The sequence below is a fragment of the Pseudomonas sp. zfem003 genome (assembly GCF_032621675.1).
In the GTDB taxonomy this organism is placed as follows: Bacteria; Pseudomonadota; Gammaproteobacteria; order Pseudomonadales; family Pseudomonadaceae; genus Metapseudomonas; species Metapseudomonas otitidis.
The window spans coordinates 1-56,259 of record NZ_JAVYJG010000012.1; the positions used below are offsets into that span (position 1 = coordinate 1).

The following is a 56,259-nucleotide window of genomic DNA, read 5'->3' on the forward strand; positions in this document are numbered from 1 at the left end:
GCCCATCTTCTGTTCCGGGGCAACCAGATCCTTGATCAACTCCCAGCCCGCATCTGGGAGTTCGTAGCGCCTTGCCATGTGAGCCTCCAGCCAATCATGGTGGCGATTCTACCTGCACCGACTTTTCGTACAGAACCTAGGTCTGGTCTGCAAGCAACCAGGCTCGCACGCTTACAAGCAGGCTACAGTTGAGCGACCAGATATCCCGAACCGGCTGAACCGCGAGTTCACTACCGAACGACCTAACCAGGTCTGGTGCGGCGACATCACCTACATCTGGGCGCAAGGTCGCTGGCATTACCTGGCGGCGGTGCTGGATCTGCATACAAGGCGAGTGATCGGCTGGGCACTTTCCGTCAAGCCGGATGCTGAGCTGGTCATCAAGGCGCTGGACATGGCCTACGAGCAACGAGGCAAACCGCAGCAGGTGCTGTTTCACTCCGATCAGGGTAGTCAGTACGCCAGCCGCCTGTTTCGGCAGCGGCTGTGGCGATATCGGATGGAGCAGAGTATGAGCCGTCGAGGTAACTGCTGGGACAACTCACCAATGGAGCGGTTGTTCCGCAGTTTGAAGTCGGAGTGGATTCCACCGACCGGTTACCTGACAGCTCAGGAGGCTCAGCGGGACATCAGTCATTACCTGATGCACCGCTACAACTGGATCAGGCCACACCAGTTCAACGATGGGCTACCGCCTGCGGTGGCCGAAGAAAAACTTAACCCACTGTCCGGGATGGGTTGACCACTACACCCCATCCCTTGCACTCAAGTAGGCGAGTCGCCACCTAGTCCAACTCGCGCGCAATTGACAATGCGATGCCATTTTCAGGGCATACAGCAAAAGAGCCGAAACGGAGCGGACTATGCTTTACCGGCCGGCTCGCCCGCAGTCCTCGCTCGGAGACCCTCCCCCATGCGTCGCCCCCACAGCCTGCGTAGCCGCATCGCCCTGTCCGTCGCCCTGCTGGTGTGTGCCCTGAGCTGGCTGCTCGGCACGCTGATCGGCCAGCGCTCGGGCGAGCGCATGGGCGAGGAATTCGGCCAGGGACTGGCAGAGCTGTCGTTCCAGATGGTCGACCGGCTGGACCGCGACATGGACAACCGCGCCCGCCTGCTGCAGGTCATCAGCGAGCTGAAGGCCCTGCGCCAGCCGGACGACATCCGCCAGGTCCGCGCCCTGCTGGACAGCCTGCAGCACGAGCTGCCGGACATCGCCTGGATCGGCTTCACCGACCCCGATGGCCTGGTCCTGGCCTCCAGCAACGGCGTGCTGGAAGGGGTGAACATCGCCCAGCGGCCGGTCTACCAGCGAGGCATCCAGGGCCGCTTCATCGGTGACGTGCACGAGGCCGTGCTGCTGGCCAGGCTGCTGCCCAACCCCACCGGGGAGGCGATGAAGTTCGTCGACATCGCCCTGCCGGTGAAGGGGCCGGACGGACGCACCGTTGGCGTGCTCGCCTCGCACCTGTCCTGGTCCTGGGCCGACGAGGTGCGCCGCGCGCTGATCGAGCCCATGCAGACGCACCGCCGGGTGGAGTTCTTCATCCTCAGCAGCGACAGCAGCGTGCTGCTGGGCCCGGCGAGCAGCATCGGCCAGAAGCTGGAGCTGCCGGCCCTGGCCAGCATCGACGCGCGCAAGAGCTTCTGGAGCGTGCAGCGCTGGCCGGACGGCCGCCGCTACCTCACCGGCTTCGCCCCCAGCCACGGCTACCGCGACTACCCCGGCCTCGGCTGGATCGTGGTCACCCGCCAGGCGGAAGAAGAAGCCTTCGCCCCCGCCCATGCCCTGCAGCGGGAGATCTACCTCTGGGGCGGCGCGCTGGCGATCTTCTTCGCCGTCCTCGGCTGGGCGCTGGCGGCCCGGGTGACGCGCCCGCTGCAGCACATCGCCGACGCAGCGGACCGCCTCAGCGCCGGTGAGATCGCCGTCATCCCCTCCGGCACCGGCACCCGGGAAATCCGCACGCTGAGCAAATCCATCGCCCACCTGGTGGAAAGCCTCACCCAGCAGCAGCTCACCCTCGGCCTGCTGGAGAACAAGGCCCATCACGACCCGCTTACCGGCCTGCCGAACCGCGCCGCGCTGGAGAAGCACCTGCCCCGGCTGCAGCAACGCTGCCACGTGGCCGGCGGCGCACTGGGGCTGCTCTACCTGGACCTGGATGGGTTCAAACCGATCAACGACACCCACGGCCACGCCGTCGGCGACCTGGTGCTGCGCGAGGCTGCCCAGCGGATGCGCGGCTGCCTGAGGGACGGGGACCTGGTGGCGCGCCTGGGCGGGGATGAGTTCCTGATGGTGCTGCAGCTGCAGCAGGACGACGGCCTGAGCCACATCAGCCGGGTCGCCCAGCGGGCGCTGCAGGTGCTGGGTGAGCCGATGCTACTGGAGGGACGCACCCTGGGCATCGGCTGCAGCATCGGCGGTGCCCTGTGGCCCCGGGACGGGGAAAGCCTGGAAGAGGTGATGGAACGCGCCGACCAGGCGCTCTACCGGGCCAAGCGGGAAGGCCGCAACCGGGCCTTCCTGCATGACGAAGACGAGGCGGTGCACATCGCCGCAGGCCCCGCCGTCAACTGACCTGGGCGTCCCGCACCTGGGCTTCCAGCTCCGCCTTGAGCCCCGGCTCCAGGCGCATCTGCCGCGCCAGCTCGTCCAGGTAGGCGCGCTCCATGAAGTGCTCCTCGTCCACCATCAGCACGCTGGCCAGGTACATCTCGGCCGCCATCTCCGGGGTGGTGGCCGCGCGGGCCACTTCGGACGGGTCCAGCGGCTTGTTCAGCTCCGTTTCCAGCCAGCCACGCAGGCTGGGGTCGTCGGTCAGGCGGGCCAGTTCGCTCTCGATCAGTTGGCGCTCGCGGGCATCCACATGGCCATCGGCCTTGGCCGCCGCCACCAGGGCCTTGAGGATGGCCTGGCTGTGCTGCTCGGCCTGGGGCGCCGGCAGGCGGTCGAGGGTGCGGGGCTCGCCCTGGGGCGCGGTGGGCTGGTTGGCCTGCCAGTTGCTATAGGCCTTGTAGGCCAGCACGCCAAGAGCGGCGAGCCCGCCGTAGGTCAGCGCCTTGCCACCGAGCTTGCGCGCGCTCTTGTTGCCCAGCAGCAGGCCCAGCGCGCCGGCAGCCAGGGCACCACCGCCCGCGCCACCGAGCAGGCTGCCGAGCTGGCCGCCGCCGATGCCGGACGGTTTGCCGCCGGCCTTCTTCTGCAGCAGGTCCTGGCCGGACTTGAGCAATTGATCGAGCAATCCACGGGTGTTCATGGGAGGCCTCCAAGGTCGCAATGGACGATGGGGCGCACTCTACCGCCAGTTCTCCGCGTGCCGCGCAGGCGGAGTGCTTCGAGATATTGCGTCCCGAAACCGCTATCACCGGTCCCGTGCCGCGTAGCCCTGCCGACGCCTACCGGCTAGGCTGTAGGCCGTTTCGTCAGGAGGCCGTCATGGAAGGGTTGTCGCTGGGCGGGTGGGGATGGGTGCTGCTGGCCGTGGGCCTGCACCTGGGTGTGCGGCTGTACATTCGCTACGGCCTGAAGGAAGACCGTAGCGAAGAGGACTGGCGCGCCTGAATCAGTTGGGCGAGGCGACCATCTGCTGGCGACGGGCCGCGTCCTTCTGCTGGCGATAGGCCTTGGCCGCCTCGGGGATCGGGCCGCCCTTGCCGGTCTCGACCCAGCGGCGCATGCGCGTGGCATCGGCGAAGTGGGTGTACTTGCCGAAGGCGTCCAGCAGCACCATGGCGACCCGCTGGTTGCCCATGCGGGTGCGCATCACCAGGCAGTGGCCGGCCTCGTCGGTGAAGCCGGTCTTGGTCAGCTCGATGTCCCAGTCGCTCTTGCGGGTCAGGTGGTTGGTATTGCTGAAGCCCAGGCTGTAGCGCGGCTTGACGAAGGTGATGGTCTTTTCCTTGGTGGTGCTCATCTGGCTCAGCAGCGGGTACTTGCGGCTTTCCAGCAGCAGCTGGACCAGGTCGCGGGCGGTGGAGACGTTGTTCAGCGACAGGCCGGTGGGCTCCACATAACGGGTGTGCTTCATGCCCAGGGCGCGGGCCTTGGCGTTCATCGCCGCGATGAAGGCGCCGTAGCCGCCCGGGTAGTGGTGGGCGAGGCTCGCCGCCGCGCGGTTCTCGGAAGACATCAGCGCCATCAGCAGCACGTCACGACGGCTCACCAGGCTGCCCACGCGCACCCGCGAGTAGACGCCCTTCATTTCCTTGGTCTGGCTGATGTCGACGCTGATGATCTCGTCCAGCGGCTGCTTGGCTTCGAGCACCACCAGGGCGGTCATCAGCTTGGTCACCGAGGCGATGGGCACCACCAGGTCGGGGTTGTTGGCGTAGATCAGCTTGCCGGTGGCGAGGTCCACCAGCATGGCGCTGCCGGAGGCGAGCTGCAGCTGGGCGGGGTCACGGACCGGGGTGGCCGCCTGGGCTTCGAGGGGGGCGGCGACGGCCAGGCTGGTGCAGAAGAACAGGGCCTTGAGCAGAGAGGTTCGGATTTTCACGGGAGGCTACCGGATGAAGAGTGGAATGAAGATCGCCTGTGCGAACTGGCGCACATTATAGATCCCCGAAGGCCAATTCCTTCAGTCACTTTCATCGCTTTCTGCAAGAAAACTCTCAGCTCGCAAACGCCCCCGTCAGCGCTGCTGGTACTGGTAACTCCCCTGCCCCGGCGTCCGCTCGATGATGACCCCGTTGGGGTACTCCGTGCTCTGGCGAATCCCGCCCTGCTGCTGGATCACCTGGCTGCCGCTCCCGGTGCTGTAGCGCGTGGTGCCCTGGGGCACGGGCTGCCCGCCGTAGACGTTGTAGCGCTCGCTGCGCTCGTAGGTGTCCACGCTGCCGCTGGCGCCGGGGCTGACGTAGGTCTTGGGGATGACGCGGATGGTCTGATGCCCGCTCGGCTCGGCGGCCAGCGCGGGAATCGCACCGCTCGCCACCAGGGCCAGCAGCGCACAACGGAAGAGCTTCATGGCCGTACCTCGCTTAGGAATGGCTGCCGATGATACGTCCGTTGGGCAACCGCTCCAGGGCTTGGGTTCGGAGCTGGGATGGGTTTCGGATCAGTGGTGGGGAATCGGGGGGTGGCTGGGGCGCTGTTGCTCATTAACGCGCTAGCCATGGCATCCGCCACAGCCGCCTACGAAGTCGCTGGACGATATTGGCAATGATCCTTGGTGCTGGCTCAGATAAAAACGAACAGCGTGGTTGTTGGGGACTGAACAGAGAGAACGACCTAAACGCCCTTGAGGCCCCCTCGCTTACGCGATGACATTGGTTCGTCTGCTCAGTTACTTTTTGCAGCCTCGGTTCTAGAACCTATCAAGGGGAAGAACTCAGAAATGCAGTCTGCAATCCTTGCAACACAGCTCTGATCACGCCCTTTAACGTCAATCCCAGGCAGCCAAGATGATCACTCGTATTCCCGCCCTTGAATTCATGCAGCGCTTGGTGGGGGCATACCAATCGCACGACGGTAAAGCATCACTGCAGGTTAGGCGCTTGGGTCATGGGCAAGTTATTGAGTTGCACATCGGAGACAAGCTGCAGCTTTCAGGGGTTGTAGGGGCTTCGGGCGAATCTGTTGAGCTGTATGCCCTATTGGGTCTTCCCAACGTAATACGTCTAGGCGGGCGCCTTCAGACTCCTACGGATATCTCATTCGAGGATCCGGAACTGCAATTAGGCCTGCAGCTTTCTCTATCTGGAGACACGCTCACACTGACGACCGCAAATGGAGGCTCAAAGAGCAGCAAGCATGTGCTTCAGCGCATTTAGGGGATGAAGGCTTACGGCTCGATTCAAACAGTCATCGGATGGGCCAAATGCATACACATTTTTCGCTTCACTCGATCCCCCTGGTTGCACTCATCCCCGGGGCTTGGGTTCGGATCAGTGGCAGTGAACGGCGAGTGGGCCGGAGCGCTACCACGTCGGTCAGTGCTTCAACTCCGGTCGCCGGTAGGCCATGCCCACCGAACGCGGCGCGGTCTGCACGAAGCCGAACTGCGCGTAGAGGTCCTGCGCCTGGCCATCGGCGATGAGGCTGACGTAGCCGCTCTCCGGCACATGGGTTTCGATGTACTTCAGGATCTCGCCCATGATGCGTTTGCCCAGCCCCTTGCCCTGGTGCGCCTTGAGCACGGCAATGTCGACGACCTGGAAAAAGCACCCGCCATCACCGATCACCCGCCCCATTCCCACGGGTTGCGACTGATAAAGAATCTGCACCGCGAAGAGCGTATTGGGCAGCCCGCGCACCGCTGCTTCATCGGTCTTGCCGCTGAGGCCGGAGCCCGTGCGCAGCGCCTGGTAGACCGGGACGGAAGGGGTTTCGAGCAGGCAGGAATAGTCAGTCAATGGAGTCACCGTGGTTGGGTGGGAAGGGGCAGAGGCGTGGGCTAGTAAGCCAGATATCCGCTGGGTATGGACAAAAGGGGCTTGTCGATGGGGAGGCAGTCCTTCTACTCAAGCAGGATCGCCAGTTCAACGAAACTCAGCCCTAACCTGCTGGACTGCTTGGGGGATGTGAATGGCAGGTCACCGCGTTTCCATGCAGAAACGCTGCCACAGCTCGGGTCGCATCCCCGCTGGGACCATCATCCAGCTAACACTTCCTGCGTGAACACTGCGCTTCGCGGCAAGATACCGCTCGCCACGACGTTCTCCAGGGTAGTCGCCGGATCGGCAACAAAAAACGTTAGTACCAGCCCCCGTTGAGCGCGAGTGCAGCAGACGTAAAGCAGTCGCAGCGTTCGGCTCCAAGTGTTTTCATCACCATCCACTGCTCGCGCACGATCTGCAGCACGGGCCTCAGCACTCGCGAAGACACGCTCGTAGTTGTACGTTCGGTAGTCGCTTTCTTCTTCGTCCATCACCACTATGACGCGTTCGAACTGCGCTCCCTTCACGCCGTGCTGCGTGGCATAGGGAGAGCCTTCTGATACATAGCGTTCATAGGGCAAAAGCTCTTGCGCAGAGCAGTTGAGGAACTTGGCCATTGCCGCGTCCGAGGATAATCCTTCAGCCGGAACTGCATCAGCAGCCTCGGACTCCTGAACGGCGTCAGCAACATCTCTGAAAAACCCAAGAACACGCGCATAGCGCTCATCGAATTCGAAAAGACCCGTGTCACAGAGATGGAGAGCTATGTCACCAATGGTGGTCCCTGCCTCATCCAGCATGGCCACAAGTCTCGATACAGCAGCATGCAGCTCTCGCAATACATCCACGGCACGTTGACCGGTCAGAGCCGCAGGCGCCAGGCGCGGGCTGAACTCCCGGAGCAGGTTCATCGCCGCGAACTCATTGCAGGCCTTCACAGCTGCAATGATCGGTAGCGCAAAACTTAGGAAGGGTCGAACGGGCCAGCCAGTGCCGTCCTGCATCCCCTGCTTCATGGCATCCGACGTCTTGTCGTTCAGCGCCGAGTAGATGCCGCCAAAGCCGAGCCGGTTTGCGGCCATTCGGTGCACGATGACAAGAATCTTGACTGCGATGTCTGGGGTTATCCAACCCTCGTCGTTGTTCATCGTCGAGCTCCACGCCCGGACTCTTGCCAAGGCCTCGGTTCGGTTCAGCGTGTTCGGCAAGACGAACATACGGGCCGACCCCTCCACAGGCTTGAGGTCCCCATCGACCCTCTCGTGTAGCCCGCGGACTTGCTCCATGCCGTCACCCTGTGCGCGCACGGCATTGGCGACGTCAAGGATTTGCTTGGCGCAGCGAAAGTTCTCCGGCTTCGTGATGGCCCGCCAATGCTCCTCAAGCTGGATCTCCCCTACGCCTCTCATAAAGATCGACTGCATCGGGTCGCCGAAAAAACCAAGGCAGAACTTGCCCCGCATCTGGGCTTCCACTTCCTTGAAAGACTTCACCACGCCCGGGAACGTGTCCTGACTCTCGTCGATAAACACGAACGGATAGCTCAGCGCCACGACCCTTCGAAACAACGGGCGGTTTTGTAGCAGGAAGTCGGCGAGCTGAAGGATGTCCTCGTGACCGAGTATGCCCTTGGCGTAGTCACTGCCGACGCCATAGTTGAAAGTCTTGACGCCGGCCACAGCCTCCAGGCTTCGGGCATAACGCTCTTGGTCGGCCTTGTTCCTGTCGCGCGTGGTCTGCCGGACACGCGAACTGTAATTCTTGAACTCTTCTTCAAGCTCGGAGATCCGCCTGCGGATGTCGTTCTGCAGCCAAATCTTGATGTCGACCTGAAACGTCTTGGCAATAGACCAGTAGAAGCTGTGGATGGTCGAGACATAAACCAGCGGGTCATCGTTGACGTCCGCCAGGATTTCATTGGCGGCAAGGTCGGTATACGTGATGCACGCGACCTTCTGCTTCCTCGCCCGCATGCTGGGGCCGTGCTCCGACATCACCCAGTCCAGCGCTTTGATGAGGGAGGTGGTCTTGCCGGAACCTGCACCAGCACGAACCACGAAGGGTTGCGGAGGCGTCGCGGCAATGCATGCGTGGATCTCGCGATCGGCGTCGGTATCTGGGCTATCAATTCGTCTGCTCATGCCGTCTGCCCCGGGGCAATGACAGCGACAACATCGGCTGCAGATGGCTCAATAGTCGCGACCTCGGTGGCGATGGCGTCGTCCGCCTCAAGCTCATGTGCCACTTTAGCTTCGAGCCAGGCCAAGCCCTCGGCGATGTACGCAGGAACCCTCCAGCTATTGAGCGGCCCGCTTGCGAGGACCTCCAGCGCAAAGCGAGTCTTGTCGAAGTTCTTGCCGATCACCCTCTCGTGCAACTTCTTAGCGAGTTCTTCAGGGCTGCTCGGTACGTGCTTGAGCTTGAGGCCGACCGCACGGTTAGCCTCAGCCTGGCACCAGTCCGCGTTCTCAAGACCAAAGGCCTCCTCAAGTGTGCGGCCGCAGAGCTGCGATGTCTTCGCACCCACCGTCACCGAAACCTTGGTCTGATAGGCCACCCGAACCTCAGCGTTTGAATCCTCAGCCAGCGACAGCGTCTTTTGCTCCGCCGTGACTTCCCAGAGCTCTTTAATCGACCGCTTCTTCGGGATCCAGCTGATGAGGGTTTGGTTGGACGTGACGGCACCTTCCACGTGTGCATGGCAGGTGCTGCCACGCTTCTTGGACTTTTTCTTGCCACCCGGTTCTGCCTCGTCGTCGTCCTCAAGCTCAAAGGGCTTCAGGTCGTCGTCCTCGTCATCTCCGTCAACGGCTCCCTCAGCGCCTGTGTCTTGTGCGGCGGCCTTCTCGGCGTCCGTCTTGACCTCCACGCTGTCCAAATCCGTGATGACCAGTGTTGTGAGCCCTATGAAGGCGATCAGCTCCTGAAACCGATGTGCGAACGCGCCACCGACTTCAAGGATGGTTAGGGCGGAAGAACGCAGACGCTTGGCCGCCAACTCGATCATTGCAGGAAGGAGCAGACGCTCGACGTTGCCTTCCACCAGTATCACCGCATCGGAAAAAAAGAGATCGCAGTGCGTCAGCTTCAAATACCGCTGCAGGAATTCGCGCGCTGGAGCGTCTGACGCGCCCGTTTTGAATAGCGACAGATTGCGCACGTCCGTGTGATGGCCCAACTGGTCGCTGACGCGGCGGAAGTACCGAATAGGCGAGAATCCGCGTTCATAGAGGATGTGCGGGGAATGCGTGGTGATGACGAGCTGCGTGTGGAAAAAAGTCGTGTGATCGTTAGCGTCCTCAAGGAGGCGCAAAACGTTCCTGATGAAGACCTGCTGAATCTGCGCGTGCAGGTGCGCCTCAGGCTCCTCAATGAAGACCAAATGAAGCGGAGCTCGCCTGTCCTCCTCGGCTTTCCACTGCTCGTGCAGGTCGAGTAGCTCAACCACCATGTAGACCAGGTTCTTGAAACCCAGGCCGTTGTAGCTGTCTGGCAGTTGGGCGGAAGCCACGCCCGGGATCACGTAGTGAACCTTGGCGTCTTGCCCCAGGACAGTGGTCGGATCCAAGGCCGCCCGAATCACAATCTCGGGATTGTTGACGCCCGGATAGCCAAGTTTGGCCAGGCGTTTGAGGGTGTCACTGAAGACTTCCTTCAGATGGAAGTTCAGCTCATTCTCCGAGGTATCGAGCGCCTTGAGAGCCGCATGGTCGTCGCCACGCTTCTCTAGGTTGCGGTGATAGAACCTGCTCAGGCGCCGAGACAAGCTCTCGGCACGATCAGAGCTGCCTGCATCCGGGTCATCGAGGTGCCGCTGCGCGCGCAGGAAATCGACCCTCACCAGCGACTTGAGAATGGCCGCACCGCCCGGCTCTTTGCCTAGGGGTAGCGGCTCGTAGCCAGTCTCCTTTGCCTGATAGCCGACAAAAGCCCGCTCATCGAGCACGTAGTAGCGGAAGGTGTATTCCTTGCTGAGCTCCTTAGCGAGGTACTTCGTCAGGCTTTCCGGCCAAGGCTTGTACTCGCCGGAATCGGCCACGACCGCAGCCGCGTCTTCCGCGCCCGCCTCCACGGCTTGCTCCGAGGCGGCCTTGCGCTTGGCCGCAAGCGCAACAGCTGCGTTGTTGGCCTTCTCATGTAGTTCACGGAACTTCCAGACGAGCTCGTGGGCATCCCGAGGCTCGAACGCCACCCGGATCCCGACGCACTTGCCGTCCCACTCAGTGCTCGGCAGCAGCGACATCGCAGTGGCAAGGTCGTCTTCACCGACGCGGAACCAGAGATCCAAGAGGATGGACGGTAACCTTTTGGGCGCATCCTCATCGCCAGGAGGAGTTTTGCCGACCGCGTCGATCTCAGCCCACAGCGCCGCACTGAAGTCAAAGAGCTCGAACTTCTTCACTTCGCCGCGGAGCATTGAGTACAGGCCTTGGACAGCGGACGTCTTCCCGCTGTTGTTGGCGCCGACAAAGATAGAAATTTCTTCATCGAGCTCGATGACAACATCGCGCAGCCGGCGGTAGTTCTGCAGCCGATATGCCTGTAACTTCATGAGCACCTCTTCCTAAGTGTTGCCGGGGCAGTTTGGTACTGAGCACGCCGGCCAGCAGCTTTCCTTTTAGCGCTCGCGCTTTTTCCCACTTGCTGAATCTAACAGCCCCAATGTGCGGATGCCGAGATGAGACTTATATAGCGCACGCCATACTGACTCACCACGCTAAACATCCAGGCAGCACATCAACGCAAAAATACGACGAACCTACCTATACATGCATCAGAGGGCTGGGTAATTGGAGCACCAAGCGGTGCGTACTGAAAGAGCCTGAAGAGTCGTCAATGGCGTCAACGATTGGGCCGTGGAAGCCATATGTGATCTGCGTCGATATGCGTGCAACCATCAGTTTGAGGCAATTTCTCCGCACCGCGCCTCAGCCAACTCCTCCGCGATATAAGCAACGTATGTAGAGGAACACCCCCGGAATTGTCCCCACTTTCGTAAGTGCTTTTGGCCGTTTCCTGCCAGTCACAAGCAGCAGACTCATTAGTTAGCGCTAATTGCCCGCCCGCCTCACGATTCCTCAGGCAAACCACTGCCACACCCTTGCCCTCAAAGTCCCTCCTCCCTATCCTCCCCGAGCCGCGGTAAATCCCGTGGCCGGGTTTGACAGCCCGATGACAAGGCGCGGTGCGCCACACGGTGCATGCGAAAAACGGCGAATGTTTTTTGCAGGCACGAGCACGCATGCAGTTTTCAACTGCACAGCTTCATGGCGGATCGCGCGGGGAGACCCTCGTGGTCTGCCGGTCTCTTGTCCCGGTCTGTCAACCCCGCGCGATTCGCCACCCTTCGAATGACAGCGAGGGATGGCGAAGTGGTCCATCGACAAGGAACCCATGCCATGAACAAGGCTTTCACCCCCTTCGTTTTCTATCACCACCACCAACGCCTGCGCACGGTGATGGTCGACAACCAGCCCTGGTTCGTCGCCCATGATTTCGCGCAGTTGATCGGCCTGGCCGATGCCGTGCCCCTGCTCCCAGCCCTGGAGCCTCATGAGCAGCAAACGCTCTGCCTGGGTTACAGCGATGACTTCCACGAAGAAGTGGTAGTGATCAGCGATATAGGCGCCTACCGGGCGCTGTTCCAGTTCGGCCAGCCGAAGCACGGCGAGGTGGGCCGCTGGCTGAACGAGGTACTGGTGCCGACGCTGCATGACCATCACCGCGCGCCGGATGCGGCGCCCTGCCGTGAGGTGTTGAACTACGGCGGGCGTCGGCTGGGGGTGGTGCGCTGGCAAGGGGAGCTGTGGGTGGCCTGGCGGGATTTGCCGTCCTTCATGGCTGGCGAGCCGGAGGTGACGGCGTGACCGGTACTCCGGCTGCCGGTCGCTGACCTGGGCTTGGCCCCTTTCGGTGTCGGGAGGGGCCTTTTTTGGGGCAACGGGGTTGCCCTTGGGCGATTGAAATCGCCCCTACAGGTGTATGCCGGGTGGGGCGTGCGGGGGGCTTTCGCGAATGAATTCGTTCCCACGGGGTGCTAGCGGTCAGGCGTAGGGGGGATGGCGCTCTTTCCATCCACCAATGGCGTTTGCCGTGGCCCCGCACCTACGCCCCTCTCGGTGTCAGGAAGGGCCTTTGGGGCAACTGCGTTGCCCTTGGGCGATTGAAATCGCCCCTACAGGTGTATGCCGGGTGGGGTGTGCGAGGGGGCTTTCGCGAGTGAATTCGCGCCCACGGGGTGCCTGCGGTGGAGCGTCTGTGTGTGAGGCGCGCCGTCTGATCATCTGCACTGCGACCTATTGCCGCGATCCCGACAGGGCCTTCGCTCGCGCGGCCAGGAACCACGGGTTTCAAGGGTCAGGGGATGCTGCGGGGTCATCTGATATGGTTTTTGCCTGATTACCTGAATCTGTTTCCGGTATCAGCGTCTCCCTATAGTCCGCCTCGCCGTCATAGCCCAAAAGGCCTGAATCATGAGCGAGACCATCCCCGTCCGGCAGGTAGAGGTCGACCCAACGAGTCGCCCCGCTGCCACGTCCCTGTATGCCTCCAGTGCACCGATCCACACCCGCAGCTTCACCGGGCGCTTCCGCAACCTGCGCCGGTTGGGCGCGGGGCTGTTGTGCCTGTTGTTCTTCGGCACCCTCTGGCTCGACTGGGACGGCCGCCAGGCCGTGCTCTGGAGTCTGGAGGACAGCAAGTTCTACATCTTCGGTGCGACCTTCTGGCCGCAGGACTTCATCCTGCTGTCGGGGTTGCTGATCATCTGTGCCTTCGGGCTGTTCTTCATCACGGTGTTCGCCGGCCGGGTGTGGTGCGGCTACACCTGTCCGCAGAGCGTCTGGACCTGGATGTTCATGTGGGTGGAGCAGCGCACCCAGGGTGACCGCAACCAGCGCATCAAGCTGGCCGCCGCGCCCTGGGGTGCGGAGAAGGTGGCACGCAACGTGGCCAAGCACGGTCTGTGGCTGGCCATCAGCCTGGCCACGGCGGTGACCTTCGTCGGCTACTTCACGCCGGTGCGCGAGCTGGCGATGAACCTGCTGACGCTGGAAGCCGGCGGGGTGGCGCTGTTCTGGGTGGTGTTCTTCACTGCGGCCACCTACATCAATGCCGGCTGGATGCGTGAGCAGGTGTGCATCCACATGTGCCCGTATTCGCGCTTCCAGAGCGTGATGTTCGACAAGGACACCCTGGTGATCTCCTACGACACAGCCCGGGGCGAGTCGCGCGGGGCGCGCAAGAAGGGGGTGGACCCGAAGAGCCAGGGCCTGGGCGATTGCATCGATTGCACGGTGTGCGTGCAGGTGTGCCCGACCGGCATCGACATCCGCGATGGCCTGCAGATCGCCTGCATTGGCTGTGCGGCCTGCGTGGACGCCTGCGATTCGGTGATGGAGAAGATGGGCTACGCCAAGGGCCTGGTGCGCTACAGCTCGGAACGCGAGCTGGAAGGCGGTACCACGCACCTGCTGCGTCCGCGCCTGGTGGGTTACGCCGCTGCGCTGGTGATCATGATCGGGGCCTTCGCCTGGTTGCTGGCGACGCGCTCGGAGGTGTCGCTGGATGTGATCAAGGACCGGGGCATGTTCCGCGAGAACGCCGCTGGGCAGATCGAGAACATCTACAACCTGAAGCTGATCAACAAGACCCAGCAGGACCTGCGCTACCGCCTGGAGCTGGCCGAGGGCGATGGCCTGGAGCTGGAGGCGCCGGCGCTGATCAAGGTGGAAGCCGGGGAGATTCTCGACCTGCCGGTGTCGGTGGCCCTGGTGGACGACGATGGCCGCAGCGGCCCCCGCGAACTGGTGTTCCGCATCCGCGCGGTGGAGGGCGATGCCCAGGCCAGCGCCAGCAGCACCTTCGTCAGCCCGAGGCGCTGAGCCATGGAGCACGGCCGTGGCGGTAGCCGCACGCAGCGCTTAGAGTGGGCCTCCCCGGCCCACCTTCCCCAGGACAAGATGAAGCGCTACGAGAAATTCGCGGACGAGATCGCCGAACTGATCCGCACCGGCGTCCTGGCGCCGGGCCAGAAGGTGCCCTCGGTGCGGCATGCCAGCCGCACCTACGGGGTCAGTGCCTCCACGGTGTTCCAGGCGTACTACCTGCTGGAGAGCCGCGGGCTGATCATGGCCCGCGCGCGCTCCGGCTACTTCGTCTGCCAGCACGTCAAGCGTCCGCTGCAGGAGCCCCAGGTGAGCAGCCGCGAGGCGGCCACCACCGAGGTGGACGTGAGCGAGCTGGTGTTCTCGGTGCTCAGTTCGATCCGTGATCCGGATACGGTGCCCTTCGGCTCGGCCTTCCCCAGCCCGGACCTGTTCCCCCTGCAACGCCTGGCGCGCTCCATGGCCCATGCGGTACGCGACATGGACCCGCGCTCCACCGTGGCCGACATGACGCCGGGCAACCACGGCCTGCGCCGGCAGATCGCCCTGCGCTACATGGTCGGCGGGCTGCCGCTGCCCATCGAGGAGCTGGTGATCACCAACGGCGCGCTGGAGGCGCTGAACCTCTGCCTGCAGGTGGTGACCCGGCCGGGCGACCTGGTGGCCATCGAGTCGCCGGCGTTCTACGCGAGCCTGCAGGTGCTGGAGCGGCTCAAGCTGAAGGCGGTGGAAATCCCCGTGCACCCGCGCGAGGGCATCGACCTGGAGGTGCTGGAGCGCAGCCTGGCGAGCCTGCCGATCAAGGCCTGCTGGTTCATGAGCAATTTCCACAACCCGCTCGGGGCGAGCCTGACCGAGGAACGCAAGAAGCACCTGGCGGGGCTGCTGGCCCGCTACCAGGTGCCGATGATCGAGGACGACGTGTACGCCGAGCTGTACTTCGGCCAGCACGCGCCCAAGCCGGTGAAGGCTTTCGACAGCGAAGGCCTGGTGATGCACTGCAGTTCGTTCTCCAAGAGCCTGGCGCCGGGCTACCGGGTCGGCTGGGTGGCGGGTGGGCGCTATGCCGGGGAGATCGAGCGGCTGAAGCTGATGACCAGTATCTCCGCCTCGGTGCCGGCCCAGGCGGCCATTGCCGACTACCTGCAGCACGGTGGCTACGACCGCCATCTGCGGCGCCTGCGCTATGCGCTGGAGAGCCAGCAGAACGCGATGCTGGCGGCGGTGGCCCGGCACCTGCCGGAGCAGACCGGGGTCAGCCGGCCCGACGGCGGCTACTTTCTCTGGCTGGAATTCCCCCGCCAGGTGGACGCGCTGCGGCTGTTCCAGCTGGCCCTGGCCCAGGGCATCAGCATCGCGCCGGGACCGATCTTCTCCGCGACCCGCAGCTACGGGCATTGCGCCCGCCTCAACTACGGCCACCCCTGGACGCCCCGCAGCGAGCAGGCGGTGGAGACCCTCGGGCGCATCATCAAGTCCCTCTGAGCGCCCTTCCCCACACCAATGGCCGGCTCGTTCATTGACCTGAACTTTGCCGGCTTTTGTGTGTTCTATGCTTCAGGTTCGATACACAGTCGCTACGAAGTTGCCATGGCAGCGAAGTACGGCGGTGTTTGAATCACGCGGGCGGCCCCATGTTCCGCCTGTGACGGTGTATGAACTTTTCACGCGAGCCTAGAGCTGGCGACAAGTTTGCCTATATACTTCGCCCACCTCCCGATACGCATTGCGACCTCGCTGTAACACAGGCGCCATGCGGCCTGGGCGGATCACGAAGACAACCTCGAGGTTGCACCAGGATTGTGCAAGGCACGCACACTCCTCTTCCGGCGAAAGTTGCAAAGGGCATTCGACCCTTCATCACCGGAACTTGGATCAAGACCATTTCAACAGCACACAAGCGGATCATTACGTGACGAAAGACGAACTGCGCGCCGAACTCGAGCGCCAGGAGAAACGTTACAAGGATGTATATGGCGGGGAAGTTACCACCTACGCCGCCCAGCCGGACCCCGAACGCAAGCCCTGGCGCAAACGCCCCAACTATCTGGACCAGGCTTTCGAGCGCGAGCTCCAGAAGATGGAAAAAGAGCTCAAGCAATCGGACTGAAACGATTTTTAAACAAAGCCTGCGCAGCCCTCGCCTCTAGGGCTGCGCTGCCATGACGCACGGAACGATACGACCAATCGGCGGTCCGGAGCTGGGCGGGAAGCGGTTTTCTGGCATAATCCGCGCCCCCTAACCAGCCGTCATACAACCTTCATGTTCGATCTCTTCAGCGGGCTTGATGCCTGGCTGGTGCTGAGCCTGGTGCTCGCCCTGGCATTCGTCCTGACCTTCGAGTTCATCAACGGTTTCCATGACACCGCCAACGCGGTCGCCACGGTCATCTACACCAAGGCCATGTCGCCCTACCGGGCGGTGGTGCTCTCCGGCATCTTCAACTTCCTCGGCGTGCTGCTGGGTGGAGTCGGCGTGGCCTATGCCATCGTCCACCTGCTGCCGGTGGAGCTGCTCATCAACGTCAACACCGGCCACGGGCTGGCAATGGTGTTCTCGCTGCTGGCGGCGGCCATCACCTGGAACCTGGGCACCTGGTACTTCGGTATCCCGGCCTCCAGCTCCCACACCCTGATCGGTTCGATCCTCGGCGTCGGCCTGGCCAACGCGCTGATCTCCGATCTGCCCCTGGGCGAAGGCGTGAACTGGGGCAAGGCCATCGACATCGGCCTGTCGCTGATCTTCTCCCCGGCGGCCGGCTTCATGGTCGCAGCCCTGGTGCTGCTGAGCCTGAAGTGGCTGTATCCGCTGTCGAAGATGCACAAGACGCCGGAAACCCGTAAGGAACTGGACGACAAGAAACACCCGCCGTTCTGGAACCGCCTGGTGCTGGTGCTCTCGGCCATGGCCGTGAGCTTCGTGCACGGCTCCAACGACGGCCAGAAGGGCATCGGCCTGATCATGCTGGTACTGATCGGCATCGTTCCGGCCAAGTTCGTGCTGGACCTGAACAGCACCACCTACCAGATCGAGCGCACCCGCGACGCCGCCACTCACCTGAGCCAGTTCTACCAGCGCCACACCGACACCCTCGGTGAGATGCTGGCCCTCGGCAAAGCCAACGTGAGCGAGATGCCGCAGGCGTTCCGCTGCGAGCCGAAGCAGACCGAGGCGACCATCGCCGGCCTGCTGGGCAACCTGCAGGGCGTGCAGAGCTACGCCGACATGAGCGAGGAGAAGCGCGTCGAGACCCGCCGCTACCTGCTCTGCCTGGACGACACGGCGAAGAAGGTGGGCAAGCTGTCCGACCTGCCGGCCCGTGAAAAGGCCGACCTGGAGAAGCTGCGCAAGGACCTGACCGCCACCACCGAGTACGCCCCCTTCTGGGTGATCATCGCGGTGGCCCTGGCCCTGGGCATCGGCACCATGGTCGGCTGGAAGCGCGTGGTGCTCACCGTCGGCGAGAAGATCGGCAAGCAGGGCATGAGCTACGCCCAGGGCATGAGCGCGCAGATCACCGCCGCCATCGCCATCGGCATGGCCAACATCTACAGCCTGCCGGTCTCCACCACCCACGTGCTCTCCTCCGGCGTGGCCGGCACCATGGTCGCCAACAAGAGCGGCCTGCAGGGCGGCACCGTGCGCAACATCCTGATGGCCTGGGTGCTGACCCTGCCCACCTCGATGGCGCTCTCCGCTGGCCTGTTCTGGCTGGCGACCACGCTGTTCGTCTGAGTCATCGGCTTCATCGAGAAAGGCGCCTGCAGGCGCCTTTTTCATGCCTGCTCGCCGGCCGGGGCGTCGCTGAATACCTGTGGAAAGTTCCGACATACAGGCATTTCGCCAGCCTCAAGCTTTAATGGGTAATGACCGACACAGTGGGGGACGCGACCACCAGAAGCCGCGCACTTGCCGCACTCGGCACCCCGCCCCAACCGGACGCACGAAGCCATGACCAAGAATATGAAGTTCAGCCACAAGATCCTGCTCGCCGCCTCGCTGGTGGTGATCGCGGCCTTCTCGCTGTTCACCCTGTACAACGACTACCTGCAACGGAATGCGATCCGGGAAGACCTGGAGAGTTACCTGAAGGAAATGGGTAACGTCACCGCCGGCAACATCCAGAACTGGCTCTCCGGCCGGATCCTGATGGTGGAGAACCTGGCCCAGAACATTGCCCAGCACCCCGAGCCGGATGCAGTGGCCAAGCTGCTGGAGCAGAAGGCGCTGACCTCCACCTTCGCCTTCACCTACCTGGGCACCCAGGACGGCGCCTTCACCATGCGCCCGGACGAGGCGATGCCGGCCGGCTACGACCCCCGTCAGCGCCCCTGGTACAAGGACGCCATCGCCGCCGGTTCGACCACCCTGACCGAGCCCTACATCGATGCGGCGACCAAGGTGCTGATCATGACCATCGCCACGCCGGCGCCCGGCCAGGGCGTGGTGGGCGGCGACCTGAGCCTGGAAACCATGCAGCAGATCGTCAACTCGCTGGACTTCCAGGGCATGGGCTACGCCTTCCTGGTGAGCGAGGACGGCACCATCCTGGTCCACCCCAACAAGGACCTGGTGATGAAGAAGCTGGCGGAGGTCTACCCGACCAACACCCCGCGCATCAGCACCGACTTCACCGAGACGGAGCTGGACGGCAAGCCCAGCATCCTCACCTTCGCGCCCATCAAGGGGCTGCCGACGGTGAAGTGGTACATCGGCCTGTCCATCGACAAGGCCCAGGCCTTCTCGATGCTCAATGAGTTCCGCACCTCGGCCATCATCGTCATGGTGATCTCGGTGGTGATCATCATCCTGCTGCTGGGCATGCTGATCCGCTTCCTGATGCAGCCGCTGCTGCTGATGGGCCGCGCCATGAGCGACATCGCCCAGGGCGAAGGCGACCTGACCCGTCGGCTGGAGGTGCATTCCCAGGATGAGTTCGGCGAGCTGGCCCAGGCCTTCAACCGTTTCGTCGAGCGGATCCACGCCTCCATCCGCGAGGTTTCGGCCACCACGCGCCAGGTGAACGAGGTCGCCCAGCTGGTGCTGAATGCCTCGAACTCCTCCATGAGCAACTCCGACGAGCAGGCGCAGCGCACCAACAGCGTGGCGGCGGCGATCAACGAGCTGGGCGCGGCCGCCCAGGAGATCGCCCGCAACGCGGCGGATGCTTCCCACCAGGCCTCCGATGCCAAGGACCAGTCGGAAGACGGCCGCCAGGTGGTGGAGCAGACCATCAAGGCCATGAGCGACCTGTCGGCGAAGATCAGCACCTCCTGCGCCAACATCGAGGCCCTCAACGCCAAGACGGTGAACATCGGGCAGATCCTGGAGGTGATCAAGGGCATCTCCGAGCAGACCAACCTGCTGGCGCTGAACGCAGCCATCGAGGCCGCCCGCGCGGGCGAAGCCGGGCGCGGCTTCGCGGTGGTGGCGGACGAAGTGCGCAACCTGGCCCACCGTACCCAGGAGTCGGCGCAGGAGATCCAGAAGATGATCGAGGAGCTGCAGGTGGGCGCTCGCGAGGCGGTCAACACCATGACCGAGAGCCAGCGCTACAGCGAGGAGAGCGTGACCATCGCCAACCAGGCCGGCGAGCGCCTCTCCAGCGTGACCCTGCGCATCGGCGAGATCGACGGCATGAACCAGTCGGTGGCGACCGCGACGGAAGAGCAGACCTCGGTGGTGGAGTCCCTCAACGTGGACATCAACGAGATCAACATGCTCAACCAGGAAGGCGTGGAGAACCTGCAGGCGACCCTGCGCGCCTGCGCGGACCTGGAGCAGCAGGCCGCCCGCCTGAAGCACCTGGTGGACAGCTTCCGCATCTGAACCGTCCGGGCATGAAAAAGGCGCCTCAAGGCGCCTTTTTCGTGTCTTCCGCTTCGTCCTGGATCTGCTTCCAGAGGGCTTCGGCATCCGGGAAGTCGGTGCCGTCCTCCTCGTCCAGCGCCTCGGGGTCATAGCGCCGCACGCAGCCCTCGCCAAGGGTGGGCGGGGCTTTCGAGGTAGCTCGATCGAGCGGATCGGACATGGGCAGTCCCCTAGGCCAGGCGGCTGGCGTCGTGCTGGGCGAAGGCCTTGATCGCCCGCAGGGCATCACGGCGGCTGAGTACGCCCACCAGCACGCCCCGCTCCACCACCGGCAAGGCCTCACGCTGCTCACGCAGCAGGCGCTGGCAGACGTCGACCACGTCCTCGTCGGGGGAAACACTGTCCAGCTGCGCCTGCATGCACGCGCCCACCACACCGCCTACAGCATCGTAGTAGGCACCGGAGAGAATGCCGCGCAGGCAATCGGATTCGGACAGCATGCCCAGCAGGTGGCCCTGGGCGTCCACCACCGGGGCACCGCTCAGGCGGTGCTCCAGCAGGCGCTCGATGGCCAGGAACAGGTCGGTCTCCGGCCGGAAGGTCACCTGGTGGTGGGTCATGTAGTCACGAACCTGGACGGACTTGAGCATGGGATCGTTCCTTGTTCCGGCAGTGTGCGATCAGTCGAAGACGACGGTCTTGTTGTCGTGCACCAGCACGCGGTCTTCCAGGTGGTAGCGCAGGCCACGGGCCAGCACCAGCTTCTCCACGTCCTTGCCGAGGCGGACCAGGTCTTCGATGTCGTCGCGGTGGCTGATGCGCACCACGTCCTGTTCGATGATCGGGCCGGCGTCCAGCTCCTCGGTGACGTAGTGGCAGGTGGCGCCGATCAATTTCACGCCACGCAGCGAGGCCTGGTGGTAAGGCTTGGCACCCACGAAGGAGGGCAGGAAGCTGTGGTGGATGTTGATCACCTGGTGGGCGTAGCGCTGGCACAGATCCGGCGGGAGGATCTGCATGTAGCGCGCCAGGACCACGGTGTCGGCATTGTGTGCGTCGACCAGGCGGGACACCTCGGCGAAGGCCGGGGCCTTGTCCTTCGGATCCACCGGTACGTGGAAGTAGGGGATGCCGTGCCATTCGACCATGCTGCGCAGGTCGTCATGGTTGGCGATGACGCAGGGAATCTCGCAATCCAGCTCGCCGCTGTGCCAGCGGTGCAGCAGGTCGGCCAGGCAGTGGGACTCACGGCTGGCCATCAGCACCACGCGCTTCTTCACCGCCGAATCGGTGATGCGCCAGGACATGGAGAACTCCCGGGCAATCGGCGCGAAGGCCTGGCGGAAACCGTCCAGGTCGAACGGCAGCGAGTCGGCGCGGATTTCATGCCGCATGAAGAACCAACCGCTCTGGTTGTCGGAGTGATGGCTTGCCTCGGTAATCCAACCGTTATAGGTGGCCAGGAAATTACTCACCTTGGCGACAATGCCGACGCCGTCCGGGCAGGCAATCACCAGACGAAATGTGCGCATGGGAAACTCCAGATACTTCGCAAAGGCGGCCATTCTAGCGGCACGCGGTGAAAACTTCAGCAGGCCCGAACACTTCATCCGACGTCCCGCGTGCCCCTGCCAGGGGCATGGGTATTAGCACGCGGGTCTTCAATTGGCGGGGAGTTGTTCATGCCAGTTACGTGCGAACAACTAACAGGCCCGCCTGCATTCATTGGTAAAAAATATTCGATTGATACTTTCCTGACATGTTTACTTGGTTTAGTGTCCTGACTATTATCCCTCCACATCATTCACCCCTAATTCACCAAGGGACGCCGACATGTCGCTGATCAATGAATACCGCGCTACAGAAGAAGCCATCAAGGAACTCCAGGAGCGCCTGAAGAACCTGTCCCAAGACGACAAGCTGCAGAAAGAACTGGAATTCGAAGGCAAACTCCGCACCCTGATGGGCGAATACCAGAAGTCCCTGCGCGATATCATTGCCCTGCTCGACCCCGAGGCCAAAGCCGCCAAGCAACCGCGCGCTGCCAAGCCGGCCACCGGCACCAAGCGTGCCCGCAAGGTCAAGCAGTACAAGAACCCGAATACCGGCGAAGTCATCGAAACCAAAGGTGGCAACCACAAGACCCTGAAAGAGTGGAAAGCCAAGTGGGGCGCCGAAACCGTTGAAAGCTGGGCCACCCTGCTGGGCTGATTCAGTAGGCTTCAACAAAAACGCCAGCGGATGCTGGCGTTTTTTATTGCCTGTTCGAACAGGACTACAGCGAATAACGCTGACGCATTACTTCGGCATGGGCTTGCCAGGCATCAAGAATCGCCAACTGATCGGTTGACGCAGTTGCACGCAACTCCAGCAGCGCTTCGGTGAATGCCGCCAGGGTATTGGGGGCTCCGTAATTGGGATGCATAAGCCGATTCCGACAGAACTCCTGCCAGCGCGACTGCTCCTCCGCACTCAAAGTTTCCGGGAAGTTTCGCGCCCGGTAACGGAACAGCAACTCCGGCAAGCGCGAATCATCGAATGGCCATACTTCCCGTGCCAGTCGCTGCGGATCGGCATTGCGCACCTGCTCGCACAGTCGACGATCACGATCCCCGAGGAAGCCGTCATAAAGTTGCTGCTCGGGATCTTCGCTGCCGGCAAAGGACTCTTCGGCATAAACCATTGCCAACTTGTCCTGCCAGTTCGCCTGTTGCCGTGCCAGTTCATCCGCCTTGGCCTGACAGGCGGCCAGATCGACGCCAATCCGCTCCCGATCCGCCGGCCTTAGTACGGAAAGCGGTGCCACCACAGGGCACTTGTTGATGTGCAGCAGTTTCAGCGGGACCGGCAGCTCGCCTTCGGCCAGGGCATCCCGCCGGGTATAGAGGCGCGCGCGCAAGGTCTCGGCGTCCAGGTCCAGCAAAGGCGAAACCTCCACCTGCAGATCACAGACGATCAGGGCGTTGCGGTTGCGCGGGTGCCAGGCCAGCGGCAGCACCACGGCGAGGAAATGCCGCTCCGCAGAATAGCGGCCCGATACGTGGACCAGCGGCTGCATCAGGCGGATCTGCTCCATCACCTTGTGCTTGCTGCGCAACTGGAACAGGTAGTCGTACAGCTTGGGCTGTGCTTCGCGCACCCGGCGGGCCATGCCGATGGTGGCGCGCACGTCGGACAGCGCGTCGTGGGCCTGACCATGGTCGATGCCGTTGGCAGCGGTCAGCCGCTCCAGGCGCAGGGTCACCCGCCCCTCCTCGGTGGGCCACTGCAGGCCTTCCGGTCGCAGGGCATAGGCCGTGCGCAGGGTATCGATCAGGTCCCAGCGGCTGTTACCGCCCTGCCATTCCCGGGCGTAGGGGTCGATGAAGTTGCGGTAGAAGCTGTAGCGGGTCACCTCGTCATCGAAGCGCAGGGTGTTGTAGCCCGCGCCGCAGGTGCCCGGGCGCGACAGCTCGGCATGCACCCGGTGGATGAAGGCCGCCTCGTCCAGCCCCTTGCCTTGCAGGGTCGACGGCAGGATGCCGGTCACCAGGCAGGCCGCCGGGTGGGGCAGGATGTCGTCGCTGACGCGGCAATACAGGTTCACCGGCTCGCCGACTTCGTTCAGTGCCTCGTCGGTGCGGATGCCGGCCACCTGGATGGCCCGGTCGCTACGCGGGTTGATGCCGGTGGTCTCGTAGTCGTACCAGAAGATGCTGGGGGTCACGCCGCCTCCTTGAATCCGGGCGCAGGGTCGCAGTGGGCCGGAAGTCTAACAGCCCCCTCCCAAGGCAAATCGCCAAATCGTGATGCAGCCGATTGCAATTGCCCGGACAACTCCAGAAACTCGCCCACCATTCATATCCAGGCCCAAGGCACAGGGAAGCGTCATGAGCGAACTCCAGCAGAACCCCTACTCCGCACCGCGCAGCGAGCTGATAGAACGTCCGCCGGCCGACAATGTGCCCAGCATCGAAGACGCACTCGCCCGCGGCTATGACTTCCGCATCGGCGAACTCATCAGCGAAAGCTGGCAACGCATCCAGGGCCTGAAGGGCATGATGATCGGCGGCCTGCTGGTCTACTCGGTGGTCAGCCAGTTCGTCAGTTTCATCCTCGGCCTGGTGCTGGGGCTGTTCGTCGGCAGCGAGGGCATGCTGCTGGTGATCGGCCAGATGATCATCGGCATCATCGCCGGTGCCTGCGCCGCGCCGGTGATGGCCGGCCTGTACATGCTGGCCATGCGTCACGTGACCGGCCAGCCGCTGAACTTCAACGAAGTCTTCGCCCACACCGGTAAGTTCGTCCCCCTGGCCATCCTCAGCCTGCTGATCCCGCTGATGGTCTATGCCGGCTTCCTGCTGCTGGTCATTCCCGGCATCTACCTTGGCATCGCCTATGCCCTGGCCATGCCGCTGGTGGTGGAGCGCGGCCTCTCGCCCTGGCAGGCGATGGAAGCCTCGCGGCGCGCCATCAGCCAGCGCTGGTTCAAGTGCTTCGGCCTGTTCACCCTGCTCGGCCTGATCGTCATGCTCAGCGCCCTGCCGCTGTTCATCGGCCTGGTCTGGACCCTGCCCATGTGCTTCGTGGTGGTGGCCCTGCTGTACCAGCGCATCTTCGGCATCCAGCAATTCCCCCAGTAATTCGCGGAGCCCGGACCGGTCCGCCGGCGCGGATCGGTTGCCTCGCCACCCCGTTGCTCGCTAGCATCGGCCACCCCCTCCACGCAGTCGGACCATGTCTTCTACGACCGGCAACAACAGCCCATACGGAAATGAGCAGGGTCTGACCGCTCCGCTGGACACCCGCTACCGCGTCGAGACGCCCGAAGGCATCGACCTGCTGCTGCGCCCCGCCAGCCTCCTGCCACGCGCCCTGGCGTTCTTCATCGACCTGCTGATCCGTGGCGGCATCCTCCTGGTGATGTTCGTGGTCCTCGCCCTGCTCGGCCAGTTCGGTATCGGCCTGGGGATGATCCTGCTGTTCCTGGTCAACTGGTGGTACATGGTGCTGTTCGAGGTGCTCAACCAGGGCCGTTCCCCCGGCAAGCAGGTCATGGGCCTGCGCGTGGTGCATGACGACGGCACCCCGGTGGGCTGGGCCTCCTCCCTGGTGCGCAACCTGCTGCGCTTCATCGACCTGCTGCCCTTCGGCTATACCCTCGGGCTGATCAGCAGCCTGCTCAACCCTGCGTTCAAGCGCCTGGGCGACATCGCCGCCGGGACCCTGGTGGTCTACCGCGAAGAGAAGGCCAGCCGCCCGAACCTGCCCGAGGCCCCCCCCCTGCGCTCGCCGGTGCCTCTGAGCCTGGAAGAGCAGCGCGCCATCCTCGGCTTCGCCGAGCGCCAGGCCGGCCTCTCCAGCGGCCGCCGTGCCGAGCTGGCCGGCATCCTCGCCGCGCCCCTGGAAACACCGCCCGAACAGGCCGAAGCCACGCTCAACGGCATTGCCCGCGGCCTACTGGGAAGCCCATGAAACAGAGCCTCTTCGAACACCGCCACCAGGCCAGCTGGAACCGCTTCGCCGCCCAGCTCGACGCCCTGGAACGCGGCAAGGCCGACCCCGCCAGCTGCGAGACCTTCGCCGCGGAGTATCGCCACCTCTGCCAGCAGCTCTCCCTCGCCCAGGAGCGCGGCTACAGCAGCCACCTGATCGACCAGCTGCAGCACCTGGCCATGCGCGGCCACCAGCAGTTCTACCGCCACCGCAGCCATCTGGGTGCGCAGATCCTCGGCTTCATCCTCGGCGGCTTCCCGCGCCTGGTGCGCGAACAGTGGCGCAGCATCGCCGTGTCCAGCCTGCTGTTCTACGGCACCCTCATCCTCATGGGCGTGCTGGTGTATTGCTTCCCCGATCTGGTCTACAGCGTCGTCTCGCCGGAACAGGTCAGCGAGATGGATTCGATGTACGAGCCGGACGCCCACCGCATCGGCGCCAGCAAGCGCGACGCCAGCGACGACTGGATGATGTTCGGCCACTACATCATGAACAACATCGGCATCGGCTTTCAGACCTACGCCGGCGGCCTGCTGTTCGGGGTCGGCAGCCTGTTCTTCATCCTCTTCAACGGCCTGATGATCGGCGCCATCGCCGGCCACCTGACCCAGGCCGGCTACGGCGAGACCTTCTGGTCCTTCGTCATCGGCCACGGCGCCTTCGAACTCACCGCCATCACCTTCGCCGGCGCCGCCGGGCTGCAGCTCGGCTGGGCCTTGCTGGCGCCCGGTCGCTACACCCGTGCCGAATCTTTGCGCCTGGCCGGTGCACGCAGCGTGCGCCTGGTGGCCGGGGTGATCCTGATGCTGCTGATCGCCGCCTTCATCGAGGCCTACTGGTCCTCCATGACCTTCGCCACGCCCCTGGTGAAGTACGTGGTCGGCAGCGGCCTGTGGATGCTGGTGGGCAGCTATTTCACCTTTGCCGGACGGGGTGGCCATGCGCCTGACTGACGCCTCCGTCGCCATCCGCCCACGCAGCGCCTGGGAGGCCATGGACCTGGGCGTCCTGCTGGCCCGCCGCCACGCCGGCCTGCTGATGGCCAGCTGGGCGCTGACCACCCTGCCAGTGTTCATCGTCATCAGCCTGCTACTGTGGAAGTACTCCACCTGGGCCTTCATCGCCTTCTGGTGGCTCAAGCCGCTGTTCGAACGCCTGCCGCTGTACATCCTCTCCCGCGCCCTGTTCGGCGACACTCCGACCCTGCGCGAAGCGCTCAAGGCGTGGCCGACCCTAGCCAGGCGACAGATCATCTCCAGCCTGACCTGGCGCCGCTTCAGCCCCACCCGCAGTTTCGACATGCCGGTCATGCAGCTCGAAGGCCTGTCCGGCATCCCGCGCAGCCAGCGCCTGGCCGTGCTGGGCCAGCGCGACGCCGGCGGGGCCACCTGGCTGACCATCATCGGCATGCACCTGGAGTGGGCGCTGTTCACCGGTTTCATCACCCTCCTCTACCTGATGCTGCCCCAGCAGCTGATCATCGACATGGACTGGCAGAAGCTGCTGCAAGCCCAGGAAGGTGAGTGGGTCTGGATCGAGCACCTGTCCAACCTGTTCTACGCCTTCGTGCTGATCATCTGGGAGCCGGTCTACGTCGCCTGCGGCTTCACCCTCTACCTGAACCGCCGCACCCAGCTGGAAGCCTGGGACATCGAGCTGGTGTTCCGCCGCCTACGCCAGCGCCTCACCGGTGTCGCCTACGCCCTGCTGCTGGGCCTGAGCGTCGGCCTGGCCTTCACCCTGCCTTCCGCCCCCGCCGTCGCAGAGGAGGCCACGGCTGAGTCGGTGCCCGACACGGCCACTGCCGGCGACAAGGCCGCCGCCAATCCGGAAGAGAAGGTCGACCCGATGGGCCCCGATGCCGACCGCCTGCTCAACCAGCCCCTCACCAGCACCGCCTCCCGGGACAACATCAAGGCCATTCTCGACGCCCCGCCCTTCACCAACCGCGAGACGGTGACCCGCTGGCGCCTGCACGAGGACGAGAAGCCGGAGAAGAAGAAGGAAGAGCTGAGCCAGGACGACAAGGACGCCTTCGAACGCTTCATCCGTGGCCTCATGGCCCTGGGGGACTTCTGGAAATCCCTCGGTTTCCTCGCCAAGGTCATCGAGGTCCTGCTCTGGACCCTGGTCATCAGCCTGGTGTTGCTGCTGGTCTGGCGCTACCGCGAATGGCTCTCCACCTTCGTCGACCGGATCGGCCTGCCCGCCCGCATCCGCCGCGACACCCCCACCCAGCTGTTCGGCCTGGAAGTGGCGCCCGAAAGCCTGCCCGACGATGTCGCCGCCGAAGCCGAACGCCTCTGGAGCGACCACCCCCGCGAAGCCCTCGGCCTGCTCTACCGCGCCCTGCTCAGCCGGCTTTTGCACGACTTCCGCCTGCCCCTCAAGGGCTCCCACACCGAAGGCGAAGTACTGCAGCTGGTCCAGGCCCTGGAACGTGACGACCTCGGGCGCTTCGCTCAGGTGCTGACCCGCCACTGGCAGAACCTCGCCTACGGCCACCAGATGCCGCCGGAAACCCTCAAGCGCGGCCTCTGTGAAGGCTGGCGCCGACTGTTCGCCCAGGGGGCCAGCGCATGAGCCGTCGCGGCCAGTTCATCCTTGGCGCCCTTGCGTTCCTGATCATCGGGCTCATCGCCATCTACCTGCTCGGCCGCCTGGAGCCCTACGAGGAAACCCTCGAACTGGGCGCAGCCCCCGAGGCCCGCCAGGACGACTACCTGGCCGCCCGGTACTACCTCAAGCGCCAGGGCATCGAGGTCAGCCGGGCCGACAACCTCAGCGTGCTAGACACCCTGCCCGCTCCCGGCAACACCCTGCTGCTGATCGCCAGCCGCGAGAACATGACGCCTTCCCAGGCCGACCGCGTACTGGAATGGGCCAGCAAGGGCGGCCACCTGCTGTTCGTGGCCGAAGCCCTCTACGACGAGGAAACCGGCACCAGCGACGACTTGCTGCTCAACCGCCTCGGCATCCAGCAGTTCGACGCCGAGGAACTCGACGACGTCGACGAGGATGCGCCCGAGAGTGCAGCGGACGAGGAGCAGGCAACGGACAGCGAAGACGCTGACAGCGAGGCCGACAGCCGCGACGACGCCGACACCGATGAAGCGACTCAGCAGGCCGAAGCCCCTGCCGACGAGCAGGACGCGGACGAGCAGCCGGAAGCAGATGGCGAAGATGACGGGGAGCCCTACCCCGAGCTGACCAAGCTCTACCTCGAGAACGAGGACGCGCCGGCCTACATCGACTTCGACACCCGCTTCCACCTGTACGACAGCGAGGACCGCGCCCACGCCTGGGCCAACAGCGACAAGGCCACCCACATGCTGCAGATGAACTACGGCAACGGCCTGGTCACCGTGCTCACCGACAGCTGGATCTGGCAGAACGACAACATCGCCAGCCACGACAACGCCTGGCTGCTCTGGTACCTGACCCAGGACACCCACGCCACGCTGCTCTACAACGCCGACCGCGACGACCTGGCCAGCCTGCTCGGCCGCCACTTCCCCGAAGCCCTGGCCGCCCTCGCCCTGCTGGTGCTGCTCGGCCTGTGGCACGTCGGCCTGCGCCAGGGCCCGCAGATCGCCCCGACGAACCGCGCACGCCGGCAACTGGAAGAGCACCTGCGCGCCAGCGCCGACTTCCTCCTGCGCCGCAGCGGCAACCAGGTGCTGCTGCGCCACCTGCAGGGCGACATCCTGCGCCGCGCCCGTCGTCGTCACCCCGGTTTCGAACGCCTCGGCGTGGCCGAGCAGTGGCAGGTGCTCAGCCGCCTCAGCCGCCTGCCCCCCAGCGCCATCAGCCAGGCCATGCGGCCGCTGCCCAAGCAGCGCCTCAGCGCCTCCGAATTCACCCGCCAGGTCGCCCACCTGCAAAGCCTCAGGAATGCCCTATGAGCGAACAGAAGCCCGATCAGCCGATCACCGACGAAGCCGAAGGCCTCAACCTGGACCTCGCCGACGTGACCTCGGATGCCACCGCCACGCCCCAGCCTGCCCAACCGGCACCGGCTGCTGCCGCACCGGCGCCGACACCGGCCCCGCAGCCGGCGCCCGCACACGCCACTGCCGCCAGCTCCCAGCGCCAGCGCGCCAGCCAACTGGCCCAGGCCCTGCGCCAGGAGCTGCAGAAGGCCGTGGTCGGCCAGCTGCAGGTCATCGACGACGTGCTCACCGCCCTGCTGGCCGGCGGCCACGTGCTGGTGGAAGGCGTGCCCGGCCTCGGCAAGACCCTCCTGGTGCGTGCCCTGGCGCGCTGCTTCGGCGGTGAATTCTCGCGCATCCAGTTCACCCCCGACCTGATGCCCAGCGACGTCACCGGCCACGCCGTCTACGACATGCAGAGCGAGCAGTTCAAGCTGCGCAAGGGCCCGGTGTTCACCAACCTGCTGCTGGCGGACGAGATCAACCGCGCCCCTGCCAAGACCCAGGCCGCCCTGCTGGAAGTGATGCAGGAACGCCAGGTCACCCTGGAGGGCCGCGCCCTGGCCGTGCCCCAGCCATTCCTGGTGATGGCCACCCAGAACCCCATCGAGCAGGAAGGCACCTACCCCCTGCCCGAGGCCGAGCTGGACCGCTTCATGCTCAAGCTGCGCATGGACTACCCCGAGGCCGGCGAAGAGCTTGCCCTGGTGCGCCAGGTCACCCGCTCCGCCCGTGCCGACATGCTGGAGGTGGCGCCCCTGCGCACCCTGCTGCAGGCCAAGGACGTCCAGGCCCTGCAACGCATCGCCAGCGAACTGCCGATCGACGACCAGGTGCTCGACTACGCCGTGCGCCTGGCCCGCGCCACCCGCAGCTGGCCGGGCCTGGCCATGGGGGCCGGCCCGCGCGCCTCCATCGCCCTGGTGCGTGGCGGCCGTGCCCGCGCCCTGCTGCGCGGCGGCGACTTCGTGCTCCCCGACGACATCAAGGCCTGCGCCCTGGCCGTGCTGCGCCACCGCGTGCGCCTGTCGCCCGAGCTGGACATCGAAGGCCGCTCCGTCGACGACGTCCTCCAGCAACTGCTCGACCAGGTGCCGGCACCCCGCCTATGAAGCCATCGCGCCTCCTGCTGGCCCTGCTGGGCGTCCTGCTGGCGCTCGGCATCGTGCTCGGCACCCTGGATGCCCTCAAGGTCGGTGCGCCGGCGCAGCTCCACCTCATCTGGTGGGGCCTGCTCGGCGCCCTTGGCTTCATCGCCGCGCTCGATGCCACCTGGCTCCGGCAACTGCCCTCGCCACGCCTGGAACGCCAGCTGCACGGCAACCTGTCCCTCGGCCGCTGGGGCGAAGTGCGCATGACCGTGCACCACCCCTACCCCCGCGAGCTGGCACTGAAGGTGTTCGACCACGTGCCCGAAGGCATGGAGTTCGAGCACCTGCCCCAGGTGGTCGGCCTGCAGCCCGGCAACACCACCGAATTCGGCTACCGCGTCCGTCCGCTGGCCCGCGGCCGCTTCGTCTTCCCCCGCTGCGAGGTGGAGCTGCCCAGCCCGCTGGGGCTCTGGGGCCATCGCCGGCGCCTGGAGATGAGCGACGAAACCCGCGTCTACCCCGATTTCGCCCGCCTCTACGGCGCCCAGCTGATGGCGGTGGACGACTGGATCAGCCAGCTCGGCGTGCGCCAGCGCCCACGCCGTGGCCTGGGGCTGGAGTTCCACCAGCTGCGGGAATTCCGCGACGGCGACACCCTGCGGCAGATCGACTGGAAGGCCACCGCCCGCAAGCGCACGCCAATCGCCCGTGAATACCAGGACGAGCGCGACCAGCAGATCGTCTTCATGCTCGACTGTGGCCGCCGCATGCGCAGCCAGGACGGCGACCTCTCGCACTTCGACCACGCCCTCAACGCCAGCCTGCTGCTCAGCTACGTGGCCCTGCGCCAGGGCGACGCGGTGGGGCTGTCGACCTTCGCCGGCACCAACGCGGATCGCTACCTGGCACCGGTCAAGGGGCAGGCACAGCTCTCGGTGCTGCTCAACGCGGTGTACGACCTGGAAAGCAGCCAGCGCCCCGCCGACTTCGCCACCGCCATCGACGCGCTGCTGGCCAAGCAACGCCGCCGCGCCCTGGTGGTGCTGGTGACCAACCTGCGTGACGAGGACGACGAGGAACTGCTGACGGCGGTGAAGCGCCTGGGCCGGCAACACCGTGTGCTGGTGGCCAGCCTGCGCGAGGAAGTGCTCGATACCCTGCGTCACACGCCTGTGCAGCGCTACGAGGAAGCCCTCGGCTACTGCGGCACGGTGAGCTACCTCAATGCCCGCAACGGCCTGCACGAGCGGCTGGCCGCCCACGGTGTCCCGGTTCTGGATTGCCGCCCTTCCGAGCTCGGTCCCGAGCTGGTCAGCCGCTACCTGGCCTGGAAGAAGGCCGGCGTCTTCTGAGTCGCTCCGCCCCGATCAGGCGGAGGCGGCCAACGGGCGGAAGCTGAAGTAGTAGCGCAACGCCTCGACCAGCTCCGCGTACTCCGGCGGCGGCGCCACCAACGAGAAGCCCGAGTCGTAGTTGCCGGGGTTCACATCCTCCCGGCTCCAGTGGCACGTGGCGTAGAAATCGATGAAGCGGATCTGCCCGTCATGCGCCGGGATCTTCAGGCGCATGTCGAAACGGGCCCCCACCAGCATGGGCAGCTGGCTGACGAGCATCAGGCCATCCAGGGACACATTGCCCAGATAACCCATGGGTTTGTCGGTGATGCGGTTGAACACCTTCAGGTAGTACGGCAGTTGATGGCGTTCGATATGGCGCTGGCTACGCATGATGGCGAATCGCTATTGATGGCCGTTCAGTATGGCCTCACTACTGCACCCAAACCAACTACCGCCCGCAACGCTCCTTGATTGCGTCGGTCAGTTTGCGACGAGCGGCGTCCACCTGCTCGGCGCTGTAGTACTGCCGTTCTCCCTTGGCATCGACACTGAAATACTTGCCCTCGCGCTTGATCTGCGACAGCTGGGAACGCAGCTGCACACACTGGCTCGCCCGCTCGTTGCGGGCCTGGGCCTCCTTGCGGCGGGCCTCCTCCTTCTCCTGGCGACGCGCATCGAAGAATTGTTCAGTGCGCTGCAGACGCTCCTGGGTCGGCGCGTCGTCATCCAGGGCCGGCGGGCGGACCTCGACCTGCTGCGCGCCCTCCTGCGGCTGCTCGCTAAAGTGCACCTGGCCGTTGGCATCCGTCCAGCGGTAGATCTCGGCCGACGCCAGGCTGGAGCAGGCCAGCAGGCAGAAAAGCAGGTGACGCATGGATTCTCCCTGTCCCGCCACGCCCGTCGTCAGAGGGGCGCCGCGCTCGGTTTGGCCGCACTGCCCAGCTGGCCGATGCGCTCAAGGGTCTCTAGACGAGCCTTCGCGCGGAAGGCGTATTCACTGCTGGGGTAGCGGTTGATGATGAAATGGTAGGTCTGCGCCGCATCCACGAACAGGCTCTGGCGCTCCAGGCACTGGCCACGCAGCAGGGAAATCTCCGGCTGCATGTAGCTGCGCGAGCGGCTGCTGCGCTCGGCCATGGACAGCTCGAGCATCGCCTCCTCGCAGTTGCCTTCGTCATAGGCCTGGTAGGCGTTGTTCAGGTGGCGGTCGAGGGACCAGCGGGTACAGCCGGCAAGGCCGACCAGCAGGGCCAGGATGATGAACGTGCGCATTGGGGTGTCTCCTCCGTTGGCGAGTATATCGGCGCTCCCGGGGATTTCTGCAACGCCTTCCGGCGGCCGGGCACAACCTCCGATGGGACTTGCACGGCCCCGCAACGACGCCCCCGGCGGCGCTGCTAGACTCCCGCCGTCCGGCCCGAGAGCCCACCTGGAGCCCCCATGCGCCACCTCCGCCCTGCCCTGCTCGCCAGTTGCCTGCTCGCCTTATCCGCCTGCGCCCCCACCACCCCGTTGTTCATCGCCCAGATCACCACCAACGAAGTGGTGGAACAGAAGGCCCTGAAGAACGCCCGCATGGCAGCGGCCGTGGAGGAAGAAGGCGACCTGCTCACCTACAGCGCCATGGCCATCCGCGACGGCACCAGCGCCAAGGCCGAAGCGCTGTACATGACCGGCTACCGCGACCGGCAGTTCACCCCCGAAGTCCGCGCCATCGCCCTCTACCAGATCGGCCTGATCTACATGAGCCGCTACAACGACCAGCGCGACGACACCCGGGCCCTCAACCTGTTCTACCAGGTCACCAACGAGTTCCCCGGCACCCACGCCGCCGAGCATGCCCAGGCGCGCATCCTGATGATCCAGAAACGCGCCGAAGCGCCGGTGCAGAAGACCGCCCGCGAGCTGCTGGCGGACTGGAAGCCCAGCCAGAACCTCGACCTCTACCAGCGCGACCTGGACCCCGACATGACGCTGCTGTCCCGCCGCGCCGTGCTCAAGGACCGGGTCGGCGAAGCCGAGCAGCTCTACGCCCTGGCCCTGATCGACGACCACGTGCAGCCGGACATCAAGGCCCGCGCCCTGTACCAGATGGCCCTGATGAACCTGGCGCCGGCCAATCCCCATGCCGACCGCCAGAAGGCCGTGGGCTACCTCCGCCGCCTGCTGGCCGAGTTCCCCGACGCCGAACAGGCCGAGCCTGCCGCCCGGCACCTGGACATGGCGCTGAACCCCGGCGTGAAGTGACGCCGTGCACCCGCCGCGCGGGTAGTAGAAATGGAACGAGACTACAGCCGAAGGGCGGTGTAGCCTCGGGCTCTGCTTTGAAACTGGAGCCTTCGCATGTCCTTCCGCCGTACCAAGATAGTCGCCACCCTCGGCCCGGCCAGCAACTCACCCGAGGTGCTGGAGCAACTGATCATCGCCGGGATCGACGTCGCCCGCCTGAACTTCTCCCACGGCACCCCCGAAGAACACAAGGCACGCGCCCGCCTGGTGCGCGAGCTGGCGGCCAAGCACGGCCGCTTCGTCGCCCTGCTCGGCGACCTGCAAGGCCCGAAGATCCGTATCGCCAAGTTCGCCAACAAGCGCATCGAACTGGCCGAAGGCGACAAGTTCCGCTTCTCCGTCACCCACCCGCGTGACGCCGGCAGCCAGGACGTGGTCGGCATCGACTACCCGGACCTGATCAAGGACTGCGGCGTCGGTGACGAACTGCTGCTGGACGACGGCCGCGTGGTCATGCGCGTCGACGCCACCACCGCCGACGAACTGCACTGCACCGTACTGATCGGCGGCCCGTTGTCCGACCACAAGGGCATCAACCGTCGCGGCGGCGGCCTCACCGCTCCGGCCCTGACCGCCAAGGACAAGGCCGACATCAAGCTCGCCGCCGAAATGGAGCTGGACTACCTGGCCGTCTCCTTCCCCCGTGACGCCGCCGACATGGAACTGGCCCGCCGCCTGCGCGACGAAGCCGGTGGCAGCGCCTGGCTGGTGGCCAAGATCGAACGCGCCGAAGCCGTGGCCGACGACGAGGCACTCGACGGCCTGATCCGCGCCAGCGACGCCGTGATGGTGGCCCGTGGCGACCTCGGCGTGGAAATCGGCGACGCCGAGCTGGTGGGCATCCAGAAGAAGATCATCCTGCACGCCCGCCGCTACAACAAAGCCGTGATCACCGCGACCCAGATGATGGAGTCGATGATCCACAGCCCCATGCCGACCCGCGCGGAAGTCTCCGACGTAGCCAACGCCGTGCTCGACTACACGGACGCCGTGATGCTCTCCGCCGAGAGCGCCGCCGGCGAGTACCCGGTGGAAGCGGTCAAGGCCATGGCGCGCGTCTGCGTCGGTGCCGAGAAGCACCCCACCAGCCAGAAATCCAGCCACCGCCTGGGCCACACCTTCAGCCGCTGCGACGAGAGCGTGGCCCTGGCGACCATGTACACCGCCAACCACTTCCCGGGCGTGAAGGCCATCATCTGCCTGACCGAAAGCGGCTACAGCCCGCTGATCATGTCGCGCATCCGTTCCTCGGTGCCGATCTTCGCCTTCTCCCCCCACCGCGCCACCCAGGCGCGCGTGGCGCTGTTCCGTGGCGTCTCCACCATTCCCTTCGACCCGGCCGCACTGCCGGCGGACAAGGTCAGCCAGGCCGCCGTGGATGAGCTGCTCAAGCGCGGCGTCGTGCAGCAGGGCGACTGGGTCATCCTGACCAAGGGCGACAGCTACCACACCGTCGGCGGCACCAACACCATGAAGATCCTCCACGTCGGCGACCCGCTGGTGTAAGGCATCTGCAGCACGTGAAAAGGCCGCTCATCGAGCGGCCTTTTTTCATGCGCCTAAACGGAAGGGGTGGGCTGAAGCCCACCCTGCAGGACCACTCAGGCGAACTTGGAAAAATCGGGTTTGCGCCGCTGCATGAACGCCGACAACGCCTCGATGGCCTCAGGCGTACGCAGGCGCTGACCGAACAGCTCGCCCTCCTCCATGATCACCCGGCGCAGCTCCTCACGGCCGGGCTCGCGCATCAGGCGCTTGCTCACCGCCACCGCCGAGGGCGCCAGCTGCTCGAAGCGCTGGGCCATCTCGCGGGCACGGGCCAGGGTCGCGGCGCCGTCTTCCAGGGCCTCGTTGGCGATGCCCCAGGCGGCCGCCTGCTCACCGGTGAACGCTTCGCCCAGCAACAGCAGCTCCGCCGCACGGGCGTGGCCGAGCAGGCGCGGCAGGATCAGGCTGGAGCCGTACTCCGGGCACAGCCCCAGGTTGACGAAGGGCATCTTCAGCTTGGCGTCGCGCGCCACGTAGACCAGGTCGCAATGCAGCAGCAGCGTGGTGCCGATGCCCACGGCCGGGCCACTCACGGCGGCCACCACCGGCTTGCTGAAGTCGAACAGTGCCTTCATGAAGCGGAACACTTCGCTGTCCAGCCCGGACGGCGGCGCCTGGATGAAGTCGGCCACGTCGTTGCCGCTGGTGAAGCAGGTCTCGCTGCCGGTGATCAGCACCGCACGCACGCTGCGATCCTCGTCGGCCGCATCCAGCGCATCGGCCAGGGCGCCATACATGGCGCGGGTCAGGGCGTTCTTCTTGTCCTCGCGGTCCATGCGCAGGGTCAGCAGGCCCTGCTCGCGTTCCAGGTGGATGTGTTCGCTCATGGTGGGTCCTCGGCGGTGGCCGCCTCAGACGGAGCGGCTCAGGAATTCGTCGGCCAGCAGTTGGTTGCGGGGCAGGCCCGCGAGATAGAGCCGGCGGGCGAAGGCCTCGACCCGCTCCGGCCGCCCGCAGAGTAGGGCGACGGTTTGCCGGCTCACAAGCCGGATTTCGGCCAAAACAGCCTGCAGCTGCGCCACCGTCACCAGCTCGACCGTGACGTTGGCATGCTCGGCCGCCAGCGCGTGCAAGGGCTCCGCCAGGTAGTGGCCGGCCTCGTCATGGGCCACGTGAATGAGCCGGATGGGGGCGGCATGATGCTGGCGCAGCGCCTCCCGCAACACACCCCAGATCGGTGCCAACCCCGTGCCGGCGGCCAGCATCAGCAGCGGCCGGGCATCCCAGGCCGGGTCGTAGTGCAGCGCGCCGCCGCGCAGCTCGCCCAGGCGCAGCGCATCCCCCGGCACCAGGGCCCGGGCGGCATCGCAGAAGGCGCCCGGCGCACGGCAATCGATGTGGAACTCCAGCCAGGGCGTCTCCCCCGGCAGGCTGGCCAGCGAGTAGGGCCGGGCCACGCCCTCCCCAGTCCACAACAGCAGGTGCTGGCCGGCGCTGTAGCGCAGCGGTCGTTGTGGTTCCAGGCGCAGGCGCAGTACCTCGCCCCCCAGCCAGTCACAGGCCGCGACCCGGGCCGGGATGCCGTCGCGCTGGGGGTCGAACAGCTCCACCGCCAGGTCCTGCACCACCAGGCACTGGCAGGCCAGGCGCCATCCCTGCTCGCGACGCTCGGCATCCAGCGCCTCCGGGCGCGCATCAGCCGGTTCGCCGGCGGTCACCCGCACCAGGCAGGCATGGCAGCTGCCGGCACGGCAACTGAACGGCACGCGGCAGCCACCGGCATTCAGGGCATCCAGCAGGTTGCTGGCGGGCGCCACGCTCCAGCGGCGCCCGGCGGCTTCGAGTTCAGGCACCCTGGATCTCCCATGCCGCATCGCAGCGGTTGCGGCCATTGCGCTTGGCCCGGTAGAGCGCCTGGTCGGCCCGCTGCAGGGCGTCGTCCAGGTCATCGTTGCAACCGATCAGGGTCATGCCGGCAGACAGGCTCAGCGCCCCCACCTGCACCCCCACCGGCTCGGCGCTGGCGAAGGCCTCCCGCAGCCGCTCGCAGCAGCTGGTCAGGCGGTCGGCATCGCAGTCGGGCAACAGCAGCACGAACTCCTCGCCACCGTAGCGGGCCAGGAGATCGCCATCGCGCAGGCAGGCCCGCGCCACGGCCGCGAAGGTCTGCAGCACCCGGTCGCCGGCCGCGTGACCATGCTGGTCATTGATGCGTTTGAAGTGGTCGAGGTCGATCAGCGCCAGGCCATGGAAACGGCCCGGCGGTACGCCCTTCATCTCCCGCGCCGCCATGCGCAGGAAGTGCCGGCGGTTGAACAGCCCGGTGAGTTCGTCGGTGGCCACCAGGTCTTCCAGCTGGCGCATCATCCCGCGCAGCGTGTCCTGGTGGGCCTGCAGGGCGAAGCGCCGCTGACGCATGCGCTGGCGCATCGCCTGGACATAGCTGGCGAACAGCCCCAGCCACACCAGCAGCACGAACAGCGCACACACCTGCAGCAGCGCCAAGGCCGGCGACTGCAGGCGCATCTGGTACGCCTCCAGCAGGTTCAGGCCGGCGAAGGCCGTCAGCCCGAAGCCCGCACAGCGCAGGAATACCCGTGGCGGCAGCTGGAACACGCCGAACAGCAGGATCAGCACATACACCACCAGCAGTGCGCCCCGGGCCGCGCCCAGGTCGGCCATCAGCAGGGTGTGCCAGGTCATGGCCACAAGGATCTGCGCCTCGGTCAGGCTGGGGTCGGGGAAACGCAGGTTGCGGCCGCTGCGCAGGAGCGCGAAGAACACGAGTTGGGAAATGACGATGAGTCCGGTGAAGCCCAGCGCCACCCAGGGCGAGCGCTGGTAGAAACCACCCAGCACCGCCAGCCAGAACAGCAGCAGCACGAGCGCATAGGTTGCCACTGCCATGCCGAAGCGCTTCAGCAGCAGGCTTTGCAGGCCCCGTTGGGTGGACCCTCGACTGGATGTGCTCATGGGCTCCGTCCCGTGCTGGCACGATGCCGCCACTCTACGCGCGTGAAAACGAAAAACCTAGGGGACGCAAGCGGTTCGCCGAGCGCCCGGGGTCGACTCTTGGCGGGTGTGCCCGGCCTTGAGCACGCGGTATACTTCCGCGCCATTTTCACCCCCAATCCAATGCGCGCCGGGTCGTGGTCCGGCGCTTCCTGATGTTCCCGAATTGAAGAGGAGCGCACCCATGACCGTGATCAAGCAGGACGACCTGATTCAGAGCGTCGCCGACGCCCTGCAGTTCATCTCCTATTACCACCCCGTCGACTTCATCCAGGCCATGCACGAGGCCTACCTGCGCGAAGAGTCGCCCGCCGCGCGCGACTCCATGGCGCAGATCCTGATCAACTCGCGCATGTGCGCCACCGGCCACCGCCCCATCTGCCAGGACACCGGCATCGTCACCGTGTTCGTCCGCGTGGGCATGGACGTGCGCTGGGACGGCGCCACCATGAGCGTCGACGACATGATCAACGAGGGCGTGCGCCGCGCCTACAACCTGCCGGAGAACGTCCTGCGCGCCTCCATCCTGGCCGACCCGGCGGGTGCCCGTAAGAACACCAAGGACAACACCCCGGCGGTGATCCACTACTCCATCGTCCCCGGCAACACCGTGGAAGTGGACGTGGCCGCCAAGGGCGGTGGCTCCGAGAACAAGTCGAAGATGGCCATGCTCAACCCGTCCGACTCCATCGTCGACTGGGTGCTCAAGACCGTCCCGACCATGGGCGCCGGCTGGTGCCCGCCGGGCATGCTCGGCATCGGCATCGGCGGCACCGCCGAGAAGGCCGCGGTGATGGCGAAGGAAGTCCTGATGGACCCGATCGACATCCACGAACTGAAGGCCCGTGGCCCGCAGAACAAAATCGAGGAAATGCGCCTCGAACTGTTCGAGAAGGTCAACCAGCTGGGCATCGGCGCTCAGGGCCTGGGTGGCCTGACCACCGTCCTCGACGTGAAGATCATGGACTACCCGACCCACGCCGCCTCGCTGCCGGTGTGCATGATCCCCAACTGCGCCGCCACCCGTCACGCCCACTTCGTGCTCGACGGTTCCGGCCCGGCCGCCCTGGAAGCGCCGCCGCTGGACGCTTACCCGGAAATCGTCTGGGAAGCCGGCCCGAGCGCCCGCCGCGTCGACCTCGACAGCATCACCCCCGAGGACGTGCAGAGCTGGAAGCCGGGCGAGACCCTGCTGCTCAACGGCAAGATGCTCACCGGCCGCGACGCCGCCCACAAGCGCATGGTCGACATGCTCAACAAGGGCGAAGAACTGCCGGTGGACCTCAAGGGCCGCTTCATCTACTACGTCGGCCCGGTCGATCCGGTCGGTGACGAAGTGGTCGGCCCGGCAGGCCCCACCACCGCCACCCGCATGGACAAGTTCACCCGCCAGATCCTGGAAAGCACCGGCCTGCTGGGCATGATCGGCAAGTCCGAGCGTGGCCCCATCGCCATCGAAGCGATCAAGGACAACAAGGCCGTGTACCTGATGGCCGTCGGCGGCGCCGCCTACCTGGTGGCCCAGGCGATCAAGAAGTCCAAGGTCCTGGCCTTCGCCGAACTCGGGATGGAAGCCATCTACGAATTCGACGTGAAGGACATGCCGGTCACCGTCGCCGTCGACACCAACGGCGAGTCAGTGCACATCACCGGCCCGGCGATCTGGAACAAGAAGATCGCTGAAAACCTCGCGGTGGAAGTGAAGTAAGCCACACCGCAATTGAAAAGCCCGGCCTCGCGCCGGGCTTTTTCTTGGCGCTCTTCCGGTAACGCGCTGCTGATCAGTTGACCGCCAAGCGGATTCCAGACGCCAACCTACTGCCCACCAAATCCCCAAAACGGGACCCACATCCTCATATGACCAAACGGTCAGTTTCAGGAGTGTGAGCCCATGCACAGTTGTACTCCGACCAGTCGAACGGACGTGCCGCTTTCCTTATTCTCTCGCCCGCTTGTCGGGTCTCCCCCAGGCAGGTCGCCATAGGAAACCAACACGTCGCATGGATGCGCAGCAGTCTGTCGAGCTTTCTCTATGCCCTGGACCTTTGCCCTCTCCCTGCGCCTTCCGGCCGGCACGCGGCTGCCCGTAGCCGATTGCCCGAGCATCCGGGAGCCCCGCCGATGAGCCTGTGCCTGCCCCGTCGCCTGGCCCGCCTCGCCTGGGCCTGCCTGTTGCTGTGCCCGCTGCTGTGGGCAGAGCCGGCCAGCCAGGACGGCGAGGAGCGCTGGACCATCAACATGCGCGACGCCGACATCCGCGACTTCACCGAGCAGGTTGCCAGCATCAGTGGCCAGACCCTGGTGCTCGATCCTCGGGTCAAGGGCCAGGTCACCGTCATTTCCGAATCGCCGCTGACCCTCAGCGAGGTCTACCAGCTGTTCCTCTCGGTGATGAGCACCCACGGCTACAGCGTGGTCACCCAGGGCAACCAGGCGCGCATCGTGCCCGATGTGGAGGGCCGCAGCGTGGCCAACAGCCCCGTCGGCAGCGGCCCGGAAACCCTCGAGACGCGCCTGCTGCAGGTGCAGCAGACGCCGGTCAACGAACTGCTCCCGCTGATCCGCCCGCTGGTGCCGCAGAACGGTCACCTGGCGGCCATCCCCTCCAGCAACTCGCTGATCGTCAGTGACAAGCGCGCCAACATCGAACGGCTGATCGCGCTGATCGCCCAGGTGGACAGCGCCGGAGCCAACGACAGCGTGTTCTACGACCTCAAGCACGCCTGGGCCCGCGACGTCGCCGCGATGCTGCAGGAGAGCCTGCGGCGCGGGCAGCCGGCCGGCAACGGCAACGCCCAGGTGATCGCCGACCCGCGCACCAACCGCCTGCTGCTGCTCGGCCCGCCCGAGGCCCGCGAGCGCCTGCTGAAGATGGCCCGCCAGCTGGACACCCAGCCTGTGCGCTCGGCCAACACCCGGGTCGTGCGCCTGCGCCATGGCGACGCCAAGGACCTGGCCAAGACCCTCAGCGACCTCTCCGAGCAACTGCGCGGCACCGCCTCGCCCACCACCACCCAGGCCCCGGTGCTGATCCGCGCCGACGAGGGGATCAACGCCCTCATCCTGATGGCCGAGCCGGACATGGTGGCGCAGCTGGAAGACCTGGTGCACCAGCTCGACGTACCCCGCGCCCAGGTGCTGGTGGAGGCCGCCATCGTCGAGATGTCCGGCGACGTCAGCGAGGCCCTCGGCGTGCAGTGGGCCATCGACGGGCGCTCCGACAGCGGCCCCATCGGCGGCAGCAACTTCAGCAACACCGGGCTCTCGGTGGGCACCCTGCTCGGCGCCATCGACGCCAAGACCCCGGTCAGCCTGCCCGACGGCGCCATCGTCGGCATCGGCAACAAGAACTTCGGCGCGCTGATCACCGCCCTCTCCGCCAACGGCAACAGCAACCTGCTTTCCACCCCCAGCCTGCTGACCCTGGACAACCAGAAGGCCGAGATCCTCGTGGGGCAGAACGTGCCCTTCCAGACCGGCTCCTACACCACCGACGCCGCCGGGGCCAACAACCCCTTCACCACCATCGAGCGCAAGGATGTCGGCGTCACCCTCAAGGTCACCCCGCATATCAACGAAGGCGGCACCCTGCGCCTGGTGATCGAGCAGGAGATCTCCTCCATCGCCCCCAGCACCGGCGCCGCCTCCCGCGCGGTGGACCTGGTCACCAACAAACGCATGATCAAGAGCACCGTACTGGCCGACAACGGCCAGGTGATCGTGCTCGGCGGCCTGATCCAGGACGACGTCACCCGCAGCGAGAGCAAGGTACCGCTGCTGGGCGACATGCCCCTGGTGGGCGGCCTGTTCCGCTCCAGCAAGGACGTCAACGTCAAGCGCAACCTGATGGTCTTCCTGCGGCCCAGCGTGGTCCGCGACGGCAACCGCCTGGCCGACCTCAGTCAGGAGAAGTACCTCGACCTGCGGCAGCAGGCCGCCGGGCCAAACGCCCAGCGCAGCCTGCCCCAGGAGCCGGCGCAGCTGTTCAAGTCCACCCGCGCCGCCGCCCCGGTCGCGACGGCACCGGCACCAACACCGGCACCCGCGCCCAAGCCGGCTCCGGCTCCGGCTCCGGCTCCGGCTCCGGCCCAACCCTACGCCGCCCCGGCTGAAACGCCCCTGCAGCGCAGCGCCCACCCCGTGGTGGCCGCTACCCCGCCACCGGCACAGCCCCCGGCGCCTGCGGCTCCGGCCCAGCCTGCCGCCGCTCCGGCGCCAGCCCCGGCCGCCCCGCAGCGCTACAGCATCAACCTGATCGAAGGCAGCAGCGAGCAGTACATGCGCGCCCTGATGGCCCGCCACCCCGGCGCGCCTCTGCGCATACAGCATTCGCAGCGCAACGGCCAGGACTGGTACCGCATGTTCTACGGCGAATACTCCCAGGCCGACCTGGCCGAGCGCGCCCTGCGCGACCTGCCGGCCACGCTGCCCAGCCATCGGGGACGGGTCATGGCGCTCTAGCGCTCGCCCCGGCTCACAACAATCACAACAAAGCCGAACTGAAAGCGAGGGGACATGTTTCGCAAGCTCGTACTGATCTACGGACTGCTCAGCCTGGCCGGTTGCCTGGACCTGGGTGGCGGCGGGGGTGGCGGAGGCTCCAGCAACCCCGCCCCGCCGGCCACCAGCACCCCGGAGACGCCATCCCAGCCGCCCGCCGGTGGCGGTGGCACCCGCCCCGATCCGGAAACGCCCGAAACCCCGCAGCCACCGGTCACGCCCCCGGTTACGCCGCCCACCGAGCCGCCGGTCACCCAACCGGAGAACCGCTTCCCCGAGCCCAGTGCCGCCGTGGTGGATGAGGTCGGAGCCCTCGGCTTCTACGACCAGACCGCCGACGGCCAGCCGCGCCCGGTGCGCAACGACCTCACCGGCACCCTCGCGGCCATGCTGCAGTTCGTGCAGAGCCACTCGGTGGACCCGCAAGGCAACGAAGCGAAGAACATGCCGCGCCTGACCAGCGAGCGCGAAGCCCTGCTGCTGGTCACCCCCGACCCGGACCATCCCCTGCCCAGGTCCATGCGCGTGCAGGTGCTGGTGGACGGCGCCCTCAAGGGCGACCTGACACTGCGCCACCCCGACGAACTGTTCCGCGCCGACCGCACCGGCAGCGACGCCCGCCCCGACGTGGTGTATTCGCGCCGCGCCTGGTCCGCCGTGCTGCCCTGGGACTGGGTGGTGCCCGGCATGAGCCTGCAGCTCAGCGACGACCAGGGCCGCAGCGGCCAGCGCGGCGCCGAGGCCTTCGACTTCGCCCCGCCCGCCGAACTGCTGGTCCAGGCCATCCGCATCGGCATGCTCACCCCTGAGGTCCCGGGCGGCCAGCACTGGTTCAACACCCAGCCGGCCCAGGCCGCCACCGACTACTTCCAGACCGTGCCCATCGCCCGCATGGTGGCCAGCCGGTACGAGGACGTGCTGCTGCGCAAGGTCATGGTGGCCAACGGCACGATCTACGACGCCGACCATGGCCAGGCCAGTGCCACCACCGGCGACGTGTACAGCGGCGACATGCGCGAGAACACCGCCAAGTCCACCTTCAGCACCGGCATCAACCTGGCCAACTGGGGCATCACCAGCGCCGGCATGGCCAGCCAGGAACAGCCGCAGCTGACCAACTCGGCGGTCATCCACCACGCCCGCGGCCAGTACGCCAACGGCCCGGTCAACCACGGCCTCAGCGGCGGCAACGGCATCCTCACCCTGATCGACTCGGTGGGGAACGAGTTCAGCCACGAGATCGGCCACCACTACGGCCTCGGCCACTACCCCGGGCAGAGCGGCGACAACTACTTCTGGTCCGGTCACCACCACGACAGCGGCTGGGGCTACATCGCCTACCGCAAGCGCATGCGCGCCAACCTGCACTGGACCCGCGCCAAGACCGGCGGCCTCAACGGCATGCCGATCTACGCCGATGCCTACAGCTTCGCCACCGACGCCATGGCCGGCGGTAACTTCGCCAGCGGCCTGTCGCGCTACACCCACTACCCCGGCTACAGCACGCGGCAGAAGATCCAGCCGGCACTGAACCGCGCCGTCTGGGCGCCCGATTCCCCCACCGGTTACCGCAAGTGGGACGCCACCAGCCGCAAGATGGAGGTGTTCCAGCCGAAGACGCCGACCTCACGCACCGTCTGGTACAACAGCGCCGAAGGCAACTACCGCAAGCCGCGCCTGTTCGGCGTCCCGGTCATCACCCTGCTCGGCGGCTACGACCCGGAGACCGGCGCCGCCGTGCTCTACCCGGCCCTGCGTGGCAACTGGGGCCAGGTCTACGACCTGCCGCCGCCCGACGCCGCTGCCACCAGCCGGCAATGCTGGCTGGAGGTCAGCTTCGCCAACGACAGGACCCAGCGCATCGCCGTCGCCCCCACGCGCCTGGGCAGCAACGCCAACAAGCTGCACGTCAACCTGGCCCAGGCCGAACAGCCCGTCGCGGCGGCCCTGCAATGCCGCGACACGGCCGGCGCCGCCACCACCGAACTGGCCAGCGTGATCATTCCCCAGGGCCTGCCCGCCCTGCCGCCGCCGGTGATCGTCGGTCGCGAAGCCGGCTTCCAGGCCCTGCGCCAGGAAGAACTGCCCCAGCTCGACGCCGCCCTCACGGCCCTCGCCGGCCAGCTCGTGCCCACCCTCAAGGGCAACGCACGGGTGCTCTTCGACAGCTACAGCGACCAGCCCGACGGCCTCTCGGCCACGGCCCAGCAGGTCCGATTACGCCTGCTGGACCAACAGGCCCGCGCCCTGCGTCTGAACCGCTGGCTCGACGCCTACGGCGCCCAGCTGGCCGGCAGCGCCGACGCCGGCCAGGCCCTGGATGCCCTGCTGACCACTCTGCAGTTCGACAGCCGCACCCTGCTGCCACCGCGCCAGGGCTTCGCCCTAGGCAACGGCAACTGCGTGCGGGTGGAACAGGTGGATGGCGCCTGGCAGCCCTACGTGCTGGCCAAGGCCCAGTGCACCGGCTCGGCGGAGGAACAGTGGCGGGTGGACGCCAGCGGTCGCATCCGCAGCGTCGCCCAGCCCACCCAGTGCCTGACCGCCAGCAACGACGTGGGCCTGAGTGCCTGCGACAGCCAGCAGGACGCCCAGGCCTGGGACTTCTCCGCACTGCCGCAGCTGAAGGCCGGCAGCCGCTGCCTGGACCTCTCCGGCGGCTACCTCACCAACGGGCGCGGCAAGCTGATCCTCTACGGCTGCACCGGCGGCGCCAACCAGAAATGGTACGGCCCCACCCTCAGCGACAACGGCCTGCTGCCGCTGCTGCAAAGCCGCAACATCGCCGCCTTCACCGCCTATGCCGAGCAACGCGCCCAAGCCGTGGCCCCCTGAGGCCCACCGGCGCCGGGCCTCGTGGGGCCTGGCGCTGCTGCTGGCACTGCCCCTGCCACTGACCGCAGTGGAACTGCCCACCGCGCTGCTGACCCCACCCCGGCTGCACCTGCAGCCGCTGGGGGCACTGCCCGGCCTCAGCGCATGGCGCCTGCACGGGGTGTTCAGTCGGGGGGATGGCCAGGGCAGCGCCACCCTCAGCCTTGAAGACGGGCCGCCCTTCAGCGTCCGGACCGGCGACCGCCTGCCCGGCGGCGTCGAGGTGCTGGCGATCCAGCGCGACCGCCTGCTGCTGCGGCGCGGCCGAGAACTCGGCGAACTGGTGATCCTGGGCCGCGCGCCGGGCACGGGCGACAGCGCCGTCGCCTCCATGGCCAGCGAGGCCCCCGGCAACCTGCCCAGCCTGCCGCCCGACTGCGAAGCCTTCGCCCTCGGAGGCGTCCCCCTGGACGAACTGCAGGCCCTGGGCGGATGCCCGTCGCTGGCGGAATAGTGGTTGAGAAGTTTTGCCTAGCTACTCACCCAAGAAACGTCTGCGTTCATCCCCATCGCCTGAAGAGAAACAGAAGCCCGGCGCGCAGATCGAATTCACCGTGGGCTCGGATGGTCGGGCAGGGGTAGCGCCCCTTCAGGAGGCCGAGCGGAATCATTGCGGAGCGGGTTGAGCGACATGGATGTCGCGAGAGCGCTGTCGGGCCATGGATGGCCCGTCAGCGCGTACCCGTGGAGTGATGATGGAGAGAGGGGACCCGACGCAGTCGGGCCGGATGCAGGGGCAAGTTTTTTGATTCCTTTTCAACGATTGGAAAAGGGATTCGCCCGGGAGGGCGAAACAGAAAACACCAGCAGAACTCGTTAAACGGCTTGGCAGCCAAAGCTCATGACAGCTGCATGGTCGGCAGGCCAAACACAAAGCTGTGCTAACTCCTCACACGCTCGAACTGCTCCGGCCAGTCCCGCCGGGTGAACACCTGCCCCTCCCGCCTTACCCGGCGCACCTCCTCCAGGTCCAGCTCGGCCAGCAACCAGCGACTGCCGTCCGGGCACAGCTCGGGGCTCTCGGCGATCACGCCGTTGCTCGGCATGCCGTAGTCCGGCGGCACATAAAGGCCGGCGCGGCCGATGTTCTCGTCCAGCGCCGGAGACCAGGGTGCCAGCCCCACGGTGGGCGACTGCAGCACGGCGATCTGGCTTTCCAGGGCGCGGGCCTGGGCGCCGATGCGCACGCGGTGGTAGCCGGCCTCGGTGTCGGTGCAACTGGGGGCGAGGATCAGGTCGGCGCCGCCCTCGGCCAGGGTCCGCGCCAGCAGGGGGAACTCGTTGTCGTAGCAGATGAGGATGCCCAGGCGCCCGAACGCCGTGTCGAACACCCGCAGCCCCTGCCCCGCCGCGATGTGCCAGTGCTCGCGCTCGAAGCGGGTCATCATCAGCTTGTCCTGGTGGCCCAGCTCGCCGTCCGGGCCGTAGAACCAGGCGCGGTTGCGGTACTGCCCGTCGGCATCGCGCACCGCCACCGAACCGGGCTGCAGGTAGACGCCGAGGCGCCGCGCCAGGTCCGCGCACAGCGCCCGCCAGGCGGGCAGCAGCGGCTGGATGCCGTCGATGGAGGCCTGCAGGTCGCCGCGCTGGGCCGGCGGCAGTTGCCCGCTCAGCACCAGACCGGCGTACTCCGGCAGCAGCAACAGCTCCGCGCCCTCGCCGGCAGCGGCCTCGCACAGGGTGGTGAGGTGCTCGGCGTAGGCGTCCCAGGTGTCGAAGAGGTCGATGTGGTATTGGCAGGCGGCGATCTTCACGGGGTCAGCTCCTTCAGCCAGAACGACATGGGCTTGGCGCTTTCCTCGCGCTCGTCCAGGTCGCGCCAGTGGTATTCGGTGCGCAAGGCGGGATGGTGGCGGTAGCCGCGACGGGCCCAGAACCCGTGCAGCGGCTGGTAGCCGGGCGGGCGGCGCGGGTGGTCGTCCGGGCGCTCCACGGCGCAGAAGGCGCACCAGTGGAAACGCCCCAGCGCACGGGCATAGGCCTCGCGCTCGGCGAAGAAGCGCACGCCCAGGCCGCCGCCCCGGTACGCCGGCAACAGCACCGACTCCCCGAAGTAGAAGATCCGCGCCGGGTCCCAACCCTGGTCAAGGAAGGGCCGCTGGAAGGCGTCGGTCTCGTCCGCCAGGGGCAACCCGGTGGAAGCCCCGACCACCCGGCCCTGGTCGAACACCAGCACGAACAGGCTCTCGGCGGACTCGGCGTAGGTGGCCAGGTAGCGCGCTTCGTAGTCCAGGGTGCCGTCGTAGAGATAGGGGTACTCGCGGAACACCGTCAGGCGCAGCCGTGCGAGGTCGTCGATGAAAGGCGCGATGGCCGCGCCCTGGTAGCGTCGGATGTCCATGGTCGTCGTTTTGCCAGCCTCGATGACGCCCCTGGCTAAGAGCGGGGGCGGACAAGACCCTATCATGCAGCGCAACCCCGAACCGACCCATTTGCGACAGGACCTTGACCATGACCGCAGCCGAACTGGTGAAAGCCTATTACGACGCCTTCAACGCCGGGGACATGCCGGCCTTCCTCGCCCTGCTCAGCGAGGACGTGGTGCACGACATCAACCAGGGCGAGCGCCAGCAGGGCAAGGCGGTGTTCGCCGCCTTCATGGAGAAGATGAACCGCTGCTACAAGGAGCGCCTGACCGACATCGTCATCATGCCAAGCGCAGACGGCAGCCGCGTGGCCGCCGAGTTCGTGGTGCACGGGCAGTACCTGGTGGGTGACGAGGGCCTGCCGCCGGCACGCGGCCAGACCTACGTGCTGCCGGCCGGCGCCTTCTTCCACGTGCACGCCGGCAAGATCGCGCGGGTGACCAACTACTACAACCTGACCGACTGGATCGAGCAGGTCAGCTGAGGCCTCAGGCCAGCCAGAAGTACAGCAGCGTCAGGTTCGCCAGGGCGATCAGCCCGAACAGCGCCCAGGCCAGCAGCGCCACCGGCAGGCTGTTGGCGAACGGCCCCATCAACCGCCGGTCGCTGGTGAAGCGGATCAGCGGCCACAGCGCGAAGGGCAGTTGCAGGCTGAGCACCACCTGGCTCAGCACCAGCAGCTTGCCCACCGCCCCTTCCCCCAGCCAGAGCACCCCGGCGATCGCCGGGGCCAGCGCCAGTGCGCGGGTGATCAGGCGCCGCTGCCAGCAGGGGATCTTCGCCTGCAGGAAACCCTCCATCACCACCTGGCCGGCAATGGTGCCGGTGAAGGTGGAACTCTGCCCCGCCGCCAGCAGCGCGAAGCCGAACAGGAAGCTGGCCAGCGCACCGCCCACCAGCGGGTCCAGCAGGTGGTAGGCGTCCTGGATCTCCACCACCTCGGTGTGGCCGTTGCCATGGAAGGCGGCGGCCAGCACCAGGATGGCGCCATTGACCAGCAGCGCCAGGGACAGCGAGCCGATGGTGTCGAACCGGGCGAAGCGGATGGCGCTGCGCTTGCTGGCCTCGTCCTCGCCGTTGACCCGCGTCTGCACCACCGAGGAGTGCAGGTAGAGGTTGTGCGGCATCACCGTCGCCCCGAGGATGCCGATGGCCAGGTACAGCGGCTCCTGCCCGCTGAGCACCTCCCAGCTGGGCCGCAGCCCCGCCGCCACCTCTGGCCAGTGCGGCCGCACCAGCAGCAGCTCGATGAAGAAGCAGGCGCCGATGGTGGCGATCAGCCCCAGCACGATGGCCTCCAGCCGGCGGAAGTTGGCGCCCTGCAGCGCCAGCACGATCAGCGTGTCGAATGCCGTCAGCACCACGCCCACGGTCAGCGACACCCCCAGCAGCAGGTGAAAGGCCAGGGCCGCGCCGAGCACTTCGGCCAGGTCGGTGGCGATGATCGACAGTTCCGCCAGCAGCCATTGCCCCCGCGCCACGCCGGGGCGGTAGCGCTCGCGGCAGAGCTGCGCCAGGTCACGCCCGGTGGCGATGCCCAGCCGCGAGCAGAGGCTCTGCAGCACCATGCCCGACAGGCTCGCCAGCACCACCACGAACAGCAGCGCATAGCCGAAGCGCGACCCGGCCTCGATGGCGGTGGCCCAGTTGCCGGGGTCCATGTAGCCGACCGAGACCAAGAGGCCCGGGCCGAGGAACAGCATCAGCCGGCGACCCAGGGAGGCGCCTGAAGGAATGGTCACGCTGTGGCTGACGGCGGAGGGGCAGAACGGCGCAGTGGCCGTGGTGGGCAGCTTGTACATCGCGGAACGCGCCGGGAAGGGAGATAGCGCAGCTTAGACCCCTCACCGGCGCGGGCAAAGGCGTCGTGGSAACCGGCCGGGAGGCCGGTTGCCGGGTACGGATCAGAGCTTGGCTTCGAGGGCCTTGCGGATCGCGTCGGCGCGGGCGTCCACGTCGTCGACGTTGCTGAACGGGCGGAAGTTCAGGTCCAGCACGCCGCCGTCGAAAGCCACGCCGTCCTGGTAGGCGCTGGAGGGCGCAGTGGCCTCGTCGTAGCGCACCACCACCTTGCTCAGCTTGGCTTTCAGGGCCTGCTTGCCCATGTCGTCCACAGCAATGGCGGACAGGGCCTTCTGCAGGGGCACGAAGTAGATCTGGGTCCAGAAACCGTCCTGGGCGTAGTTGGCGGACTGGTCGGGCAGCGCAATGGTGTTCCATTGCACGTCCAGCGGCAGCTCGTAGCCGGCAGCGGCCTGGATGGCCTTGACCTGGTCGACGTAGACGCCCTGCTCGTAGGCGGTGATGGCGCGACGCTCGGCCAGGGACGGCTCGGCGAAGGCCGGCGCACCGGCCAGCAGGCAGGCAGCAAGGGCGGTGAGGGAGATGAAGCGTTTGGCAGCCATGAACAACTCCTGGGGCCATCGAACCCCGACAGCGAATGCAGCCGGTGGACGCGCGGCGGTGGCCTCCCTGCCACGCGCGGGGGCAAGACTAACCGAGTCGGCCGGGGCGATCCGCCGACCGCCTCATGTTTCGGACCAATCGGTCACCCGGTGCGGCGCGGGACCAGGCTCAGCCCGGCCGCCGTGCTGCGCTGGGCCAGGTAGCGGGTGCAGCTCACCCGCAGGAAGGAGGCGAAGTTCACCACCTCACCACGGTAGTCCATCACTTCGTCGTAGAGCTTGGTGATGAGCTGGTTGGTGGTCATGCCGTCCACCTCGGCGATCTCCCGGAGGATGTCCCAGAACTGGTTCTCCAGGCGCAGGGTGGTGACCACGCCCCGGATGCGCAGGGAGCGCGAGCGGGATTCGTAGAGGATCGGGTCGGCCTTTACATAGAGCTCGCACATGGGGTGGGTCCTTTATCGGGGGTCCTGAATCGTGCAGGGGCGGCTTCGGTCGCCCAGCGGTGCGCCACGGCGCCAGCGTGATGGTCGCGCCCCTGGCGCCGCACCGCAGTATGCAGGACGGCGCAGGGATTCTGCGCCTCGTTACAGGCTGATCCGCGTCCCCAGCACCTCGAGGAACTTCGCCAGCCAGGCCGAATGGGCCGGCCAGGCGGGGGCGGTGACCAGGTGGCCGTCCACGTGGGCGTGGTCCACGGCGATGTCGACGAACTCGCCACCGGCCAGGGCGACTTCCGGTGCGCAGGCCGGGTAGGCGCTGCAGGAGCGGCCCTTGAGCACGCCGGCGGCGGCCAGCAGTTGCGGGCCGTGGCAGACGGCGGCGATGGGTTTCTTCGCGGCGTCGAAGGCTTTCACCAGCTCGATCACCCGGGCGTTCAGGCGCAGGTATTCGGGGGCACGGCCGCCGGGGATCAGCAGGGCGTCGTAGTCCTCGGCGCGGACGCGGTCGAAGTCGAAGTTGAGGGCGAAGTTGTGGCCGGGCTTCTCGCTGTAGGTCTGGTCGCCTTCGAAGTCATGGATGGCGGTGCGCACGGTCTGCCCGGCGACCTTGTCGGGGCACACGGCGTGGACGGTGTGGCCGACCATACCGAGGGCCTGGAACGGCACCATGGTTTCGTAGTCTTCGGCGTAGTCGCCGACCAGCATCAGGATCTTCTTGGCTGCCATTGCGGGGTCCTCCCAGTCAGGGCTCAGGGTGACAAAGGTAGCCAATCATCCTCCCCCGTGTGGCCCCCTGGGTAACACCCGGCTACTACAGGGGCTGGCCGTTGGCGTCGATGCGCAGCAGCGGTTGCACCTGGCGGGTGGCGGCGATCTCCTGGCGGCCCAGCGCCTCGCCCACCAGCTGCAGCGGGCCGTCGCCCTGGGGCGGCAGCTCGGCGTTCTTCGGCGGCGGATTGAGCTCGTCGTAGCGCAGGTAGTAGGTGCCGCCGGCACCGGCCTCGAAGGCGAAGCTGGTGATCTGGGTGAAGTCGAAATAGCCGCCGGCCAGCAGCGTCCAGTAGGTGCCCATCAGCGGGCGGCGCATCTCCAGGCGGTAGTTGGCGACGTCGAACTCCAGGGCCAGGTAGCCGTTGCTCGGCAGGGTGCCGATCAGCCGCCCGTCGAGGAACAGCCCAGGCGCCTCCAGCTCCTGGTCGGCCCAGTCGCTGCGGGGGCGGTAGATGTAGACCAGGGCATGGTCGCCGTCCCGGGGCGCCAGCGCCTCGAAGGCCGGGCCGTCGGTGGCGCCGAAGAAGGCACCGGGGGTGGAACAGGCGGACAACAGCACGACCAGCAGGGGCAGCAGCAGCGGACGGCGCATGGGCACATCTCTCGTTATGGGGTACAGGGAGCGTAGCCGGCGGCGGGCCACTGCCGACACCCGACAAAGGTTCGGCTCAGCGGCGGCGGTCCAGCAGGTTCACCGCCAGGCGGTCGAGCCAGCCCCACAGGCGCTGGTAGAAGCGCTTGAGCAGCGGCCGTGCGTGCCAGTCCTCCAGGGTGATCTCGCGGCTGTCGTCGAAGTCGCGGCCGAGAGAGGCCGCCACCTGCTCGGTGAAGTGCCGGTCCAGGGCCTCGACGTTGGCTTCGAGGTTGAAGCGCAGGTTCCAGTGGTCGAAGTTGCACGAGCCGACGCTGACCCAGCCGTCCACCAGCACCATCTTCAGGTGCAGGAAGCGCGGCTGGTACTCGAAGATCCGCACGTTGGCCCGCAGCAGGCGCGGGTAGTAGCGCTGCCCGGCGAAGCGCACCGGCGGGTGGTCGGTGTTGCGCCCGGTGAGCAGCAGGCGCACGTCCACGCCGCGCCGGGCGGCCTTGATCAGGGCGCGGCGCACCTTCCAGCTGGGCAGGAAGTACGGCGTGGCCAGCCATACCCGCTCTTTGGCGTTGCGCAGGCTGCGCACCAGGGACTGGACGATGTCCAGGTGCTGGCGGGCGTCGGCGTAGGCCACCCGGCCCATGCCCACGCCGGCCGAGGGATAGGGCGGCAGGTGGCTGAGCCCCGGCGCCTCGTCCGGCAGCCAGGGACGGCGACGCAGGTTGGCCAGCCACTGGAAGTCGAAGATCAGTTTCCAATGCACCACCAGCGGCCCCTGGATCGCCACCATGGCCTCGTGCCAATGGCTTTCGGCCTCGCCGGGCTGCCAGAAGTCGTCGGTGGAGCCGGTGCCGCCCACGTAGGCGACGCGGTCGTCCACCACCAGGATCTTGCGGTGGTCGCGGTAGAAGTTGTTCGCCCCACGCCGCCAGCGGATGGGGTTGTAGAACTGCAGCAGCACACCGGCCTCGGCCAGCCGCCCGCGCAGGGCCTGGCCGAGCTTCTGGCTGCCGAAACCGTCGAACAGGCAGCGCACCTTCACCCCCCGCCGCGCGGCCTGGCAGAGCACCTCCACCAGGGCCTCGCTGCAACGGCCGTCCTCCACCAGGTAGAGCTCCAGGCTGACGTGATGCTCGGCCCGGTCGATGTCGGCCAGCATGGCGGGAAAGAAGCTCGGCCCGTCGATCAGCAGATCGAAGCGGTTGCCGGACTTCCAGGGGAAGATGTGGCCCATCAGCGCGCCGTGAAGATCAGCACGGCGCCCACCGGCACCGAGCTGCTGATGGAGGAGAGCCCCGCCAGTTGCTTGAGGGTGCCCAGGCCTTCCATCAGGCCGAAGTCCTCCGCCTGCAGCACCAGCGGGGCCAGGGTCACCACCTGGAAGCGGCGGTCATCCAGACGGGTGGCCAGCAGCTCGGCCTGGTACTCGTGCTCGCGGCCGTGCAGCGTCACCTTCAGCGGCAGGCGCAGCTCCAGCTGGGCGCCGGGGGCCAGGTCGGTGATGGGGCGCAGGTCGATCTGGGCGTGCACCTCGGCCTCGGGGTTGCGTTCGATCTCGAAGAACAGGTCGCGCAGGCGCTGGTCCCGCAGCGGGATGCCGGTGCTCACCGACTCCAGTTCGATGCGCAGGTGGGCCTTGCCGGTTTCGCCGATGCTGCCGTGCAGGGTGAGGAAACGGTGCACCTCGGAGAGGCTGCCGCCCTTGGTGGAGATGAAGGACAGCCTCGAGGACTCGTTGTCCAGGTACCAGCCCGCGTGGGCCGGCAGCACCAGGGCGCCCAGCAGGGCGAAGACGAGGGGAATGGACGTGCGCATGGGGACTCCTGTTGCAAATCGGCGCCACCTTAAACCGCCGGCCAGCGCACCTGCAAACCAGGGTCGCCGGCCCGTCGCCAGCAGGGCGAGGGCCGGCCTGTCCTTCGGATCAGAAGCTATAGACGTAGTTCAGGTACAAACGTTCGGCGTGGTGGGTGATGATGCCCGCCGGCCCGCGCGAGGCCTGCCGGCGGTCCACCCCGTCGGGCACGCCTTCGGTGTGGAAGCGGTTGTGCAGCCAGGCCAGGCTGAGCCCCTTGAGCGGCCCGTCGAAGCGGTACTGCAGCAGGCTCTGGAACTCCCGCCGGGAGAACTCGCGGTAGCCGGCGGCATGGTCGGAGAAGGCGTAGTGGCTGTCCAGCCGCAGCTGGGGCAGGCCGAAGGCGCTGAAGTCCATCCCGGCCATGAGCTTGACCATGGCCTCGTCCTCGGCGCCGAAGTAGTAGAACAGCTTGGCGCTGCTGTTCCAGGTGCCGTGGTCCTGGCGGAAGAACGGGCGGTCGAAGTCGCCACCCCGCACCCGGTTGTAGGCCGCCCCCAGGGTGTAGCTGGGCGTGCGGTACTTCAGCGACAGGTCGGTGTAGCGCGCCCGGTGCTGCCGCTCCGCCTCGAACAGGCCGCGCACGCCCTCGTGCTCGAACAGGCACCCGGCGTCCTGCTGTGCGCCGAGGGTGCCCGCGAGGTCGATGAAGCGCTCATCCCCCAGGGCCAGGCTGTGCTCCAGCTTGAGGGAGCCGACCTTGAGGTAGTCCTCGGCCAGGCTGTACTCGCCGGTCAGGCGGCTGGTGGTGGGCAGCGTCCACTCCACGGCCGCCAGGTGCAGCGCCTCGATGCGCTGGCCACGGAAGTTGCGCAGGGTGTCGGACCAGCCCGACTCGTTGCGCGCGCTGAAGCCGGTGAGCCGGCTGTAACGCAGGGCGCGGCCCTCGGCGCGCCACTCCAGGTCCGTCCCCAGGGTGGAGGGCGGCAGGATGCGGCTGAAGGGGTCGTCGTAGTACTGCCCGTAGCGCCGGCTCTTCTTGCCGAGCCCCAGTTGCAGGTAGCCGTCGGCCACCGGGAGCCGCCCGCGCAGGTAGGCCTCCACCGGCTTGGCGATACCGTGGGGCGACTGCACGCTGCGCCCGGCTTCCAGGTTGCTGATGCTGGTGGCCTCGTGGCCCACGTGCAGCCCATCGGCCAGGCCGTAGGCGTAGTCCACGCCGAACAGGTCGCGGTACCAGCCGGAGTTGAAGCTGAACAGGGCGGCCTGCACCCATTCGTCGCGGTTGGGGCCGACCTCGCCGCCGTCGTTCTCCTTCCAGTAGAACTGGCTGTAGCGCAGCGACGTGCGGCTGTCGTCGATGAAGGGTTCGGCATGGCACGCCCAGCCGGACGCCAGGCACAGCAGCCCGGCGAGGCCTTTCTCTCGCAGGTTCATCTCGTTGTCCTTCTTGTTGTTCTGGATGAAAGGTGAGGCTGTCCGGACAGGCAGGCCCATTGTGGGCGGCCGCCCCCGACGGGCAATCGAAATGGGTTCCACCGGGTGGAATGGCGGGCGGGCGATGGTGCAGGCGACAGGAAGCCGGGCAGGCCTGCCCGGCGGGAGGGTGGGCCGGCGGCCTAGGCCAGCCGGCCCTGCAACAGGTCGACGGTGCCGGCGAGGTCCTGCAGGTGCTGGCCGCTGACCCGCTCGACGCTGTCCTGGTCGCGGGGCCAGTGCAGGGCGACGCTGCCCACCACCCGCCCCTGGCGCCGCACCGGCAGGGCCACGGCGCGGATCAGGAAGGGCAGGCGCACGGCATATTCCCAGCTGC

General features: G+C 66.4%; 51 protein-coding genes and 2 pseudogenes (1 of these 53 only partly in view). 26 read left to right on the forward strand and 27 right to left on the reverse strand.

All coding sequences use genetic code 11. The features are described 5' to 3' along the window. Positions 1-133: 133 nt before the first annotated feature. Positions 134-742, forward strand: a pseudogene (locus RTK35_RS25915) (IS3 family transposase); the annotation flags it as partial. Positions 743-913: 171 nt separating this feature from the next. Next, on the forward strand, positions 914-2,581 hold the full coding sequence (locus tag RTK35_RS25920; RefSeq protein WP_316909332.1) for a diguanylate cyclase domain-containing protein: 1,668 nt from the start codon (positions 914-916) through the stop codon (positions 2,579-2,581). On the opposite strand, the gene RTK35_RS25925 is transcribed toward RTK35_RS25920, so the two are convergent. Next, positions 2,574-3,260, reverse strand: a complete 687-nt coding sequence (locus tag RTK35_RS25925; RefSeq protein WP_044413129.1) for a tellurite resistance TerB family protein — start codon at positions 3,258-3,260, stop codon at positions 2,574-2,576. The genes RTK35_RS25920 and RTK35_RS25925 overlap by 8 nt on opposite strands. A gap of 179 nt (positions 3,261-3,439) precedes the next feature. On the opposite strand from RTK35_RS25925, the gene RTK35_RS25930 reads away from it, so the two are divergent. Continuing rightward, positions 3,440-3,565 carry a hypothetical protein gene (locus RTK35_RS25930; protein ID WP_256548389.1) on the forward strand — a complete coding sequence of 42 codons (126 nt, stop codon included), beginning with the start codon at positions 3,440-3,442 and terminating at the stop codon, positions 3,563-3,565. Position 3,566: 1 nt separating this feature from the next. Here RTK35_RS25930 and pbpG read toward each other — a convergent pair whose 3' ends face one another. Together pbpG and RTK35_RS25940 are read right to left on the reverse strand one after the other, a co-directional pair. Continuing rightward, positions 3,567-4,499 (reverse strand): D-alanyl-D-alanine endopeptidase, encoded by a 933-nt coding sequence (pbpG, locus tag RTK35_RS25935; protein ID WP_316909333.1) that lies wholly within the window; start codon positions 4,497-4,499, stop codon positions 3,567-3,569. A gap of 135 nt (positions 4,500-4,634) precedes the next feature. Next, complete coding sequence (locus RTK35_RS25940) at positions 4,635-4,970, reverse strand: hypothetical protein (RefSeq protein ID WP_316909334.1); 336 nt, start codon at positions 4,968-4,970, stop codon at positions 4,635-4,637. A 436-nt stretch (positions 4,971-5,406) separates the two neighbouring features. On the opposite strand from RTK35_RS25940, the gene RTK35_RS25945 reads away from it, so the two are divergent. Continuing rightward, a complete protein-coding gene (locus RTK35_RS25945) occupies positions 5,407-5,775 on the forward strand; it encodes a hypothetical protein (protein WP_316909335.1) in 369 nt (122 codons plus the stop codon). A 159-nt stretch (positions 5,776-5,934) separates the two neighbouring features. Here the strand turns inward: RTK35_RS25945 and RTK35_RS25950 are convergent, their stop codons facing one another. The 3 genes from RTK35_RS25950 to RTK35_RS25960 form a co-directional block, all read right to left on the reverse strand. Continuing rightward, the gene (locus RTK35_RS25950; protein ID WP_316909336.1) at positions 5,935-6,357 is read right to left on the reverse strand and encodes a GNAT family N-acetyltransferase; all 423 of its coding nucleotides are present in this window, start codon (positions 6,355-6,357) and stop codon (positions 5,935-5,937) included. Positions 6,358-6,596: 239 nt separating this feature from the next. Continuing rightward, a complete protein-coding gene (locus tag RTK35_RS25955) occupies positions 6,597-8,522 on the reverse strand; it encodes a UvrD-helicase domain-containing protein (protein WP_208275824.1) in 1,926 nt (641 codons plus the stop codon). After that, complete coding sequence (locus RTK35_RS25960; protein WP_316909337.1) at positions 8,519-10,933, reverse strand: ATP-dependent endonuclease; 2,415 nt, start codon at positions 10,931-10,933, stop codon at positions 8,519-8,521. Before RTK35_RS25960 ends, RTK35_RS25955 begins: the two co-directional genes overlap by 4 nt. A gap of 847 nt (positions 10,934-11,780) precedes the next feature. On the opposite strand from RTK35_RS25960, the gene RTK35_RS25965 reads away from it, so the two are divergent. The 7 genes and pseudogenes from RTK35_RS25965 (at position 11,781) to RTK35_RS30700 (ending at position 20,097) form a co-directional block, all read left to right on the forward strand. Beyond that, a complete protein-coding gene (locus RTK35_RS25965; protein ID WP_316909338.1) occupies positions 11,781-12,248 on the forward strand; it encodes a Bro-N domain-containing protein in 468 nt (155 codons plus the stop codon). Between the two features lie 606 nt (positions 12,249-12,854). Beyond that, a complete protein-coding gene (gene ccoG / locus RTK35_RS25970) occupies positions 12,855-14,264 on the forward strand; it encodes a cytochrome c oxidase accessory protein CcoG (RefSeq protein WP_044413121.1) in 1,410 nt (469 codons plus the stop codon). 78 nt (positions 14,265-14,342) lie between these two features. Next, complete coding sequence (mapR, locus tag RTK35_RS25975; RefSeq protein WP_044413117.1) at positions 14,343-15,752, forward strand: GntR family transcriptional regulator MpaR; 1,410 nt, start codon at positions 14,343-14,345, stop codon at positions 15,750-15,752. 427 nt (positions 15,753-16,179) lie between these two features. Continuing rightward, positions 16,180-16,377: a hypothetical protein gene (locus RTK35_RS25980; RefSeq protein WP_044413114.1), complete on the forward strand. Its 198-nt coding sequence runs from the start codon at positions 16,180-16,182 to the stop codon at positions 16,375-16,377. A gap of 153 nt (positions 16,378-16,530) precedes the next feature. After that, positions 16,531-18,003, forward strand: a complete 1,473-nt coding sequence (locus RTK35_RS25985) for an inorganic phosphate transporter (protein ID WP_044413111.1) — start codon at positions 16,531-16,533, stop codon at positions 18,001-18,003. A gap of 228 nt (positions 18,004-18,231) precedes the next feature. Then, a pseudogene (locus RTK35_RS30695) lies at positions 18,232-19,242 on the forward strand (cache domain-containing protein); the annotation flags it as partial. A gap of 90 nt (positions 19,243-19,332) precedes the next feature. Beyond that, complete coding sequence (locus RTK35_RS30700) at positions 19,333-20,097, forward strand: methyl-accepting chemotaxis protein (protein WP_371321046.1); 765 nt, start codon at positions 19,333-19,335, stop codon at positions 20,095-20,097. A 25-nt stretch (positions 20,098-20,122) separates the two neighbouring features. On the opposite strand, the gene RTK35_RS25995 is transcribed toward RTK35_RS30700, so the two are convergent. From RTK35_RS25995 to purU, 3 genes are read right to left on the reverse strand one after another with little or no spacing between them, the layout of a single operon-like run. Further along, on the reverse strand, positions 20,123-20,299 hold the full coding sequence (locus RTK35_RS25995; protein ID WP_172432852.1) for a hypothetical protein: 177 nt from the start codon (positions 20,297-20,299) through the stop codon (positions 20,123-20,125). Positions 20,300-20,309: 10 nt separating this feature from the next. Next, entirely contained in the window at positions 20,310-20,729 is a 420-nt protein-coding gene (locus tag RTK35_RS26000; protein WP_074971539.1) for a CBS domain-containing protein, read from the reverse strand. Between the two features lie 30 nt (positions 20,730-20,759). Beyond that, on the reverse strand, positions 20,760-21,611 hold the full coding sequence (gene purU / locus RTK35_RS26005; protein ID WP_044413103.1) for a formyltetrahydrofolate deformylase: 852 nt from the start codon (positions 21,609-21,611) through the stop codon (positions 20,760-20,762). 301 nt (positions 21,612-21,912) lie between these two features. On the opposite strand from purU, the gene mvaT reads away from it, so the two are divergent. Continuing rightward, complete coding sequence (gene mvaT / locus RTK35_RS26010; protein ID WP_044413100.1) at positions 21,913-22,290, forward strand: histone-like nucleoid-structuring protein MvaT; 378 nt, start codon at positions 21,913-21,915, stop codon at positions 22,288-22,290. Between the two features lie 64 nt (positions 22,291-22,354). Here the strand turns inward: mvaT and sbcB are convergent, their stop codons facing one another. Then, positions 22,355-23,785, reverse strand: coding sequence for an exodeoxyribonuclease I (sbcB, locus tag RTK35_RS26015; protein ID WP_316909340.1), 1,431 nt, complete (start codon positions 23,783-23,785; stop codon positions 22,355-22,357). Positions 23,786-23,948: 163 nt separating this feature from the next. Between sbcB and RTK35_RS26020 the strand changes: the two genes are divergently transcribed. From RTK35_RS26020 to RTK35_RS26050, 7 genes are all read left to right on the forward strand, one after another. Continuing rightward, positions 23,949-24,701: a hypothetical protein gene (locus tag RTK35_RS26020; protein WP_316909341.1), complete on the forward strand. Its 753-nt coding sequence runs from the start codon at positions 23,949-23,951 to the stop codon at positions 24,699-24,701. 94 nt (positions 24,702-24,795) lie between these two features. Continuing rightward, positions 24,796-25,533, forward strand: coding sequence for an RDD family protein (locus RTK35_RS26025; protein ID WP_316909342.1), 738 nt, complete (start codon positions 24,796-24,798; stop codon positions 25,531-25,533). Then, complete coding sequence (locus RTK35_RS26030; protein ID WP_316909343.1) at positions 25,530-26,507, forward strand: stage II sporulation protein M; 978 nt, start codon at positions 25,530-25,532, stop codon at positions 26,505-26,507. Before RTK35_RS26025 ends, RTK35_RS26030 begins: the two co-directional genes overlap by 4 nt. Further along, positions 26,494-28,137, forward strand: coding sequence for a DUF4129 domain-containing protein (locus tag RTK35_RS26035; protein ID WP_316909344.1), 1,644 nt, complete (start codon positions 26,494-26,496; stop codon positions 28,135-28,137). Before RTK35_RS26030 ends, RTK35_RS26035 begins: the two co-directional genes overlap by 14 nt. Next, positions 28,134-29,459 carry a DUF4350 domain-containing protein gene (locus tag RTK35_RS26040; RefSeq protein ID WP_316909345.1) on the forward strand — a complete coding sequence of 442 codons (1,326 nt, stop codon included), beginning with the start codon at positions 28,134-28,136 and terminating at the stop codon, positions 29,457-29,459. The genes RTK35_RS26035 and RTK35_RS26040 overlap by 4 nt, the downstream gene beginning before the upstream one ends. Then, positions 29,456-30,598, forward strand: a complete 1,143-nt coding sequence (locus RTK35_RS26045; protein WP_232060802.1) for an AAA family ATPase — start codon at positions 29,456-29,458, stop codon at positions 30,596-30,598. The genes RTK35_RS26040 and RTK35_RS26045 overlap by 4 nt, the downstream gene beginning before the upstream one ends. After that, positions 30,595-31,929, forward strand: coding sequence for a DUF58 domain-containing protein (locus tag RTK35_RS26050; protein WP_316909346.1), 1,335 nt, complete (start codon positions 30,595-30,597; stop codon positions 31,927-31,929). The genes RTK35_RS26045 and RTK35_RS26050 overlap by 4 nt, the downstream gene beginning before the upstream one ends. Positions 31,930-31,944: 15 nt before the next feature. Here the strand turns inward: RTK35_RS26050 and RTK35_RS26055 are convergent, their stop codons facing one another. From RTK35_RS26055 to RTK35_RS26065, 3 genes are read right to left on the reverse strand one after another with little or no spacing between them, the layout of a single operon-like run. Beyond that, positions 31,945-32,304: a PilZ domain-containing protein gene (locus tag RTK35_RS26055; RefSeq protein ID WP_044413075.1), complete on the reverse strand. Its 360-nt coding sequence runs from the start codon at positions 32,302-32,304 to the stop codon at positions 31,945-31,947. A 58-nt stretch (positions 32,305-32,362) separates the two neighbouring features. After that, positions 32,363-32,788, reverse strand: a complete 426-nt coding sequence (locus RTK35_RS26060) for a DUF4124 domain-containing protein (RefSeq protein ID WP_316909347.1) — start codon at positions 32,786-32,788, stop codon at positions 32,363-32,365. 29 nt (positions 32,789-32,817) lie between these two features. Then, positions 32,818-33,186, reverse strand: coding sequence for a tetratricopeptide repeat protein (locus RTK35_RS26065; RefSeq protein WP_142011727.1), 369 nt, complete (start codon positions 33,184-33,186; stop codon positions 32,818-32,820). Between the two features lie 168 nt (positions 33,187-33,354). Between RTK35_RS26065 and RTK35_RS26070 the strand changes: the two genes are divergently transcribed. Together RTK35_RS26070 and pyk are read left to right on the forward strand one after the other, a co-directional pair. After that, complete coding sequence (locus RTK35_RS26070; protein WP_074971547.1) at positions 33,355-34,161, forward strand: tetratricopeptide repeat protein; 807 nt, start codon at positions 33,355-33,357, stop codon at positions 34,159-34,161. Between the two features lie 96 nt (positions 34,162-34,257). After that, positions 34,258-35,709, forward strand: coding sequence for a pyruvate kinase (pyk, locus tag RTK35_RS26075; protein WP_044413065.1), 1,452 nt, complete (start codon positions 34,258-34,260; stop codon positions 35,707-35,709). A 95-nt stretch (positions 35,710-35,804) separates the two neighbouring features. Here pyk and RTK35_RS26080 read toward each other — a convergent pair whose 3' ends face one another. Genes RTK35_RS26080 through RTK35_RS26090 form a run of 3 tightly spaced genes read right to left on the reverse strand, consistent with a single transcriptional unit; the run spans position 35,805 to position 38,664 of the window. Beyond that, on the reverse strand, positions 35,805-36,578 hold the full coding sequence (locus RTK35_RS26080; protein WP_222901216.1) for an enoyl-CoA hydratase: 774 nt from the start codon (positions 36,576-36,578) through the stop codon (positions 35,805-35,807). Positions 36,579-36,602: 24 nt separating this feature from the next. Then, a complete protein-coding gene (locus RTK35_RS26085; protein WP_316909348.1) occupies positions 36,603-37,544 on the reverse strand; it encodes an iron-sulfur-binding ferredoxin reductase in 942 nt (313 codons plus the stop codon). Next, complete coding sequence (locus tag RTK35_RS26090; protein ID WP_074971550.1) at positions 37,537-38,664, reverse strand: sensor domain-containing diguanylate cyclase; 1,128 nt, start codon at positions 38,662-38,664, stop codon at positions 37,537-37,539. Before RTK35_RS26090 ends, RTK35_RS26085 begins: the two co-directional genes overlap by 8 nt. A gap of 223 nt (positions 38,665-38,887) precedes the next feature. Here RTK35_RS26090 and RTK35_RS26095 point away from each other — a divergent pair, with 223 nt between their 5' ends. From RTK35_RS26095 to RTK35_RS26110, 4 genes are all read left to right on the forward strand, one after another. Beyond that, positions 38,888-40,411, forward strand: coding sequence for a fumarate hydratase (locus RTK35_RS26095; protein ID WP_316909349.1), 1,524 nt, complete (start codon positions 38,888-38,890; stop codon positions 40,409-40,411). Between the two features lie 413 nt (positions 40,412-40,824). Then, entirely contained in the window at positions 40,825-43,164 is a 2,340-nt protein-coding gene (gspD, locus tag RTK35_RS26100) for a type II secretion system secretin GspD (protein ID WP_316909350.1), read from the forward strand. Positions 43,165-43,218: 54 nt separating this feature from the next. After that, positions 43,219-46,038 (forward strand): M66 family metalloprotease, encoded by a 2,820-nt coding sequence (locus RTK35_RS26105; RefSeq protein ID WP_316909351.1) that lies wholly within the window; start codon positions 43,219-43,221, stop codon positions 46,036-46,038. Further along, positions 46,004-46,531: a hypothetical protein gene (locus RTK35_RS26110; protein ID WP_316909352.1), complete on the forward strand. Its 528-nt coding sequence runs from the start codon at positions 46,004-46,006 to the stop codon at positions 46,529-46,531. Before RTK35_RS26105 ends, RTK35_RS26110 begins: the two co-directional genes overlap by 35 nt. Before the next feature lie 427 nt (positions 46,532-46,958). Here the strand turns inward: RTK35_RS26110 and RTK35_RS26115 are convergent, their stop codons facing one another. Together RTK35_RS26115 and RTK35_RS26120 are read right to left on the reverse strand one after the other, a co-directional pair. Next, positions 46,959-47,831, reverse strand: coding sequence for a carbon-nitrogen hydrolase family protein (locus tag RTK35_RS26115; RefSeq protein WP_074971555.1), 873 nt, complete (start codon positions 47,829-47,831; stop codon positions 46,959-46,961). Beyond that, positions 47,828-48,418: a GNAT family N-acetyltransferase gene (locus RTK35_RS26120; RefSeq protein ID WP_316909353.1), complete on the reverse strand. Its 591-nt coding sequence runs from the start codon at positions 48,416-48,418 to the stop codon at positions 47,828-47,830. Before RTK35_RS26120 ends, RTK35_RS26115 begins: the two co-directional genes overlap by 4 nt. A 110-nt stretch (positions 48,419-48,528) precedes the next feature. Between RTK35_RS26120 and RTK35_RS26125 the strand changes: the two genes are divergently transcribed. Beyond that, positions 48,529-48,927: a nuclear transport factor 2 family protein gene (locus RTK35_RS26125; RefSeq protein WP_044409344.1), complete on the forward strand. Its 399-nt coding sequence runs from the start codon at positions 48,529-48,531 to the stop codon at positions 48,925-48,927. Between the two features lie 4 nt (positions 48,928-48,931). Here RTK35_RS26125 and RTK35_RS26130 read toward each other — a convergent pair whose 3' ends face one another. The 9 genes from RTK35_RS26130 to RTK35_RS26170 all read right to left on the reverse strand — a co-directional run. Beyond that, complete coding sequence (locus RTK35_RS26130) at positions 48,932-50,245, reverse strand: Nramp family divalent metal transporter (RefSeq protein WP_316909354.1); 1,314 nt, start codon at positions 50,243-50,245, stop codon at positions 48,932-48,934. A 102-nt stretch (positions 50,246-50,347) separates the two neighbouring features. Continuing rightward, positions 50,348-50,848, reverse strand: coding sequence for a hypothetical protein (locus RTK35_RS26135; protein ID WP_205895634.1), 501 nt, complete (start codon positions 50,846-50,848; stop codon positions 50,348-50,350). Between the two features lie 143 nt (positions 50,849-50,991). Continuing rightward, positions 50,992-51,294, reverse strand: a complete 303-nt coding sequence (locus tag RTK35_RS26140) for a ribbon-helix-helix domain-containing protein (protein ID WP_044409347.1) — start codon at positions 51,292-51,294, stop codon at positions 50,992-50,994. 141 nt (positions 51,295-51,435) lie between these two features. Next, positions 51,436-52,017 (reverse strand): DJ-1/PfpI family protein, encoded by a 582-nt coding sequence (locus RTK35_RS26145; RefSeq protein WP_044409348.1) that lies wholly within the window; start codon positions 52,015-52,017, stop codon positions 51,436-51,438. Between the two features lie 85 nt (positions 52,018-52,102). Continuing rightward, complete coding sequence (locus tag RTK35_RS26150) at positions 52,103-52,654, reverse strand: DUF2846 domain-containing protein (RefSeq protein ID WP_044409350.1); 552 nt, start codon at positions 52,652-52,654, stop codon at positions 52,103-52,105. Positions 52,655-52,730: 76 nt separating this feature from the next. Next, on the reverse strand, positions 52,731-53,888 hold the full coding sequence (locus RTK35_RS26155; protein ID WP_074971559.1) for a phospholipase D-like domain-containing protein: 1,158 nt from the start codon (positions 53,886-53,888) through the stop codon (positions 52,731-52,733). Then, positions 53,885-54,466, reverse strand: coding sequence for a YceI family protein (locus RTK35_RS26160; protein ID WP_316909355.1), 582 nt, complete (start codon positions 54,464-54,466; stop codon positions 53,885-53,887). Before RTK35_RS26160 ends, RTK35_RS26155 begins: the two co-directional genes overlap by 4 nt. Positions 54,467-54,575: 109 nt before the next feature. Then, entirely contained in the window at positions 54,576-55,883 is a 1,308-nt protein-coding gene (locus tag RTK35_RS26165) for an OprD family outer membrane porin (RefSeq protein WP_316909356.1), read from the reverse strand. 182 nt (positions 55,884-56,065) lie between these two features. Further along, positions 56,066-56,259 carry the end of an IclR family transcriptional regulator gene (locus RTK35_RS26170; RefSeq protein ID WP_182851953.1) on the reverse strand. Its footprint extends 577 nt past the window's final position, so 194 of the gene's 771 nt are visible here — the last part of the coding sequence; its start codon lies off the right edge, out of view — the gene reads right to left on this strand; its stop codon occupies positions 56,066-56,068.

What these genes read in the sequence shown, in the direction of transcription:
- RTK35_RS26135 (WP_205895634.1), bottom strand. Translation starts at nt 50,848, where the DNA reads ATGGCTGCCAAACGCTTCATCTCCCTCACCGCCCTTGCTGCCTGCCTG.
- RTK35_RS30700 (WP_371321046.1), top strand. Translation starts at nt 19,333, where the DNA reads ATGAGCAACTCCGACGAGCAGGCGCAGCGCACCAACAGCGTGGCGGCG.
- RTK35_RS26035 (WP_316909344.1), top strand. Translation starts at nt 26,494, where the DNA reads ATGCGCCTGACTGACGCCTCCGTCGCCATCCGCCCACGCAGCGCCTGG.
- RTK35_RS26150 (WP_044409350.1), bottom strand. Translation starts at nt 52,654, where the DNA reads ATGCGCCGTCCGCTGCTGCTGCCCCTGCTGGTCGTGCTGTTGTCCGCC.
- RTK35_RS26140 (WP_044409347.1), bottom strand. Translation starts at nt 51,294, where the DNA reads ATGTGCGAGCTCTATGTAAAGGCCGACCCGATCCTCTACGAATCCCGC.
- RTK35_RS26130 (WP_316909354.1), bottom strand. Translation starts at nt 50,245, where the DNA reads ATGTACAAGCTGCCCACCACGGCCACTGCGCCGTTCTGCCCCTCCGCC.
- RTK35_RS25965 (WP_316909338.1), top strand. Translation starts at nt 11,781, where the DNA reads ATGAACAAGGCTTTCACCCCCTTCGTTTTCTATCACCACCACCAACGC.
- RTK35_RS26000 (WP_074971539.1), bottom strand. Translation starts at nt 20,729, where the DNA reads ATGCTCAAGTCCGTCCAGGTTCGTGACTACATGACCCACCACCAGGTG.
- RTK35_RS26160 (WP_316909355.1), bottom strand. Translation starts at nt 54,466, where the DNA reads ATGCGCACGTCCATTCCCCTCGTCTTCGCCCTGCTGGGCGCCCTGGTG.
- RTK35_RS26070 (WP_074971547.1), top strand. Translation starts at nt 33,355, where the DNA reads ATGCGCCACCTCCGCCCTGCCCTGCTCGCCAGTTGCCTGCTCGCCTTA.
- RTK35_RS26025 (WP_316909342.1), top strand. Translation starts at nt 24,796, where the DNA reads ATGTCTTCTACGACCGGCAACAACAGCCCATACGGAAATGAGCAGGGT.
- RTK35_RS26020 (WP_316909341.1), top strand. Translation starts at nt 23,949, where the DNA reads ATGAGCGAACTCCAGCAGAACCCCTACTCCGCACCGCGCAGCGAGCTG.
- mapR (WP_044413117.1), top strand. Translation starts at nt 14,343, where the DNA reads ATGAAGCGCTACGAGAAATTCGCGGACGAGATCGCCGAACTGATCCGC.
- RTK35_RS26125 (WP_044409344.1), top strand. Translation starts at nt 48,529, where the DNA reads ATGACCGCAGCCGAACTGGTGAAAGCCTATTACGACGCCTTCAACGCC.
- RTK35_RS26095 (WP_316909349.1), top strand. Translation starts at nt 38,888, where the DNA reads ATGACCGTGATCAAGCAGGACGACCTGATTCAGAGCGTCGCCGACGCC.
- RTK35_RS26110 (WP_316909352.1), top strand. Translation starts at nt 46,004, where the DNA reads ATGCCGAGCAACGCGCCCAAGCCGTGGCCCCCTGAGGCCCACCGGCGC.
- RTK35_RS26145 (WP_044409348.1), bottom strand. Translation starts at nt 52,017, where the DNA reads ATGGCAGCCAAGAAGATCCTGATGCTGGTCGGCGACTACGCCGAAGAC.
- RTK35_RS26165 (WP_316909356.1), bottom strand. Translation starts at nt 55,883, where the DNA reads ATGAACCTGCGAGAGAAAGGCCTCGCCGGGCTGCTGTGCCTGGCGTCC.
- gspD (WP_316909350.1), top strand. Translation starts at nt 40,825, where the DNA reads ATGAGCCTGTGCCTGCCCCGTCGCCTGGCCCGCCTCGCCTGGGCCTGC.
- RTK35_RS25930 (WP_256548389.1), top strand. Translation starts at nt 3,440, where the DNA reads ATGGAAGGGTTGTCGCTGGGCGGGTGGGGATGGGTGCTGCTGGCCGTG.
- RTK35_RS26065 (WP_142011727.1), bottom strand. Translation starts at nt 33,186, where the DNA reads ATGCGCACGTTCATCATCCTGGCCCTGCTGGTCGGCCTTGCCGGCTGT.
- mvaT (WP_044413100.1), top strand. Translation starts at nt 21,913, where the DNA reads ATGTCGCTGATCAATGAATACCGCGCTACAGAAGAAGCCATCAAGGAA.
- RTK35_RS26045 (WP_232060802.1), top strand. Translation starts at nt 29,456, where the DNA reads ATGAGCGAACAGAAGCCCGATCAGCCGATCACCGACGAAGCCGAAGGC.
- RTK35_RS25995 (WP_172432852.1), bottom strand. Translation starts at nt 20,299, where the DNA reads ATGTCCGATCCGCTCGATCGAGCTACCTCGAAAGCCCCGCCCACCCTT.
- RTK35_RS26060 (WP_316909347.1), bottom strand. Translation starts at nt 32,788, where the DNA reads ATGCGTCACCTGCTTTTCTGCCTGCTGGCCTGCTCCAGCCTGGCGTCG.
- RTK35_RS25920 (WP_316909332.1), top strand. Translation starts at nt 914, where the DNA reads ATGCGTCGCCCCCACAGCCTGCGTAGCCGCATCGCCCTGTCCGTCGCC.
- RTK35_RS26055 (WP_044413075.1), bottom strand. Translation starts at nt 32,304, where the DNA reads ATGCGTAGCCAGCGCCATATCGAACGCCATCAACTGCCGTACTACCTG.
- RTK35_RS26120 (WP_316909353.1), bottom strand. Translation starts at nt 48,418, where the DNA reads ATGGACATCCGACGCTACCAGGGCGCGGCCATCGCGCCTTTCATCGAC.
- RTK35_RS25945 (WP_316909335.1), top strand. Translation starts at nt 5,407, where the DNA reads ATGATCACTCGTATTCCCGCCCTTGAATTCATGCAGCGCTTGGTGGGG.
- ccoG (WP_044413121.1), top strand. Translation starts at nt 12,855, where the DNA reads ATGAGCGAGACCATCCCCGTCCGGCAGGTAGAGGTCGACCCAACGAGT.
- RTK35_RS26030 (WP_316909343.1), top strand. Translation starts at nt 25,530, where the DNA reads ATGAAACAGAGCCTCTTCGAACACCGCCACCAGGCCAGCTGGAACCGC.
- RTK35_RS25925 (WP_044413129.1), bottom strand. Translation starts at nt 3,260, where the DNA reads ATGAACACCCGTGGATTGCTCGATCAATTGCTCAAGTCCGGCCAGGAC.
- purU (WP_044413103.1), bottom strand. Translation starts at nt 21,611, where the DNA reads ATGCGCACATTTCGTCTGGTGATTGCCTGCCCGGACGGCGTCGGCATT.
- RTK35_RS26040 (WP_316909345.1), top strand. Translation starts at nt 28,134, where the DNA reads ATGAGCCGTCGCGGCCAGTTCATCCTTGGCGCCCTTGCGTTCCTGATC.
- RTK35_RS25985 (WP_044413111.1), top strand. Translation starts at nt 16,531, where the DNA reads ATGTTCGATCTCTTCAGCGGGCTTGATGCCTGGCTGGTGCTGAGCCTG.
- RTK35_RS25940 (WP_316909334.1), bottom strand. Translation starts at nt 4,970, where the DNA reads ATGAAGCTCTTCCGTTGTGCGCTGCTGGCCCTGGTGGCGAGCGGTGCG.
- RTK35_RS26050 (WP_316909346.1), top strand. Translation starts at nt 30,595, where the DNA reads ATGAAGCCATCGCGCCTCCTGCTGGCCCTGCTGGGCGTCCTGCTGGCG.
- RTK35_RS26090 (WP_074971550.1), bottom strand. Translation starts at nt 38,664, where the DNA reads ATGAGCACATCCAGTCGAGGGTCCACCCAACGGGGCCTGCAAAGCCTG.
- RTK35_RS25960 (WP_316909337.1), bottom strand. Translation starts at nt 10,933, where the DNA reads ATGAAGTTACAGGCATATCGGCTGCAGAACTACCGCCGGCTGCGCGAT.
- RTK35_RS26080 (WP_222901216.1), bottom strand. Translation starts at nt 36,578, where the DNA reads ATGAGCGAACACATCCACCTGGAACGCGAGCAGGGCCTGCTGACCCTG.
- RTK35_RS26105 (WP_316909351.1), top strand. Translation starts at nt 43,219, where the DNA reads ATGTTTCGCAAGCTCGTACTGATCTACGGACTGCTCAGCCTGGCCGGT.
- RTK35_RS25955 (WP_208275824.1), bottom strand. Translation starts at nt 8,522, where the DNA reads ATGAGCAGACGAATTGATAGCCCAGATACCGACGCCGATCGCGAGATC.
- pyk (WP_044413065.1), top strand. Translation starts at nt 34,258, where the DNA reads ATGTCCTTCCGCCGTACCAAGATAGTCGCCACCCTCGGCCCGGCCAGC.